The organism is Roseinatronobacter alkalisoli (assembly GCF_028745735.1).
Classification (GTDB): domain Bacteria; phylum Pseudomonadota; class Alphaproteobacteria; order Rhodobacterales; family Rhodobacteraceae; genus Roseinatronobacter; species Roseinatronobacter alkalisoli.
In genome coordinates, this window is the sequence record NZ_JAQZSM010000004.1 from 1 (window position 1) to 57153 (window position 57153).

General features: G+C 60.5%; 53 protein-coding genes, 1 tRNA gene and 1 CRISPR repeat array (1 of these 55 only partly in view). Of the genes, 37 read left to right on the plus strand and 17 right to left on the minus strand.

The annotated features are described in order from the left end of the window. Positions 1-209 precede the first annotated feature (209 nt). A protein-coding gene (locus PUT78_RS05750; protein ID WP_274351252.1) for an IS5 family transposase occupies positions 210-967 on the plus strand; the annotation gives its coding sequence in 2 pieces (ribosomal slippage) (positions 210-546 and positions 546-967; 759 coding nt in all). 3 nt (positions 968-970) lie between these two features. On the opposite strand, the gene PUT78_RS05755 is transcribed toward PUT78_RS05750, so the two are convergent. After that, positions 971-1273, minus strand: a complete 303-nt coding sequence (locus PUT78_RS05755; protein WP_274351253.1) for a hypothetical protein — start codon at positions 1271-1273, stop codon at positions 971-973. Between the two features lie 15 nt (positions 1274-1288). Between PUT78_RS05755 and PUT78_RS05760 the strand changes: the two genes are divergently transcribed. The 9 genes from PUT78_RS05760 (at position 1289) to cas2e (ending at position 10599) form a co-directional block, all read left to right on the plus strand. Further along, positions 1289-1762 carry a hypothetical protein gene (locus PUT78_RS05760; protein ID WP_274351254.1) on the plus strand — a complete coding sequence of 158 codons (474 nt, stop codon included), beginning with the start codon at positions 1289-1291 and terminating at the stop codon, positions 1760-1762. A 299-nt stretch (positions 1763-2061) separates the two neighbouring features. Beyond that, positions 2062-4554, plus strand: coding sequence for a CRISPR-associated helicase Cas3' (gene cas3 / locus PUT78_RS05765; protein ID WP_274351256.1), 2493 nt, complete (start codon positions 2062-2064; stop codon positions 4552-4554). A gap of 315 nt (positions 4555-4869) precedes the next feature. Beyond that, entirely contained in the window at positions 4870-6426 is a 1557-nt protein-coding gene (casA, locus tag PUT78_RS05770; RefSeq protein WP_274351257.1) for a type I-E CRISPR-associated protein Cse1/CasA, read from the plus strand. Next, positions 6423-6917 carry a type I-E CRISPR-associated protein Cse2/CasB gene (gene casB, locus PUT78_RS05775; protein ID WP_274351259.1) on the plus strand — a complete coding sequence of 165 codons (495 nt, stop codon included), beginning with the start codon at positions 6423-6425 and terminating at the stop codon, positions 6915-6917. Before casA ends, casB begins: the two co-directional genes overlap by 4 nt. Beyond that, entirely contained in the window at positions 6914-8008 is a 1095-nt protein-coding gene (gene cas7e, locus PUT78_RS05780; protein WP_274351260.1) for a type I-E CRISPR-associated protein Cas7/Cse4/CasC, read from the plus strand. The genes casB and cas7e overlap by 4 nt, the downstream gene beginning before the upstream one ends. Next, a complete protein-coding gene (gene cas5e / locus PUT78_RS05785) occupies positions 8008-8682 on the plus strand; it encodes a type I-E CRISPR-associated protein Cas5/CasD (RefSeq protein WP_274351261.1) in 675 nt (224 codons plus the stop codon). Before cas7e ends, cas5e begins: the two co-directional genes overlap by 1 nt. Beyond that, positions 8679-9350, plus strand: coding sequence for a type I-E CRISPR-associated protein Cas6/Cse3/CasE (gene cas6e / locus PUT78_RS05790; RefSeq protein ID WP_274351262.1), 672 nt, complete (start codon positions 8679-8681; stop codon positions 9348-9350). Before cas5e ends, cas6e begins: the two co-directional genes overlap by 4 nt. Continuing rightward, positions 9347-10315, plus strand: coding sequence for a type I-E CRISPR-associated endonuclease Cas1e (cas1e, locus tag PUT78_RS05795; RefSeq protein WP_274351264.1), 969 nt, complete (start codon positions 9347-9349; stop codon positions 10313-10315). Before cas6e ends, cas1e begins: the two co-directional genes overlap by 4 nt. Further along, on the plus strand, positions 10315-10599 hold the full coding sequence (gene cas2e, locus PUT78_RS05800) for a type I-E CRISPR-associated endoribonuclease Cas2e (RefSeq protein ID WP_274351555.1): 285 nt from the start codon (positions 10315-10317) through the stop codon (positions 10597-10599). Before cas1e ends, cas2e begins: the two co-directional genes overlap by 1 nt. Positions 10600-10678: 79 nt before the next feature. Beyond that, positions 10679-13755: a CRISPR direct-repeat array (repeat unit 29 nt; unit sequence CTGTTCCCCGCCCACGCGGGGATGATCCG). 430 nt (positions 13756-14185) lie between these two features. On the opposite strand, the gene PUT78_RS05805 is transcribed toward cas2e, so the two are convergent. Then, positions 14186-14512, minus strand: a complete 327-nt coding sequence (locus PUT78_RS05805) for a class I SAM-dependent methyltransferase (RefSeq protein ID WP_274351266.1) — start codon at positions 14510-14512, stop codon at positions 14186-14188. 252 nt (positions 14513-14764) lie between these two features. On the opposite strand from PUT78_RS05805, the gene PUT78_RS23770 reads away from it, so the two are divergent. Further along, positions 14765-15076 (plus strand): transposase, encoded by a 312-nt coding sequence (locus tag PUT78_RS23770; protein WP_420793470.1) that lies wholly within the window; start codon positions 14765-14767, stop codon positions 15074-15076. Between the two features lie 66 nt (positions 15077-15142). Here the strand turns inward: PUT78_RS23770 and PUT78_RS05815 are convergent, their stop codons facing one another. The 3 genes from PUT78_RS05815 to PUT78_RS05825 form a co-directional block, all read right to left on the minus strand. Continuing rightward, complete coding sequence (locus tag PUT78_RS05815) at positions 15143-16042, minus strand: NaeI family type II restriction endonuclease (RefSeq protein ID WP_274351269.1); 900 nt, start codon at positions 16040-16042, stop codon at positions 15143-15145. Positions 16043-16108: 66 nt separating this feature from the next. Then, a complete protein-coding gene (locus tag PUT78_RS05820; RefSeq protein ID WP_274351270.1) occupies positions 16109-17185 on the minus strand; it encodes a DNA cytosine methyltransferase in 1077 nt (358 codons plus the stop codon). Between the two features lie 149 nt (positions 17186-17334). After that, positions 17335-17790, minus strand: coding sequence for a hypothetical protein (locus PUT78_RS05825; RefSeq protein ID WP_274351271.1), 456 nt, complete (start codon positions 17788-17790; stop codon positions 17335-17337). Between the two features lie 235 nt (positions 17791-18025). Between PUT78_RS05825 and PUT78_RS05830 the strand changes: the two genes are divergently transcribed. The 14 genes from PUT78_RS05830 (at position 18026) to PUT78_RS05895 (ending at position 35020) form a co-directional block, all read left to right on the plus strand. Beyond that, complete coding sequence (locus PUT78_RS05830; RefSeq protein ID WP_274351273.1) at positions 18026-19018, plus strand: HlyD family secretion protein; 993 nt, start codon at positions 18026-18028, stop codon at positions 19016-19018. 3 nt (positions 19019-19021) lie between these two features. Further along, on the plus strand, positions 19022-20176 hold the full coding sequence (locus tag PUT78_RS05835; protein ID WP_274351274.1) for an ABC transporter permease: 1155 nt from the start codon (positions 19022-19024) through the stop codon (positions 20174-20176). Next, positions 20173-21291, plus strand: coding sequence for an ABC transporter permease (locus tag PUT78_RS05840; protein ID WP_274351275.1), 1119 nt, complete (start codon positions 20173-20175; stop codon positions 21289-21291). Before PUT78_RS05835 ends, PUT78_RS05840 begins: the two co-directional genes overlap by 4 nt. Positions 21292-21636: 345 nt before the next feature. Further along, positions 21637-22866: a cysteine desulfurase-like protein gene (locus tag PUT78_RS05845; protein WP_274351276.1), complete on the plus strand. Its 1230-nt coding sequence runs from the start codon at positions 21637-21639 to the stop codon at positions 22864-22866. Positions 22867-22936: 70 nt separating this feature from the next. After that, the gene (locus tag PUT78_RS05850; protein WP_274351278.1) at positions 22937-23950 is read left to right on the plus strand and encodes an amino acid ABC transporter substrate-binding protein; all 1014 of its coding nucleotides are present in this window, start codon (positions 22937-22939) and stop codon (positions 23948-23950) included. Between the two features lie 144 nt (positions 23951-24094). Beyond that, complete coding sequence (locus PUT78_RS05855; protein ID WP_274351280.1) at positions 24095-25300, plus strand: amino acid ABC transporter permease; 1206 nt, start codon at positions 24095-24097, stop codon at positions 25298-25300. Further along, positions 25290-26465 (plus strand): amino acid ABC transporter permease, encoded by a 1176-nt coding sequence (locus PUT78_RS05860; RefSeq protein ID WP_274351282.1) that lies wholly within the window; start codon positions 25290-25292, stop codon positions 26463-26465. The genes PUT78_RS05855 and PUT78_RS05860 overlap by 11 nt, the downstream gene beginning before the upstream one ends. A gap of 57 nt (positions 26466-26522) precedes the next feature. Further along, positions 26523-27266, plus strand: a complete 744-nt coding sequence (locus tag PUT78_RS05865; RefSeq protein ID WP_274351556.1) for an amino acid ABC transporter ATP-binding protein — start codon at positions 26523-26525, stop codon at positions 27264-27266. Positions 27267-27281: 15 nt separating this feature from the next. Continuing rightward, on the plus strand, positions 27282-28181 hold the full coding sequence (locus PUT78_RS05870; protein WP_274351284.1) for a MurR/RpiR family transcriptional regulator: 900 nt from the start codon (positions 27282-27284) through the stop codon (positions 28179-28181). Between the two features lie 42 nt (positions 28182-28223). Continuing rightward, positions 28224-29603 carry a dihydropyrimidinase gene (gene hydA / locus PUT78_RS05875; protein WP_274351285.1) on the plus strand — a complete coding sequence of 460 codons (1380 nt, stop codon included), beginning with the start codon at positions 28224-28226 and terminating at the stop codon, positions 29601-29603. A gap of 331 nt (positions 29604-29934) precedes the next feature. Next, positions 29935-30945 carry an ABC transporter substrate-binding protein gene (locus tag PUT78_RS05880; RefSeq protein WP_420793465.1) on the plus strand — a complete coding sequence of 337 codons (1011 nt, stop codon included), beginning with the start codon at positions 29935-29937 and terminating at the stop codon, positions 30943-30945. 59 nt (positions 30946-31004) lie between these two features. Next, positions 31005-33191 (plus strand): ABC transporter permease, encoded by a 2187-nt coding sequence (locus tag PUT78_RS05885; RefSeq protein WP_274351286.1) that lies wholly within the window; start codon positions 31005-31007, stop codon positions 33189-33191. 6 nt (positions 33192-33197) lie between these two features. Then, positions 33198-34229, plus strand: coding sequence for an ABC transporter ATP-binding protein (locus tag PUT78_RS05890; RefSeq protein WP_274351288.1), 1032 nt, complete (start codon positions 33198-33200; stop codon positions 34227-34229). Then, on the plus strand, positions 34226-35020 hold the full coding sequence (locus tag PUT78_RS05895; protein WP_274351290.1) for an inositol monophosphatase family protein: 795 nt from the start codon (positions 34226-34228) through the stop codon (positions 35018-35020). The genes PUT78_RS05890 and PUT78_RS05895 overlap by 4 nt, the downstream gene beginning before the upstream one ends. Positions 35021-35105: 85 nt before the next feature. Here PUT78_RS05895 and PUT78_RS05900 read toward each other — a convergent pair whose 3' ends face one another. Together PUT78_RS05900 and PUT78_RS05905 are read right to left on the minus strand one after the other, a co-directional pair. Continuing rightward, complete coding sequence (locus PUT78_RS05900; RefSeq protein ID WP_274351292.1) at positions 35106-35951, minus strand: BtpA family protein; 846 nt, start codon at positions 35949-35951, stop codon at positions 35106-35108. A gap of 613 nt (positions 35952-36564) precedes the next feature. Further along, entirely contained in the window at positions 36565-37050 is a 486-nt protein-coding gene (locus PUT78_RS05905; protein ID WP_274351294.1) for a MarR family winged helix-turn-helix transcriptional regulator, read from the minus strand. A 164-nt stretch (positions 37051-37214) separates the two neighbouring features. Between PUT78_RS05905 and PUT78_RS05910 the strand changes: the two genes are divergently transcribed. The 11 genes from PUT78_RS05910 (at position 37215) to PUT78_RS05960 (ending at position 46730) form a co-directional block, all read left to right on the plus strand. Continuing rightward, complete coding sequence (locus PUT78_RS05910) at positions 37215-37373, plus strand: hypothetical protein (RefSeq protein WP_274351296.1); 159 nt, start codon at positions 37215-37217, stop codon at positions 37371-37373. Between the two features lie 43 nt (positions 37374-37416). Further along, on the plus strand, positions 37417-37860 hold the full coding sequence (locus PUT78_RS05915; protein WP_274351318.1) for a VOC family protein: 444 nt from the start codon (positions 37417-37419) through the stop codon (positions 37858-37860). Positions 37861-37919: 59 nt separating this feature from the next. Continuing rightward, on the plus strand, positions 37920-38633 hold the full coding sequence (locus PUT78_RS05920; protein WP_274351319.1) for a DUF1428 domain-containing protein: 714 nt from the start codon (positions 37920-37922) through the stop codon (positions 38631-38633). A 126-nt stretch (positions 38634-38759) separates the two neighbouring features. Further along, the gene (locus PUT78_RS05925) at positions 38760-39437 is read left to right on the plus strand and encodes a DNA alkylation repair protein (protein WP_274351320.1); all 678 of its coding nucleotides are present in this window, start codon (positions 38760-38762) and stop codon (positions 39435-39437) included. 617 nt (positions 39438-40054) lie between these two features. Continuing rightward, positions 40055-40129, plus strand: a tRNA-Phe gene (locus PUT78_RS05930). Positions 40130-40478: 349 nt separating this feature from the next. Beyond that, complete coding sequence (gene pseG, locus PUT78_RS05935) at positions 40479-42038, plus strand: UDP-2,4-diacetamido-2,4,6-trideoxy-beta-L-altropyranose hydrolase (protein ID WP_274351321.1); 1560 nt, start codon at positions 40479-40481, stop codon at positions 42036-42038. After that, the gene (gene pseI, locus PUT78_RS05940) at positions 42035-43090 is read left to right on the plus strand and encodes a pseudaminic acid synthase (protein ID WP_274351322.1); all 1056 of its coding nucleotides are present in this window, start codon (positions 42035-42037) and stop codon (positions 43088-43090) included. Before pseG ends, pseI begins: the two co-directional genes overlap by 4 nt. Beyond that, positions 43087-44574, plus strand: a complete 1488-nt coding sequence (locus PUT78_RS05945; RefSeq protein ID WP_274351323.1) for a capsular polysaccharide export protein, LipB/KpsS family — start codon at positions 43087-43089, stop codon at positions 44572-44574. The genes pseI and PUT78_RS05945 overlap by 4 nt, the downstream gene beginning before the upstream one ends. Positions 44575-44639: 65 nt before the next feature. Further along, positions 44640-45236 carry a TetR/AcrR family transcriptional regulator gene (locus PUT78_RS05950; RefSeq protein ID WP_274351324.1) on the plus strand — a complete coding sequence of 199 codons (597 nt, stop codon included), beginning with the start codon at positions 44640-44642 and terminating at the stop codon, positions 45234-45236. Positions 45237-45289: 53 nt separating this feature from the next. After that, positions 45290-46147: an NmrA family NAD(P)-binding protein gene (locus tag PUT78_RS05955; protein WP_274351325.1), complete on the plus strand. Its 858-nt coding sequence runs from the start codon at positions 45290-45292 to the stop codon at positions 46145-46147. Position 46148: 1 nt separating this feature from the next. Further along, positions 46149-46730 (plus strand): hypothetical protein, encoded by a 582-nt coding sequence (locus PUT78_RS05960; RefSeq protein WP_274351326.1) that lies wholly within the window; start codon positions 46149-46151, stop codon positions 46728-46730. A 136-nt stretch (positions 46731-46866) separates the two neighbouring features. Here PUT78_RS05960 and pseC read toward each other — a convergent pair whose 3' ends face one another. The 9 genes from pseC to PUT78_RS06005 all read right to left on the minus strand — a co-directional run bounded on the left by pseC (position 46867) and on the right by PUT78_RS06005 (position 56141). Beyond that, positions 46867-48012 (minus strand): UDP-4-amino-4,6-dideoxy-N-acetyl-beta-L-altrosamine transaminase, encoded by a 1146-nt coding sequence (gene pseC / locus PUT78_RS05965; protein WP_274351327.1) that lies wholly within the window; start codon positions 48010-48012, stop codon positions 46867-46869. Beyond that, positions 48013-49011 carry a UDP-N-acetylglucosamine 4,6-dehydratase (inverting) gene (gene pseB / locus PUT78_RS05970; RefSeq protein ID WP_274351328.1) on the minus strand — a complete coding sequence of 333 codons (999 nt, stop codon included), beginning with the start codon at positions 49009-49011 and terminating at the stop codon, positions 48013-48015. Between the two features lie 123 nt (positions 49012-49134). Beyond that, positions 49135-49917, minus strand: coding sequence for an imidazole glycerol phosphate synthase subunit HisF (gene hisF / locus PUT78_RS05975; RefSeq protein WP_274351329.1), 783 nt, complete (start codon positions 49915-49917; stop codon positions 49135-49137). Further along, complete coding sequence (hisH, locus tag PUT78_RS05980; protein WP_274351330.1) at positions 49911-50552, minus strand: imidazole glycerol phosphate synthase subunit HisH; 642 nt, start codon at positions 50550-50552, stop codon at positions 49911-49913. The genes hisF and hisH overlap by 7 nt, the downstream gene beginning before the upstream one ends. 6 nt (positions 50553-50558) lie before the next feature. Further along, positions 50559-51710 carry an N-acetyl sugar amidotransferase gene (locus PUT78_RS05985; protein ID WP_274351331.1) on the minus strand — a complete coding sequence of 384 codons (1152 nt, stop codon included), beginning with the start codon at positions 51708-51710 and terminating at the stop codon, positions 50559-50561. A gap of 9 nt (positions 51711-51719) precedes the next feature. After that, positions 51720-52340 (minus strand): pseudaminic acid biosynthesis-associated methylase, encoded by a 621-nt coding sequence (locus PUT78_RS05990; protein ID WP_274351332.1) that lies wholly within the window; start codon positions 52338-52340, stop codon positions 51720-51722. 3 nt (positions 52341-52343) lie between these two features. Continuing rightward, positions 52344-53045, minus strand: a complete 702-nt coding sequence (gene pseF / locus PUT78_RS05995) for a pseudaminic acid cytidylyltransferase (protein ID WP_274351333.1) — start codon at positions 53043-53045, stop codon at positions 52344-52346. Positions 53046-53268: 223 nt separating this feature from the next. Beyond that, positions 53269-54759, minus strand: coding sequence for a capsular polysaccharide export protein, LipB/KpsS family (locus tag PUT78_RS06000; RefSeq protein WP_274351334.1), 1491 nt, complete (start codon positions 54757-54759; stop codon positions 53269-53271). Positions 54760-55001: 242 nt separating this feature from the next. Further along, complete coding sequence (locus PUT78_RS06005; RefSeq protein ID WP_274351335.1) at positions 55002-56141, minus strand: alpha-D-ribose 1-methylphosphonate 5-triphosphate diphosphatase; 1140 nt, start codon at positions 56139-56141, stop codon at positions 55002-55004. A gap of 85 nt (positions 56142-56226) precedes the next feature. Here PUT78_RS06005 and PUT78_RS06010 point away from each other — a divergent pair, with 85 nt between their 5' ends. Further along, complete coding sequence (locus tag PUT78_RS06010; RefSeq protein ID WP_274351336.1) at positions 56227-56907, plus strand: DUF1045 domain-containing protein; 681 nt, start codon at positions 56227-56229, stop codon at positions 56905-56907. Here PUT78_RS06010 and phnN read toward each other — a convergent pair. Further along, a protein-coding gene (gene phnN, locus PUT78_RS06015) for a phosphonate metabolism protein/1,5-bisphosphokinase (PRPP-forming) PhnN (protein ID WP_274351337.1) crosses the window boundary here: on the minus strand, positions 56882-57153 show its 3' portion. Its footprint extends 286 nt past the window's final position; only the last 272 of its 558 coding nucleotides appear in the window; its start codon lies off the right edge, out of view; it ends in the stop codon at positions 56882-56884. The genes PUT78_RS06010 and phnN overlap by 26 nt on opposite strands.

Sequence of the window (57153 nt, forward strand, 5' to 3'; positions counted from 1 at the left end):
ATGCAATCCGCGCCTTCATACCTTCAAGCGCGGCGCGCCAATCCGAAATCACTCCAGCCCAATCCGATACGGACATCGAAATTCCTCCCCAATTGCTCAGGCAGGATTGAATCAGATATCCATATTATATGCAACTGTAGTATTAGGGTCTGGACCCATTGATTTCCGGGGCTCTACGTGATTCACGGTTCGAAAAACGAGCGGTGAACATGTCTGATCTCTTCTGGCTGAGCGACGTCCAGATGGCGCGCCTTGAACCCTATTTCCCGAAGTCCCATGGCAAGCCTCGTGTCGATGATCGCCGGGTTTTGAGCGGGATTATCTTTATCAATCGCAATGGCTTACGCTGGCGGGATGCGCCTGTGGAATACGGCCCGCACAAGACACTCTGCAACCGCTGGAAGCGGTGGAGCGAGAAGGGCGTCTTTGCGCAGATGATGGCTGGCCTGGCAGCCAATCACGGCGAAGAGAAGACGGTCATGATCGACGCGACTTATCTGAAGGCCCACCGAACCGCGACCAGTATGGCCGCGAAAAAGGGGGGCCTGGACGCCTGATTGGCCGAACCAAGGGCGGCATGAACACCAAGCTGCACGCCATCTGCGACAGCCAAGGGCGTCCGCTCAACCTGTTCGTCACCGCTGGTCAGGTCAGCGACTATATCGGCGCGCGGGCTCTGCTGAGCAGCTTTCCCAAGGTCGACTGGCTGCTCGGGGACCGAGGTTATGACGCCGATTGGTTCAGAGATGCGTTGAAAGACAAAGGCATACGCGCCTGCATCCCGGGTCGCAAACAGCGCAAGACAAGCGTGAAATACGATAAGCGGCGATACAAGCGGCGCAACCGGATCGAGATCATGTTCGGCAGGCTCAAGGATTGGCGGCGCGTCACAACCCGATATGACCGATGTCCCAAGGTCTTCCTTTCAGCAATCGCTCTCGCCGCTATCGTCATCTACTGCCTTTGAAACTCAATGAGTCCAGACCCTAGAAAAGCAGAAGCTTTGAGAGCTGTTGCCCTTGCCGGGCAGGGACTGCAGTCCGTCGAGGCCCGAAGCAGGCGCGCAGAACGGGTTGCTCAGGATGCTGAAACACATAAAGCGTGGGTCGATGTGCTGCGGTGCGAACTGGTCCGGAATATTGATGAGCTGTCGGCTGATGTGGAGAAGAAGCAAGCTCAGCAGACGTAACTCGAGGCGCCTGCCGCGCAGATGGAACAGGCCCGAAAAGATGCTGTTGTCGCCCGTGGCGAGGCCGATCGGCGGGCCTTTCAAGCAGAACACATCGCAATGATGGAACTGGCGCGGGCTGATGCTGCCTCAGGCCGGATCGAAGCGCTGACCGACGGCATGACCGCTCTTGCGGACCATGTTGCTGCAAGCATCACACATGGTTCTGGGGAGCAACGCATGACTACGGATGTCAGTGACAAGTTAGAGTCAGCCTTCCCTGAAATCGCGCCAGCGGTGCGCGTTGCAGAGAAAGCCGTGGACTCTGTCCGGACCCTTCGTAGCAAGGCCATCGCCTTCTCTGATCATGTGACGCAACTCCGCGAGGCTCAAAAGAAAGAAAAGGAAGGCCCGGCGAAAGAACGGCGCCTCGTCACGCAGTTGCGCCAGTCGCTCAAGGCAATGTTGGCCTGCCTCGCGCGTTGGTTGACCCATCCTGGAATGCCCGAGAGCCTTGCCGCCGAAGGTGCAGATATCCTGTGCGATGCAGACCGGATCCTGCAGCAGCCTGAGGACAGCAGCCCGGAGTTGTGACGCAGTGCAGGGTACCCTCTTTGTGGGTCAGGATGAATTGCCCCGAGTTTGTGGAGACCCTTCAGTTTGCGTGACCACTCTCAATCTGAACTGCTATTGTTCATCGTCTTGTCAGCGCTGCTGAAAAGATTGATGCTTTGGGTAAAGGTAAAGATCAGTCACATGATTGTACCTGTGTGTCGAATAAATGAGTGGAGTCTACCCGAAACTGCGACGTCCCCAGCGTTAACCATGGCGCGTGAAGCCACGACTTGATTATGATAAAACGTTGGGGTGCTGCCGAAAGTGGAATGTGATTGATGTCATTTTTTGATTGGCCTGGGAAAAGCGCTGTAGGGGATGATCCTTGCGAACATCCAGCCGTGTATCATATGCTGGACGTGGCCGCCGTGGCGGAGCGTCTGATCTCGCCTTTTTCCATCGACCACAGGCTGCGCGGCGCCTTGGTTCTTCTGATTGCATTGCACGATCTGGGAAAGATCAGCGACAGCTTTCGACGGATGCTCAAGGAAGACCGACCTCAAGTCCATCGGCACTGGGAACTCTCAGAGGCGCTCCTTCATTCGTATGATCAGAATCTCTGTGCGCGGATCGGCGGTGGGCCTATGCAGCGCAACGCGTTGTATGCTGCAGCTGCCGGGCATCATGGTCGGCCACCTGACTTGCCATTGGGCCCACTGCCGAAGCCACCGCGGTCGCGCGAAATGCATAGGGTAATGATGCATGTCGGCTCGGGTGAAGGCCCTGCTGGTGAAGTCATCGAAGCCTTCTGCGATCTTTGGCCTGAGGCCTCTTTTGACGGGTTGACGGATGGCGAGGCGCTGCGGTTATCCTGGTGGCTGCCAGGCCTGTGTGCCGCAGCCGACTGGATCGGGTCGAACACGAGGTGGTTCGAAGCGCTGCCTCCAGGGCCGGGACTGTCCGAATACCTGACCCGTGCGCGCGTGATCGCGAATCGCGCCGTGACAGAGGCCGGGTTGGCAGGGGCGACCGTCTGCGATGGACCGGTCTTCGATTTCGCCTTGCGTCCCATGCAGCAGGCTTGCAAGGATGTCGCGTTGGCCGACGGCCCGATGTTGGCAGTTATTGAGGACGAAACCGGCGCGGGCAAGACCGAAGCCGCGCTGATTCTGGCGCATCGGATGGCGCTGGCGGGGAAGGGGCGGGGTATCTATTTTGCCCTTCCGACGATGGCCACCGCAGATGCAATGTTCGCAAGAACGGCCAAGGTGATCGGTCGCATGTTTTCAAATCCGAGCCTTACACTCGCACATGGCAAGTCTGACCTGTCGAAGGACTTCCGCGATCTGGTTGAGGGCGGCGCGACCGGGGAAGATGCGGCAAGCTGCACAACATGGCTGGCCGAAAGCCGAAGGCGCGCGCTGCTGGCGGATGTCGGTGTCGGGACCATTGATCAGGCGCTCTTGTCGGTTCTGCCGGTGAAGCATCAGTCCCTGCGCCATTTCGGCCTGTCCTCGAAAATCCTGATCGTGGACGAGGTTCACGAGATGGGTGAACCCTATGTGGCGAAGGAGCTTGAGCGTTTGTTGCAGATGCACCGGGCCGCCGGGGGATCGGCGATCTTGTTGACCGCGACCTTGCCACTGGAATTGCGAGCGATGTTGTTGGCGACATATGGTGGTCGCTCGGAAACCGCTGCCTATCCGGCGCTTTCGGTGGCGGGTGGACAGACAGTTACAGGCCTCAGAGCGGATGAGCGGCCGTCGAAGGGGCCAGTGAAGGTGGCGCGGGTCGAGTCGGTAGAGAGCGCGGCTGATCTGATCGCGGCGGGGGCAGCGGCGGGGGCGGCCTGTGTCTGGATACGCAACGCGGTGGACGAGGCTATTGCTTCGGTAGAATTGCTGCGCGCGCGCGGCATCGCGGCGCATCTGCTGCACGCCCGCTACACGCTGGCGGATCGCAAGCGGATCGAGAAAGAGGTGCTGGCTCGCGTCGGAAAGGATGGGACAGGACGAGAGGGGTTCGTTCTGGTCGGCACGCAGGTGCTGGAAGCCTCGCTTGATCTTGATTTCGACCTCATGGTGTCCGACGTTGCGCCGGTCGCGGCCTTGATTCAGCGCGCGGGACGGTTGTGGCGGCACATGGCGGAAAGGCCACGGGCAGGACGGCCCGTCCCCGACCCCGTGCTGCACGTCCTGTCGCCAGACCCGGATTCTGTGTCTGACGACAGGTGGCTGCAATCCACCCTCGGACGTGGCGCCTGGGTTTATTCGGTGGCCGATGTCTGGCGGTCAGCGCGGGTGATCTTCGCGCGCGGGGGCATCGACGCGCCGACCGGGTTGCGCGGCCTGATCGAGGCTGTCCACGGGCCGGAGGCCGAAGATGCGCCCAAGGTTCTGTTGAACGCCGAGGCGGAGATCATCGGCAAACGATTGGGCCAGAGCACACTTGCGTTGCACAATCTCGTCGATCTGGGTGCAGGCTACCGCATGGGCGGGCGCGGCAATAACGACGCGACATATCCGACGCGCCCCGGGGATGAGACGCGGACGCTGATGCTGGCGCGGCGGACAGGGCATGGGCTGCGGCCCTGGGCCGATGGCGCGGGACCGGAGGCCTGGGCGCTGTCGGAGGTCTCGGTGCGGGTGAAACGGCTGAAGGGCGTTTCCCTTCCGGATCAGTCCGCTCCGGAGATTGTCGCGGTCACAAGGGACTGGCCGGACTGGAAGCAGGCCGAGGCGCGGCTCTGCCCGGTGGGCGAAGATGGTGCGATCTGCGAGGGGTTGCGTTACGATGCGGAATGCGGTTTGGTGTTTGTATCCTCGGATTGAGCGGGGATGGCCCGTGTTGAAGTGTTGGGCATATCTGTTCCCCGCCATGCGGGGATAAGTGTTGCAGTGTATGTGAAATAAAAACCTTGACTGCTGCAATACATTCTGCAACGTTAAGAACGAGCCTCGGAGGGGTTTAACCTTCCGAGGCTCTATAGAAGCCCAGTTTCCCGGCTGTTGACGCAGCCAAGATGAGCGGAGGTAAGATGTTGTTGAGAAAAATACCCGACCTGCCCGCTCTTGGATGAGCATTTCATAGCATTCCCCAAGAGCGTCGGCAAGGGCCTAGCCCTTGCCGAACCCATTGCGCCGTGAGTGAAAAAAGGCTCACCCTATGCAATTTTTTCCTTTACGCTGCTCGAGGCAGATGCTCGTCTGACTTCTGTATTTTGCGGAGGTATTGATTTGCTCAATCTCATTGAAGATCCGTGGATTCCCGTTCGCTGCGTACACGGTTTCCGCCGGGTGATTGCGCCTTGGCAGATGGCCGACCCGGACGTCATTGCGCCCGACTGGCCCCGGGCCGACTTGAATATCGCCTGTCTCGAAATGCTGATCGGCCTTGTTTTCATGGCCGATCCGCCGTCCGGCCTTGCCGAATGGCAGATGCGTTGCGCCCCGGATCGAGAGCGTCTGCGCGCACGGCTGTCGGACTATGCCCCGGCCTTCAACCTGCTGGGCGACGGCCCGCTGTTCTTGCAGGATCTGGATCCCCTGGCGGGCGACGCAAGCCCGGTCGACATGCTCTTCATCGACAGCGCTGGCGCCAACACAGCGAAGAACAACGCTGATGTCATGGTCCATCGGGACAGATACGGTGTGCTAGACCTGCCGATGGCAGCGATGGCGCTTTACACCTTTCAGGCCTTCGCACCGTCCGGCGGGGCAGGAAACCGCACCTCAATGCGCGGCGGCGGGCCGCTGGTGACACTGGTTGAACCCCGCACCAAGGACGGGCCGCTCTGGGGACTTGTCTGGGCCAATGTGCCAAACGGCGCGCCTGCCGCAGTTGAAGATCTGCCATGGATGCGCCCGACGCTGGTTTCGGACGGCGCGGACAAGATCAGGACGCCGCCGGATGGGCTGTTCGATGTCGAGGCCTTCTTCGGCATGCCGCGCCGGTTGCGGCTGGTCACCGACGGCGTGTCGATGACAGGCGTGGTTCAGCGGCCCTATGGCACGAACTACGCTGGCTGGAAACACCCGCTGAGCCCCTATTACCGTTTGAAGGAAGGGGCCGAATGGCTGCCGAAACATCCGCGTGCCGGGCGTTTCGGGTTCCGCAACTGGCTGGGGATCGTGGCGCAGGCGCGGGATGACGCACTGTCGGAGCGGGCGCTGTGCCTCAGGCAATGGAATGACCGTGGCGGTGACGTTTCGCTCATCGTTGCGGGATGGGCCATGGACAATATGAAACCGCGTGACTTCGTGCTTTCGGTGCAGCCGTTTCATGATCTCTCCATTGATGCCGAAGACAAGCTGGTCGGTCTGATCAAGGCTGCGGAAGCAGCCGGCATCGCCCTGCGCGGCGCATTGGAGCCTGTTCTGGCCGCTGGCGAGGCGCGCGAGGCAGAGCGCGAGCGGTTCTTTCGGGAACTGGAACTGCGGTTCATTGACCGTCTCGAAATGGTGAAGTCCGGTGAGGACGCGGTGGCGGTCTGGCTGGACGATCTGCGGAAACAGGCATTCAAGCAGTTCGATGCACTCTCTGTTCCGGGGCTGGGTCTGCGCGATACGGCAAATATCAAGACGATTGTAGAAGCGCGCAAATTCCTTGGGCTGGCATTTGCAGGGTATGGCAAGCAGGGGCAGGCGATCTTTACCGCACTTGGACTCGAGCTTCCCGTCAGAAAGAAGGAAAAGGCAGCATGAGCGAGGAACCGAAAGGCCGGGGCGCGGCCGCGCTCGGGTGGTGGGGCCGCTATATCGCGCAGCGCGAGATCCCGGCTGTACGTGCGCTGGCTGCCCGCTTGCGCCGGGCCGCGCCACTGGCAGTGCTGAGTGAAAGGGATGTGATGACGCTTGCGGGCGCCCTTGGCCTCCGGTCGCATGATGCAGATGACATCGTGCGGCTGGCCGTCCTGCTGGCCGAGATCCGCGAGCACGGCCCTTCGACACTTGCAGAGCGGCTGGGTGGCGAAAAGCCGGTGCTGTCGCCACTGCGTTTCCAGCGGCTCTTGCGGGCCGAAGGGGAAGAGCTGACCGACCACCTGCGCCGCGCCATCATCATGGCGGAGCGGCGCTGCAATGTCGCGGCGCTGGCTGCCGATATTCTGCACTGGGAGGCGGCGCGGCCGCGCTGGTGTTTTCACTATTACGGCGCTGACGCGCCCCGGACGGGTAACGAGGAGAAAACCGAATGACCACTTTCCTGCAATTCCACCTGCTGACCAGCTATGGCCCCTCGAACCCGAACCGTGACGATCAGGGCCGCCCGAAGCAGGCGATGGTTGGCAACGCACCACGTCTGCGCATGTCGTCGCAATCGCTCAAGCGGGCGCTGCGCGAAAGCACCTTCTTCAAGCTTGATCTGGCCGGGAATCAGGGCACACGGACGAAACACCTTCACACGCGGCTGGTTGCGCATCTGACCGGAAAGGGCACGCCCGAGGCGGATGCCACCGCAGCAGCTACTACAATCGCCGGTCTCTTTGGCAAGCTGGAGTCAGTGAAGAAAAGTTCCGGAACCGAGACCCGTGCCACCACGCTGGCCTTCATCTCGCCTGCGGAATGGGCACTGGCGGAAGACCTGGCCGGCCGCATTGTCGCGGGCGAAGACCTGCCAGCGGAGAAAGACCTCAAGAAGATGGTCCTGCGCAAGGCCGATGGTGCGATCGACATTGCCATGTTCGGCCGGATGCTGGCCAGCGACGCCGATTTCAACCGCGATGCCGCCGTGCAGGTCGCCCATGCGATCACGACGCATACCGCGCAGGCTGAAGAAGACTGGTTCTCGGCGGTCGATGACCTGAACAAGGACGAGGATACCGGCGCGGGGCATCTGGGTGAGATCGCTTTCGGATCGGGTATCTATTACCAGTATGTCTGCGTGAACTGCGACCTGTTGGTGGAAAACCTTGCCGGTGATCGCGACCTGGCCGCGAAGGGGATCGAGGCACTGGCCCGCGCCATCGCTCAGACCACCCCGCGCGGCAAACAGAACAGCTTTGCCCATCATCCGATTGCCTATCACATCCGGGCTGAGCGTGGACAGCGCGCGCCGCGCGACCTGTCGGGGGCGTTCTTCACCCCAGTTGACAAGAAGTTGCATAAACTCGGGGTAAACGATCTGGAGACTGCATCAATCAGGGCGATGGAGAGAACCGTCGCGTCGATTGACGGGTGCTATTTCGGCGGCGTGGCCGAAGACTTCCGTAAGCTCGATACCCTCGCAGGTGAAGGAACCCTTGAGGACATCGTCACCTTTGCCGTCGATGCGGTGCGGGGCGCGTGATGCAGTCCTACCTTGTCTTCGGCCTGACCGCCAGCCTTGGGGCAATGGGCGAACTGGCAGGCCACGAGCGGCGCGGGTCGCTTGTCTGGCCGGGCCGGGCCGCGATCATTGGCCTTTTGGGCGCGGCGCTGGGGGTCCGGCGTGACGGTGATTTCTCGGCGCTGGACGCGCTGGCGATCTCGGTGGCAATCTTTGACGAAGGTGTGCCTGTCAGGGATTATCATACGGTCGAGACTGTGCCCTCAGCGGCAGCGAAATCGCCCAATTCACGGCCCGAAGCGTTGCGGACTGCCGGAACGCACACGAACACCACCATTACCCTGCGCGACTATCGCGCGGGGCCGCTCTATGGCATCTCTGTGGCAGGCGAGGGGTTGCAAGCCATCGCAGAGGCGCTGCGCAATCCGCATTTCACGCTCTACCTTGGGCGAAAATCCTGCCCACTTGCCGCCCCGACCGGGGCAAAGGTGGTCGAAGCCGAAACCGAGGAAGCCGCGCTTGCCTTGTTGGATCTGCCGCCCTGGCGCAAGAATGCGGTCGCGCGGACGCTGGTTGTCGATGCGGCCCTAGGTGAGGTTGTCAACGACGTGCCGCTGGACCGCAAATTGTGGCATCACGGCGGACGCCGCGTGGCGATGCGTCCGGTGCGCATTGCGACGGAGGGCAGCGCATGACGCGATACCTCAGTCGTCTTCGCCTGTCGCATAGTCCCTCTGCACGGGCGCTGGCTCCACTGTTGATGCCCTCGGAGGCGGGGCACCGGCGATCGGCTGCGCATAACCTGCTCTGGTCGATCTTTGCGGACGGGCCAGACCGGAAGCGCGACTTCCTCTGGCGGCAGGAGGGTGACAATACCTTCCTCACCCTCTCTGCGCGGCCACCGGCCAGCTCCGAGCTGTTCGAACCCCATCAGATAAAACCCTTTGCGCCGGTTGTCGTGGCGGGCGACAGGCTGGAATTCCGTCTGCGCGCAAATGCCACGCGGATGAAGCGCGGAGGGGCGCGTGTCGATGTCGTCATGGATGCGCTGCACGGTCTGCCAAGTGAAGATCGGGCCGAAAAGCGGATGGAGTTCGCCACAAGCGCCGGGTCGGACTGGCTGTCGCGGCAGGGGGACCGTGCCGGGTTCTGCGTGCTCGACGCGACGGTCGAGGATTATTCTGTCGAGCTGCTGCCCGGTCATCGTGGGCCGCGAAAAGGGCAGCCACAGTTCGGCATTATCGAGATCGCGGGGCGCCTTGAAGTGACCGATCCGGAAATATTTCTGGATCATGTCGGCAAGGGCTTCGGCCGGGCAAAGGCCTTTGGCTGCGGTCTGATGCTTCTCCGGCGGCTGCCGTGACCGATAGATCCGATCAAGGCGCGCCCCGCAGCGGGCTGCCCGGCCTTGCCCCGCCGCGCCCGATCCCGCTCAAGGATCGCGCCTCGCTGGTCTTCGTCGAACGCGCTCAACTGGATGTTCTGGACGGGGCCTTCGTCGCGGTGAACGCTGATGGAACGCGCACGCAGATACCGGTCGGTGGCCTCGCCGGGATCATGTTGGAACCCGGCGCGCGGATTAGCCACGCCGCAGTGGCGCTGGCTGCCCGTGTTGGAACCCTGATCACCTGGATAGGCGAAGGTGGGGTGCGTCTCTATTCCGCGGGCCAGCCAGGCGGCGCGCGCGCCGACCGGCTGCTCTGGCAGGCCCGCATCGCGCTCGACGATGCCGCCCGCCTCCGTGTTGTGCGCAAGATGTATGCCATGCGATTTGGCGAGGCTGCGCCGCTGCGCCGATCCATCGACCAGTTGCGTGGCATAGAAGGCGTGCGCGTTCGCGAAAGCTATGCACTGCTCGCGGCGCAATATGGTGTCAACTGGAAACGGCGCAGCTACGACCCGACCGACTGGGAGGCAAGCGACACCCCGAACAGATGCCTTTCGGCGGCCACGGCCTGCCTGCACGGGCTTACAGAAGCCGCCGTCCTCGCCGCAGGTTACGCTCCCGCAATAGGTTTCCTGCACAGTGGCAAGCCCCTGTCATTTGTCTATGACATCGCGGATATCTTCAAGCTGGAGACGGTCGTCCCAGAAGCGTTTCGCATCGCCGGGCAGGCGGCGAAGGGGAAGCTGGACATGGCTCCGGATCGCGCTGTCCGGCTGGCCTGTCGCGACGCTTTCCGGAAGTCGGGCCTGCTGGGGCGCATTATCCCCACCATCCAGGAGGTGCTCGAGGCCGGCGAAGTCCAGCGCCCGGAACCGCCGCCCGAGGCTATGCCCGTTGCCTTCGACGATCCCGAGTCTGGCGACCCGGGTCATCGTGGATGATGGTCGTGGTCGTCTCCAACGCGCCCGCGCGCCTGAGGGGACGGCTTGCCGCATGGCTCGTAGAATTGCGCGCGGGGGTCTATGTCGGCGACTACTCTGCGCGAACGCGCGAGATGATCTGGGAGCAGGTTGTCGCCGGACTCGATGCCGGCGATGCAGTTATGGTCTGGAAAGCCCCGACGGATCAGGGCTATGAATTCCGGACGGTTGGCCGGAACCGCCGTATGCCTGTAGATTTCGATGGCTTGAGTTTGGTGAGCTTCTTTCCAGACAAGCCGGGATAGACCATGAGAACCGGGTAAAAAAACCGGTACGCTGTTTGACATCGTGAAAAGTTCGGTAGATCAATGGTCTGCAGGAAGACTGTTCCCCGCCCACGCGGGGATGATCCGATGGCGCGCCGGTTCAAGTCGAACTTCACGGCCTGTTCCCCGCCCACGCGGGGATGATCCGGGCTGTGATGTGGTCAACCTGCCATTTATCTCCTGTTCCCCGCCCACGCGGGGATGATCCGGTGCAGGTGTCTGACGGTGTCGGGGGCTGGGACTGTTCCCCGCCCACGCGGGGATGATCCGGCTTCACCGGGCAGATGCGGGCCTTCAAATCGCTGTTCCCCGCCCACGCGGGGATGATCCGCAGGACTTCGGCATCATCCTTGGACACATTCTCTGTTCCCCGCCCACGCGGGGATGATCCGACGGCGAAAACTTGTGGAACAGATCAGATGCCCTGTTCCCCGCCCACGCGGGGATGATCCGGCGCGTGGCCACTGATCGAGAGGACAGCAGGCCTGTTCCCCGCCCACGCGGGGATGATCCGGTGGGATCCAGTGAAAGCGGGGATGGCTTACACTGTTCCCCGCCCACGCGGGGATGATCCGCAGGTTGAACGGAAAAGCAGGGCGGATGAAAACTGTTCCCCGCCCACGCGGGGATGATCCGGAACCGCGGCAATGAAATCGACCGGCTTAACACTGTTCCCCGCCCACGCGGGGATGATCCGGGGGACGCCAAGAAGTCCGGCGTCGTCACGAACCTGTTCCCCGCCCACGCGGGGATGATCCGAGGAATGTGTCGATCTTATAGGGCCGGATCTGCTGTTCCCCGCCCACGCGGGGATGATCCGTTTTAAAAAGGTTCCGCACTTTTTCGCAATGGCTGTTCCCCGCCCACGCGGGGATGATCCGGTGGCGATACAGACCCCTGACGGAATTGCTTTCTGTTCCCCGCCCACGCGGGGATGATCCGCATTAGCGGTCAGGTGTCGATCGCGGTGCAGACTGTTCCCCGCCCACGCGGGGATGATCCGCGTGCCATATCCCTACTGCGTCGTGAGCAGTTCTGTTCCCCGCCCACGCGGGGATGATCCGCTCCATCAGGCGGCGCTCGGCGGCCTCAACGTCTGTTCCCCGCCCACGCGGGGATGATCCGTTGTCCAGGGCGATGCAAGAAGAAGAAGACTGTTCCCCGCCCACGCGGGGATGATCCGGTGTAACAAGCCGATGGCCCGTTTGTCAACGGCTGTTCCCCGCCCACGCGGGGATGATCCGGTCCCTGGGGCGCTATCAACGAAGTCCAGGAGCTGTTCCCCGCCCACGCGGGGATGATCCAGGATTGTCACTAATGACATTCGCACTTATCGCCTGTTCCCCGCCCACGCGGGGATGATCCGAAAGACTACACATGAGCCAATTCTCCAACATCCTGTTCCCCGCCCACGCGGGGATGATCCGTCAAACGTCCTACGAAGTATGGACAATGACATCTGTTCCCCGCCCACGCGGGGATGATCCGGAATTGGCGACTCGTCGCGGGCTTAATATCGACTGTTCCCCGCCCACGCGGGGATGATCCGACGATGCGCGATAGGCCGGCGCGTTCTTGGATCTGTTCCCCGCCCACGCGGGGATGATCCCAAAAAATTCCCCTTTTTCTGCAAGCAGAAAAACTGTTCCCCGCCCACGCGGGGATGATCCGAAAGCTGCGCACTGCTGTTTCCAGTTCTCGCACTGTTCCCCGCCCACGCGGGGATGATCCGCGTATCCCCTTGCCGATCCATTCCTGCCGCCGCTGTTCCCCGCCCACGCGGGGATGATCCGCCGGAAAAATACCCCGATGAGGTCGCGCTTGCCTGTTCCCCGCCCACGCGGGGATGATCCGGCGCCGGGTCAACGACCTCCCGTTCGACGGAACTGTTCCCCGCCCACGCGGGGATGATCCGTCTTAGCCAACGACGCTCGTAGAGCTCATGCACTGTTCCCCGCCCACGCGGGGATGATCCGATACGATTACACCAGCGCAGGCAGTGAAAGCCCTGTTCCCCGCCCACGCGGGGATGATCCGGCCATGCGGAAATACGCAGGGCCAATGGCGTTCTGTTCCCCGCCCACGCGGGGATGATCCGGGATCGTCTGAGGGGTGATATTGTCGGCGTTCCTGTTCCCCGCCCACGCGGGGATGATCCGATCACGTTTGACCTGACGGGCATATCGACAGGCTGTTCCCCGCCCACGCGGGGATGATCCGCCAACATTCGACGAGGCTTCTGTTGAAGGTTTCTGTTCCCCGCCCACGCGGGGATGATCCGGTTTTAGGTGACAGCCCGGCGGTTTACAATGTCTGTTCCCCGCCCACGCGGGGATGATCCGTCCCCAGATGTCGGCGATGCGCGGCTCATTCGCTGTTCCCCGCCCACGCGGGGATGATCCGGAATGACTGACCGCTGGGCGCGCTTCCTTACCCTGTTCCCCGCCCACGCGGGGATGATCCGTAATCAACAGTAGGGATGCGCCAGAATATTGACTGTTCCCCGCCCACGCGGGGATGATCCGTTACCAGATATTACCTGAACGGGGTATACCTGCTGTTCCCCGCCCACGCGGGGATGATCCGGCGACAACGGCAAGGGAAACGGGAAAGGACGCCTGTTCCCCGCCCACGCGGGGATGATCCGCATCGCGCCCGCACGCGGCAGGGCAAAAAAATCTGTTCCCCGCCCACGCGGGGATGATCCGTTTGAAAACGGTTCGCCAAATTTCCGTATTACCTGTTCCCCGCCCACGCGGGGATGATCCGGATGGCGAGTAGCCATGCGCGGGCGGGGTTGTCTGTTCCCCGCCCACGCGGGGATGATCCGGCATTCGACATGCGCCTGAAGCGCGGGTTGCGCTGTTCCCCGCCCACGCGGGGATGATCCGTTTCCGCAGTGAAACAGACGCAAAGCGCTGGACTGTTCCCCGCCCACGCGGGGATGATCCGCGGGCAGCGGGTCGGGCGGTATGAGTTAATGCCTGTTCCCCGCCCACGCGGGGATGATCCGGTAATCTTTCGCACCCGCTGCCTTTCGATATCCTGTTCCCCGCCCACGCGGGGATGATCCGACCACAAAGGGAACTTTCACATTTGAGGCTGACTGTTCCCCGCCCACGCGGGGGGGATCCGTCCGAGCCTTGCAACAGAGGGGGCTTGACGATACTTTTCTCTGCCTCGCGTATGTAAATAGACGCGCCAGTATATAGCTTAACGAATTAATTTTCGTGTATTCGTCCAGAGAATATGGGAAAATCTATTAATTATATGAATTTGCTGTTTAAACTGTGCAGTTGGGCGCAGGCAAGTCACGGCGGCAGCCTGTCCCCGCAACCAAAATATAACATATAATCAATACCCTACGCCCCGCAATACGCGGGGCTTTCGCATGCACACAATCTGTGTTAGTGCCACGGAAGCACAAGGCAGAAGGTTTGGGGTGTGGCCGCAGCGCAACGCGCAACGAATATGTCCCAAAACCATACTATGGCCAAAAGCCTTAGGGTTGCGCTGCGCGCATAGTTCCGGCGAATTCTACCCACTGCAAAGGCTTCTGTCTGGTTCATGGATGACCCGCCGAGGTATTGAATGGCAGCGATTTCTGTTTGCCGGAATCAAAGCCCGGTGCATCCCCGACCACTTTCATGAACGCTCTATCCATCAGCTTTTGCGCCTCCACATGATCGGTGGCATGAATGAGATGAAAAGCAACACGGTTCCCATCCTCCATTTGAAGGATGGGATAGGGCTTCACGTACCGGTACTTCTGCTCCTCGGTGAAACGTCTGCCGACCATTTCGACCATCCCAAACTGCGACTTCGGCGCAAGCGCTCGCCACCCTTCTGATCCCCACCATTGATTGAGGTCTTCGATCCGCGCGCGCTGCAATGGCCTCCACCGTTGACCAGTGACATTCAGCGGTCCTCTGATCGAGCAATGCAAAAACAGCTATATTTCTACGCATTTTCGGAGTCTTTAGGGTCAGGACGCGTTCTTGATTCATAGCCAGAACATGACGGTTGCGGCGAGGGCGATGGCGGACAGACTATCGCCTTGGATGAAGAGCTTGCCGCGACTGCGGACATTCTGCGGTCTGTCGCTGGGATCGGCCCGGTCGCCAGCACCATGCTGATTGCCGAAATGCCCGAGCTTGGCCAAATCTCGGGGGAACAGGTCGCAGCACTCACTGGCCTTGCGCCCATCGCACAGGACAGTGGCGCTATGCGCGGCAAGCGCGCCATTGCAGGTGGACGGCGCTTGTTGCGGCATGTGATGTTCCAAGCCGCACTCGTCGCCAGCTATCACAATCCAGTCCTGAAGGTCTTCTCCGACCGTCTTCGCGCCGCCGGAAAACCACATAAGGTCTTCATCACGGCTGTCGCACGCAAGCTCATCACAATCACAATCGCAATGTGCAAAGCTCGCCAGAAATGGAACGCTCAAACTGCCTGAAGAATACAGCTGCTAGTCAAGAAGCAACCGCAGTTTGGCAGGAGATAGCAGGTCAAAGTTTATTAATTATGAATTCCAAGTAATGCTTATACCATACGTGCCCGCGAGTTGCGCCTCACCTTGTGAAACGACTCTGCAGGAGACGAACTCGCTTCCCAAGCAGTGGGGTAATCCCAGCGCAGCGATTAATGGCGCGTCATAGTGGCCTGACAACAACAGGATTCCCTCACGCGCCAAGATATCCCGTGTCCCTCTCCCGTTGTCGGACCGAATGCGACGCATGAAGTCTTGTTGCTGAGCGACTGCCTGAACAACATCGCGGGCGATGGGCTGCCTCTGTACCTCACGAAAGAGATTGGCCATCCGCTGATTGCCTGTCTTGCCCAAAAAAATGCGGTCAATCGCGTCAGGCGGGATCGTACGCCAAAAGTTTTCCGGGTATGGGTGATCAAACAGCAGCCAGAATATATTAGAAAAACCGAGGGCAGAGACGCTCTTCTTTGAATCCTTGTTCTGTCCGAAAGTGAGGTACTCGGGATGCGCCACAAAGAGGCCAAGGTAGCATTTCGCCCGCACCTCATCGGCAGCCACAAGTATGCATGGGTGGTCAATCGCCTCGGTGGGGATCATCCAATTGCTGCCCATCGTGTTCTTGATGTCAACGTCATGATCAAGAATGACGGTATCTAGTTTGCCTTTTGGCAGGTGCAGCATTGCGCGAAGCTCGATTTCAACGCGCGTGCCGATGTATGTTTTTTCGGTCTTTTCCAGTTCGTCGTACGAGCGCCGCCCTGTTTTGGGGGTCATGATAACATCATCGACGCATTGACGAAGCATTATAGCAAATTTTGTCGCCAAAGCGTCATGTCCCCCGGCGCGCCAGAGTATGTCACCTGCAATTGCAGTCAGCAGATTGTGGTCGCGGTGGCCTGCGACGACAATGCTGTCTGGGATGCTCTTTTTCAAATGTGCCCCATGCCGTTACTCGATTGCTTGCCAGAAATCTGTCACAGCTGGGCAGATTCGGGAAGCTCAGGCGCTTACGGCGCGCAAAAGGCGCTTACGAAGAGCTTTGGCAATTTGGCTTGATACAGCTTGTGCCACCGGAGGAGGGAACGCATTGCCAACTTGGCGGTAGGCATTTGTTTTTGCACCGGTGAAATGCCAGTCGTCTGGGAAGCCTTGGATTCGAGCAACCATTGGGACAGTCAGGCGCGGCATGCCATCGAAGAAGGCGTCTGGTGCCTCGGGTGCGATTGTACGCCCCTCAACCCCTAATGTCGCCCAAGCCGCACGGGCACGGGTTGGGCCAAGGTCCGGTCCGCCATGTTTTTTTGATCCACCTACGATGGTTGGGGCAATCTCATCCGCCCTTGCAGCCCAGTCATCAGCTCCACGCCAGCCTCGGGCTGCCATGAGGTCACGAAGTGTTTCGCCTACAGTACGTGGGTTATGCGGGCTGGCTTCTGGCCACTCATAACATTCAGACCGCTCCTTAAGTACCGCCACGATGACCACTCTGGGTCGAAGTTGTGGGACGCCGTAGTCGGAGGCGTTCAGAAGCCGCCAGTCAGTCTTGTAGCCAAGCTTGTCCAGTTGCGTTTTCAGCCGCTCGCGGTAATCGTGAAACACTGCGTCAAGAAATCCTCGCACGTTTTCGATCATCACGGCGCGTGGACGAGCTGCATCTACAAGGTCGATCGCGTCGTCGAATAGGTTGCGTTCATCAAGTTCACCAAGCTGCTTTCCGGCGACAGAGAAGGGTGGACAAGGGAGGCCGCCAGCAAGCAGGTCCATGCCCTTGTAATCAGCGGCGCGTTCCTTGAAAACGCGCATGTCTTCCTCAAGAACGTTCCACTCTGGCCGATTATGCCGCAGAGTATTGCAGCAGTGTTTGTCGATCTCGACCAACGCGGTATGGGAGAACCCCGCCTTTTCAATCCCCAAGGCTTGCCCGCCAGCACCAGCGCAAAGTTCTACAGATGTCAGCATGTTGCCTGCCCGTTTTTTGAAGTTAAAACCCGAAAGGGTTTCCGAAATCAATACATAACAGGATGCATTTTCAAATGTTCCTTTTTCGTTCTTATCGTGCTTTTGATGTGCTCGCAAGTCCCGCATATATAATAGTGGCTGAATACACAGAGTAATCTGGTTGTGGCGCTCGATCAGCGATATACACAGGTAGCGTTATATGTCGTCTGATTTTGGAAGCGCTGCGGAAGCAAGCAAACCCATCTCAGCCCCCGGATCAACGCATGTCACGGTTGCGATAGATCCCGGCCGCCGGTTCTGTCCGAACGCGGCTCGGTCGTTGAGGTGTCCGGCTTGGGGTGAGCAGGGATTCCGACGTCGCTGAAATAGCACTTGTCCGCAATGATGTGCAGGCCTTCGCGCTGCAACGCGGTCTTTGCCTGTGGGGCGCGTGGGTCGCTATCATGCGGGCATCGGGGCCTGTCAGCGATATCTGCTGTCGGGGTATCTGCTAGCCACACCAACTTAGCATTGCGGGTGGCTTCGTATTCCCGGCTGGTATCTTCGATGAAACCTGCGATGCCCCCCCTGCATACGCTTGGAAAAATCATGATTTTTACAAAGCTTTGGCGGGGAATTGGCTGTTCTGTATGCATCATCAGCATATGGTGAAAGCGGCCAGTTGTTGCTGCAACGGCGACCGGCTGATGCGCGCGGAATTTGCTACGCCAGAAGTATTTCATGCCGCCGAATCCCGGAGGGAACGGAAGTCAGTCTATCTTCGCCGTCATCTAGCCCGGCGCAGCATCTGCGCTACGTGATTGACCGTTGGCGACGCGCGCTGGTTCGCGTGCCAACCTGCCTGACACATGTCACATGTTACCTTGCGTCCGATTGCCCAAGGGCGAATTGTGTTTGCGACATGCGCGCTTTAGGTTGTGCATGATAGTTCGTTTACCACGAAAGAAAGCAATATTCATGCCAGCCCAGCACGATTCAAGGCGCAAAGCCGCGCTTCCGCTTCTGGTCATCGCAGTTCTGGCGGCATTGGTCGCTGCGTCGGTCTGGTGGGTTACGCGCCCCGGGCCGTTGTTGATACAAGGTGAAGTTGCCGCTCCGCGTGTGGATGTTTCCGCACGCACATCCGGTCGCGTGGACGAAATCATGGCCGATCTGGGTTCGCGGGTCGAGTCCGGGCAGGTTCTGGCGGAACTGTCCAATCCCCAGCTTGTCACGGCCCATGCTGCAGCGGCCTCGGGGGCAGAGGTTGCGCGCGCATCGCAGGCTGCCGCAGGCGCGACACGGCCCGAAGTGATCCGTGCCCGCGACGCTGAACTTGCTGCGGCACAGGCCGACCTGCGACTGGCCGAAGAACAGGTCACGCGGGACACGGAACTGGCGCAGCAAGGGTTGCGCCCGCAGGCCGCGATGGACCAGACCATGCGCAATGTCGAGACCGCCGCCCGCCGGGTGGAGGCCGCGCAGGCCCAGCTTGATCTGGCACGCGCCGGCGCGTCACCCGAAGAACGCGCGGTTGCCGCCGCGCAGGTCACGCAGGCCGAGGCCGCGCTGGCCCAGCGTCAGGCCGATCTGGATGAGTTGACCATCTATGCGCCATTGAGCGGAGAGATTTCTGCCCGCCTGATCGAACTGGGCGAGAATATCGGCCCGGGTGCGCCGCTGTTCACCATCGTCGATCTGGATCAGGCATGGTTCACCTTCAATCTGCGCGAAGACCTTCTGTCTGGGCTGCAGGTGGGGGATGTGCTTTCGGTGCATGTGCCCGCGCTGCAGCGTGACCTTGATGCGCAGATATCGTTGATCAATGTGCAGGGCCAGTTTGCAAGCTGGCGGGCGACACGTGCCACAGGCGATTTCGATCTGCGCAGTTTTGAGTTGCGCGCCCGTCCGCTTGCGCCTGTCGAGGGGCTGCGCCCGGGCATGTCGGCGCTGATTTCGCTTGGCAGGTAAGCCATGCTGGCGGTGATGCTGCGCGAGTTCCGGTTGATTTTGCGCCGACCGGCCCTTGCTGGGTTGGTAGTGGTGTTGCCTGTGCTGATGCTGCTTGTCCTGACCGGCATTTTTCGCGCCGGGATTCCGACGGGCATGGCGCTGGTGGTTGTTGATCTTGATCGGTCAGATCTTTCGCGCACCATTACAAGAATGCTCGACGCTGCGCCGGAACTCCGGGTGAGTGAACAGGCACTCAGCCTGACAGAGGCACGCGCCCTCATCGTTGCGGGCGAAGCGCGGGGCGCTGTCTATCTGCCGCAGGGGCTGGAGCGCGACATCATGCGCGGCGCACGCCCCGAAATCGTGACATTCTACGACAACCAGCACATGAGCGCGGGTTCTATGGTCGCGCGCGGTGCGCGCAACGCCATAGATACCGTGCTTGCGGGTCTGCGCCTGTCCGTCCGGCAGGGGCAGGGCGAGGCACCGGTGCAGGCGATGGTCAGCCTTCAGCCCATCCCGTTGCAGGCCCATGCACTGTTCAATCCGGCCTTTGACTACGTGCATTTCCTGCTGGCAGCACTTGTGCCTACGTTGTTGCAGATCATCGCTGCAGCCGCGACGGCCTATGCCATCTCGCTTGATTTCGGGCCGGGCAGGCACCCGCAGGTGCTGGCGCGCATGGCGGGCGGCGTCTTGCCTGCCATGCTGGGCAAGATCCTGCCCTATACGCTGATCTTTCTGCTGATCCTTGGCCTGTCGGATATCGCGCTGTATGGCTGGTTGGGTGTGCCTTTGCGCGGCTCGTTGTTGCTGATGGCCACAGGGGCGGTGCTGTTTGTCCTGTCGGTGCAACTGATTGGTGCGCTGGCTTTCGTGATGACCCGCGACATGGGCCGCGCGGCCAGTATCATTGCGGTAATCACCGCGCCTGCTTTTGGCTTCATGGGACTGGGCTTCCCGCGCGAGGCCATGTCGCAGCTGGCGCAAGGCTGGGGCGCGGTCATCCCGGGCACATGGTATGTGCAGTTGCGCATCGATCAGTCCCTGCGCGCCACACCGCTGGACATATCGCTGTGGTCTGTTGTCTGGCTGGGCTGTATTGCCGCCGTGCTTGGTATTCTGGTGCTGATCCGGCTGTTGCGTCTGCGTCACCAGATAGAGGCTGCGGCATGACGCATATACTGACAGCCCTGCGCACAGAGTTGCGCGGCATATTCGCGGATCGTCAGGTACGGCTGATCATTCTGGCCGCGCTGGTGATCTATGCGCTGATCTATCCTTTCCCCTATCGCGCGGAGTTGTTGCGTGATGTGCCTGTGGTGCTGGTCGATCTGGATCGCTCGACCAGTTCGGCGGAACTTGCGCGGCGCGTGACCGCCTCTGAGGCGGTGACCCTGAGCTATGATGCGCCCGACATGATTCAGGCCACGCGACTGGTTCAGGAACGCCGCGCCTATGGCGTGCTCGTGATCCCCGAAGGGTTCGAGCGTGCCTTGTTGCGCGGCAATCAAAGCCCTGTCGCACTCTATGGTGATGCCAGTTATTTCCTGATGTATCAGCGTGTGATGCAGGGGGCCGCCGTACCCTTGCGCCAGATGGGCGCAGAGGTTGAAATGGGCCGCCTGATGGCGCAAGGCACCGCGCCGGATGTTGCCTTGGCACAGGTCAGCCCCGCCGCGCAGGTAGAGGTCCCCTTGTTCAACCCGGCAGCGGGGTATGCGACATATGTTCTGCCCGCAGCCTTTGTTCTTATCCTGCAGCAGACCATGCTGATGGGGCTGGCGCTGGTGGCGACACGGCGTACACAGCCGCGCGGTCATCCTGTCTGGCGGGTTTTGGGGCGCATGGGCGCATGGGCCTTGGTATACGCTGTGTTGCTGCCGGTTTACCTGATTGTCCTGCCCGCGTTTTACGGCCTGCCAAATCTGGGCAGCAATGTCGCGGTTCTGATGCTGGGGCTGCCCTTTGTTCTGGCGACCGGCCTTCTGGCCCAATGCGTGGCGGCCATATTGCGCCGCGCCGAGGTGGTGCAGGTCGTGCTGCTGGCCGTAGGGCTGCCGTTCTTTTTTCTGTCAGGGTTCGCCTGGCCGGTTGAGGCAATTCCCGCCCATCTGGAAGTGATTGCTCAGATCATACCGTCCACCCCCGCCATTGACGGGCTGGTGCGTGTCAGCCAGATGGGCGCAACCTTGCCCGATATTCAACACCGGCTGTGGCACCTTTGGGGACTCGTCGGTGTTTTCATATGTGTCGCACTTTGGCTTGAGAAGAAACAACGTTTTCAATAGTATGCCGTCCATCCTTGGCGGCAGTCACCGTCGCAAGGGGGCGCTTGCCGACATGGCAGCGACGCATCCGCTGCATCTGGCGAAAGCGGCTGGTCGCAGCCACGCGATGTAGCTTGATTTACGATGACAAGCGGCGGCAGTCCGTCCGGCAGGAAGCCTTTTCAGCACTATGCCTATGACAAAACCTGCAGGGCCGACAGGGCGGATATCGCCCGTGCCTGCGCGCAAATTCCAAGCATGCTGACTGGAAAATGAGCAGAATAAAAAATGAAATATTTCATTTTTATTTTGACTTTGAAAAACATTTCATTTTTATGAGTGTGAGGAATCACAAAGGATCACTTAATGCCTTCGATCAATATGGAGTTTGTGCGCAACTGCTTTCCGGGGCTGAAAAACGGCACTGTCTTTCTGGACAATGCTGGCGGCTCTCAGGTTGCGCAGCAGTCGATAGATCATATTGTCGGGTTCCTGTCGGGCGAAAGTGTCCAGCTTGGTGCCAGCTACGCAGCTTCGCAAAAGGCCGGTGCCGCAGTAGCTGATGGGCGCGCCGCACTTGCAACCCTGATGAATGCCGCCCGCCCGGAAGAGGTGGTGATGGGCGCAACAGCAACCCAGTTGCTTGATCAACTGGCGCGCGCGCTGGTGCAGGGCTGGAAAGAAGGTGACGAAGTGATCGTCACGAATTTCGACCACGAAGCCAATATCGGCCCCTGGCGCCAACTGGAAGCGCGCGGCATAAATATCCGCGAATGGAAAATGCCCGCAGGATCAGATCTGCCAGATATGGATGATCTGCGCGCCCTGCTGTCAGACCGCACGCGCATGGTTGCGCTGACGCATACCTCGAACATCTTCGGGACCATCATGCCGATCCGTGAGATTGCGGATATCGTCCATGACGCGGGCGCGAAAATCTGTGTGGATGGTGTGGCTTATGCCCCGCATCGCGCCATTGATGTGCAGGCTCTGGATGTCGATTACTATGTCTTCTCGGTCTACAAGGTTTATGGCCCACATCACGCAGCACTATACGGACGGTATGATCTGCTGCGCCACGATGCCAGGAACATCAACCACTACTTCTATGGCGAAGACAAGGTTCCCAACAAGCTTGAACCCGGCAACCCGAATTACGAACTGGCGGCCGGGTGCCGCGGGGTCGTGGAATACCTGGAAAAATTCGCCGGCGCGCATGGCGTGAATACAACCGCCCGCGCCGCGGTGGAGGCTGCTTTCGATGTCATGGCCGATCACGAAGCTGTCCTGGCAGAGCGGCTGCTGTCTTATCTGCGCGCGCGCGCAGATATTACCATTCTGGGTCAGGAAGGGGCGGGCAGGGCCGTTCGCGTTCCCACGATTTCCTTCATCGTCAATGGGAACAGTTCCGCGGCGCTGGTGCGCAAGGTCGACCCGTCGGGTATCGGCATCCGGTTCGGGGATTTCCATTCAAAGCGTCTGGTCGAGTCGATGAACCTGTCCAGTGGTGACGGGGTCATCCGTGCTTCTGCGGTTCACTACAACACGGTCGAAGAGATTGACCGCCTGATCGACCAACTTGAACGTCAGCGCTGATCCGGCGCTTGCGGACGACATGCCAGAGCGGGCGTGTCGGCAATCTTTCCAGCTCAACAGGGAAATAACCATGACAAAATCCTTCTTTCTTGCAACCACAGCAATGGTTTTGGGGGCCGGTCTGGCGCACGCCAGCACCCTTGAGGACGTGCGCGAACGTGGCGCGGTTGTCTGCGGCGTTACACAAGGCGTACCGGGCTTCTCCAACCCTGATGATGCGGGCAACTGGACCGGCTTTGACGTGGATATCTGCCGCGCTGTTGCTGCCGCTGTTCTGGATGATGCCGATGCAGTCCGCTTTGTGCCACTGTCGAACACCGAGCGCTTCACTGCGCTACAATCGGGCGAAGTCGACATTCTGTCGCGCACAACCACCCGCACACTGAACCGCGACACTGCACTGGGGCTGAATTTTGCGCCTGTCGTGTTCTATGACGGTCAGGGTTTCATGGTGCGCGAAAGTCTTGGCGTTGCATCTGCGCTGGATCTTGATGGTGCAAGCGTCTGTGTCTCGGCTGGTTCCACAACCGAACTGAACCTTGCTGACTACTTCAGCGCCAACGGCATGAGCTATTCGCCGGTGCGTTTCGACCGCGCGGATGAGGTTCTGGCAGCCTATGATGCCGGTCGCTGCGATGTTTATACCTCGGACCTGTCGGGCCTTGCTGCGCGCAGGCTGGTCATGGAAAACCCTGCAGAGCATGTCATGCTGCCTGAAACCATCTCGAAAGAGCCGCTCGCCCCGGTGGTGCGGCATGGCGATGACCAGTGGTTCGATATCGTGACATGGACAGTCTATGCCCTGATCGGTGCCGAAGAAATGGGCGTCACATCAGAGAATATGCAAGAGATGGCCGAAGGCGGCAGCCCCGATATCCGTCGTTTGCTGGGCGCAGGTGACGACAACATGGGTGCCTGGATGGACCTGGAGAATGACTGGTCCGCAAAAGCCATCGCCGCCGTCGGCAACTACGGCGAGTTGTGGGAGCGTCATCTGGGCATGAACACTCCGCTGGAACTGGAGCGTGGCCTGAACGAGTTGTACACCAATGGCGGCATTCAATACGCGATGCCCATCAAGTGATCGTGCAAGGCGGGGCTGCACAAGCCCCGCTGGCCATACGATCAGATGCCCATGCCGGGCCACACCCCCGGCATGGATGGCGCACTGTCTGTCCCATCGCGGGTACAGGCAGCCCCTCCGGAACCTGACGGGAAGATTCAGCACATGGCCGATACCGCTTCGCAAAGCCCCGGGCGATTGCCCTCTGGCCCCCCACGCGCGCCCTTTCTGACCAGAGGGCGCATCCGGTCACTGGCCGTGCAGATACTATTCATCGCGGCGCTTGTCTGGGTTGTCCATTTCCTGTTCTCGAACACCATGTCCAACCTGTCGCGGCAAGGCATCGCGTCGGGTTTCGGGTTTCTGGGCAACCGCGCGGGGTTCGACGTCTCGCTTCACTACATTCCTTTCTCGTCCAGCTCGACCTATCTGCAAGGGTTCTGGGTTGCGGTGATCAACACGCTGGTGTTGTCGGCACTGGGGATTGTGCTGGCGACATTTCTGGGATTTGGCCTTGGCCTTGCGCGTGTTTCGCGCAACTGGCTGATTGCACGTCTTGCAACTGTCTACATTGAAATATTCCGCAACATCCCCCTGCTGCTGCAATTGTTCTTCTGGTATTTTGCAATCCTCCGCCCGCTTCCAAATCCGCGTGACAGTGTTGATTTCGGCGGAATAGCCTTTCTGAACAACCGCGGTCTTGTGGTGCCGGAACCAATCCTGGGGGCCAGTGGCAATGCTGTGCTGATGGCCCTTGTGATCGGCGTGATGCTTGGCATCGTTCAGACCCGGCGCATGCGCAAACTGCGCGACGCAACAGGCGATGCAGGGCCGGTCTGGCCCTGGTGGCTGGGCGGCCTGATCGCGCTGCCCCTTCTGGCATGGGCCGTCAGTGGTGCCCGGTTCGAATTGATCATACCGGAATTGCGCGGCTTCAACTTTCAGGGTGGTATGGTCATCCTGCCGGAGATGCTGGCCGCGCTGCTGGGTCTTTCCTTCTACATCTCCGCCGCAGTGGGCGAGATTGTCCGCGCAGGCATTCAGGGTGTTCCAAAGGGTCAGTATGAGGCCGCTGTCGCAATGGGCCATAGCCGGTGGGAAATGATGCGGCTGATCGTGCTGCCACAAGCCATGCGCATCATCATTCCCCCATTGGCGACACAATACCTGTCACTGGCCAAGAACACCTCGCTTGCCGCAGCGATTGCCTTTCCGGAAATCATCTCGATCGTGGCGGGAACAACGTTGACCCAGACGGGGCAGGCGGTCGAGACGATCCTGCTGGCGATGGGTTTCTATATTACTGTCAGCCTGTTCATTGCGGCTGTCATGAACTTCTTCAACTACAGGGTCTTGCGCAATGACAGATAGGATGCTGAGTGCGACGGCTGATCACCCCGACGCGAACGCGGTAATCCGCGAACGGGCCGGCATTTTGCCGCCAGCCCCGGCACAGGGGCGTCTGCCGCCCAGAACGCATTCTGGCCCGGTCGACTGGATTCACCGGAATCTGTTCCCCGACTGGCGGCAGGGGCTTTTGACAATCGTGGTGTTGTATCTGCTCTATCTGTCCATGCCGGGGTTGTATAACTGGGCCATCGGCAATGCGACATGGGTGGGCGACCGCGCCGATTGCGTGGCCAATGGCGGTGCCTGCTGGGCCTTCGTAAACGCACGCTGGGGCCAGTTCATGTATGGCTTCTATCCGGTGGCAGAGCGGTGGCGCGTGGATCTGACATTCGCGCTGCTGATTGTATCGGTCGCGCCGATGCTGTTTCCTGCCATTCCCGGAAAACGCTGGTTTCTGGCCTTTTCGCTGCTGGTCTATCCGGTCATCGCCTTCTTCCTGCTATATGGCGGGGTTCTGGGCTTGCCAGTGGTGGAAACCGCGCGCTGGGGCGGGTTTATGCTGACGCTGGTTGTTGCGATTTCCGGCATGGTGGGCAGCTTGCCGCTGGGCATATTGCTGGCGCTTGGGCGGCGGTCGAAAATGACAGTCATCCGCCTGTTCTGCACGACATTCATAGAATTGTTTCGCGCTGTTCCGCTGATTACCGTGCTGTTCATGGCTTCGGTCATGTTGCCGCTGTTCATGCCGCAGGGCTTTACGCTGGACAAATTGCTGCGCGCGCTGATCGGGGTGGCCTTGTTTAACGGCGCGCTGATGGCCGAGGTCATACGCGGCGGTCTGCAGGCCATCCCGCGCGGCCAGTACGAGGCCGCGACAGCGGCAGGCATGGGCTACTGGCGGATGATGATCTTCGTCATCCTGCCGCAAGCTCTGCGCATCGTCATTCCCGGCATCGTCAATACATATGTCGCGATCATCAAGGACACGACGCTTGTGCTGATCATCGGGCTGTTTGATCTGCTGGGCATTGTTCAGGCCGGGATTGCGGATTCGAACTGGCTGTCGGCCTCGGTCACGAAAACCGGCTATGTCTTTGCGGGCATGGGCTTTTGGGTGCTGTGTTTCGGCCTGTCACGATACAGCATGTATCTTGAACGGCGGCTGAACACGGGCCACAACACATAGGATCAACGTCACATGCAACAGAACCACAAACCCATTTCAACCGCAGACAGGGCTGACATGAGCACCGATGACGTGATCCGCTTCGAGGACGTGAACAAATGGTTCGGCACCTTCCATGTGCTGCAAAACATCAGTCTGTCGGTCAAAAGCGGCGAGAAGATCGTCATTTGCGGGCCATCCGGGTCGGGTAAATCCACAGTGATCCGCTGCGTTAACCAGCTGGAAACGCACCAGATGGGCCGCATTCTGGTCAATGGGCGCGAAGTTCATGAAGACATGAAAGGGCTGGAGCAGGTGCGCGCTGAAATCGGAATGGTGTTCCAGAGCTTCAACCTGTACCCGCATCTGAGTGTGGTTGAAAACCTGACGCTCGCGCAGATATGGGTTCATAAACGTCCCCGGAAAGAAGCTGAAGAACGCGCGCATCACTTCCTGAAACGTGTCCATATAGAAGAGCAGGCCCGGAAGTTCCCCGGCCAGCTGTCCGGCGGGCAGCAGCAGCGCGTTGCCATTGCGCGGGCTTTATGTGCCAATCCGCAGATCATGCTGTTTGACGAACCGACCTCGGCGCTGGACCCCGAAATGATCAAGGAAGTGCTGGATGTGATGGTCGAACTGGCAGAGGACGGCATGACAATGGTCTGCGTCACCCATGAGATGGCGTTTGCCCGCAAGGTTGCAAACCGCGTCATCTTCATGGATCAAGGACAGATTGTAGAAGAAGCCAGCCCTGAAGAGTTTTTTAATGCGCCAAAGACTGACCGCGCCCGGTTGTTCCTTTCACAAGTGCTTCAGCACTAGGCGCGCGGAGGATAGATGGACCAATCACCGACCACGGCCGGCGAACCGGCACTAAACCCCCCGCAAGATCTGGAGCGGTTTCGCACCCTTTTGCTGGAAGAACGCCACCTGTTTACCCGCAAGATGCTGGAAGCAGGCGGCTATGCGGTCAGCAACCCGCATGATGTTGCGCTAAGCCCCGTGTCGCAGCTGGCCGAAAAGTCTGGCATTGCGGCAACCAGTTTTGTGCGACTGGCCAAGGCAATGGGCTTCAATGGCTTCAGCGAGATGCAAAAGGTATTTCGCGCGCCCTTGCAGCGCGCCGCACCTGCATCGCTGGAAGACCGCATCCGCCATTCGCGCGGCGAACAGGTTGTGCCCAACCCCGATGACCTGAACGCGCTGACCAAATCGTTCAGCCTTGCGAATATGGCGTCGCTGGACCATCTGGTTGAACGTGTCGAAAACCTGCCGCTGGCCGAAACCGTGGACAGCATTCTTGCCGCGCGCGTGGTCTACGTTATCGGCGTGGACCGTTCCTTCGCGGCGGCGTCCTATCTGTCTTACGCCCTGAACCGTGCGGGTGTGCAATCTGTCCAGATCCTTGGGCTGGGCAGTGCGCTTGAAGACCACGCTGCCGTCATGGCGCCCGATGACCTGCTGATCGCCATCAGCTTTCCGCCCTATGCCGATGACACGGTCAATGTCACGCATTCCGTGCGCCAGCGCGGCAATCCGATCATCGCGATTACCGATAGTCCCGTAAGCCCGATTACCGAACGCTGTACCCACCTTCTGACTATCGAGGACGCCGAATTCCATGGCTTCCGCTCCGTCGCTGCGCTGATGACTGTGGTGCAGGCGTTGATGATGGGGATCGCTTATCGCAAGCGTCATCTTGAAGGCGGGTTTGATCTGGACCAGATCAATGCCTGATCCGAAGGCCCGTTGCCGCTATGAATGCCAGAAGGAAAAGACATGAGCCTCGATCTGATTATCCGCGGCGGCACGGTCGCAACGGCCGCGGATACTTTCAGATGCGATATCGGCATTGCCAACGGGCGTATCGTGGAATTAAGCACAGCAATATCCGCGCCAGCCACCGAAGAATATGATGCACAAGGTTTGCTGGTGCTGCCCGGCGGCATAGATAGCCATGTGCATCTGGCGCAGCCTTCTGGCGAAGGGGTGGAAATGGCGGATGATTTCGCATCTGGTACACGCTCTGCGCTGTTCGGCGGCAATACCACCGTCATGCCATTCTGCCTGCAGGAAAAGGGGCAATCCCTGCGTGATGCGGTCGATGCCTATCATGCCAAGGCCCGCGACAACTGCCTGACCGATATCAGTTTCCACCTGATTGTCACAGACCCGACACCGGCGGTTCTGGGGCAGGAACTGCCCGCGCTGATCGCGGCAGGCTACAAGTCGGTCAAGGTATTCATGACCTATGAGGCAATGCGCCTGAATGATGCCGAAATCCTGGCAACGATGGATGCGGCGCGCAGGGCAGGGGCTGTGATGCTGGTCCACGCCGAGAATGAAGACGTCATCCGTTATCTGTCAGATGCACATGTGCGCGCAGGCGATATCCATGCCGCTGCCCATGCCACGACGCGACCTATTGCCGCCGAACGAGAGGCAACCCACCGCGCCCTGAGTTTGGCTGAAGTCGTGGATGTGCCGGTGGTGATCGTGCATATCTCCAATGGTCCCACGATAGACGAGATTTCGCGCGCACGTGCGCGCGGCCAGCGCGTAACCGCCGAAACCTGCCCGCAATACCTGATGCTGACGAAAGACGACCTGTCCGCCGAAGGATGGGAAGGCGCGAAATATGTCTGCTCTCCGCCGCCGCGCGACAGGGACCAGCAGGAAGCCTGCTGGCGTGGACTGGAGACAGGTGCGTTCGATCTGTTTTCGTCAGATCATTGTGCTTTCCGGTTCAATGACATTGCAGGCAAGAAGCGACCGGGGGGTAAATTCACCCACATTCCCAACGGCATTCCGGGTGTGGAAACGCGCATGCCGATCCTGTTTTCCGAAGGCGTCAAAAAAGGCCGTATCGACCTGAACCGTTTTGTTGCCCTGACTGCGACCAACCATGCGAAAACATATGGTCTGTATCCGAAGAAGGGGACCATCGCCATTGGCAGCGATGCAGATCTGACCATTTGGAACCCGGACCTGACGCGCACGATCCGCCACTGTGATATGCATGATGCCTGCGACTACACCCCCTATGAAGGGCTGGAGATTTCGGGCTGGCCGATTGCAGTTTACTTGCGGGGGCGGTTGATGATGAAAGATGGCGTGTTGCACGGCAGTGGTGCTGATGGGGCATATATTCTTCGGTGAGGCTTCCGGCCGGGAATGGTATCCACAGCAGCAGGCATAAGGCCCGGATATCTGGGCCGCTGTTATCAGGGGATTGCACGTGGCATGTCCGCCGTCCCCCTTCTAACAGCGAATGCCGCGCGCGGGGCTGCCGAACCAGTTTATTCACACTGCGATCATGGGGGCTGAACCCCAGATCCGGCCCTGTTTACCGCTGGATGACGTTTCTGTGGCGCGCATGAAAGTTTCAGGATTGTATTCACAGAACTGTCATATAGTCTTGTTAGCGGTAGCGATGATTGCCGGAAAATCCGGATCCTTCGAACATCGCACCCACACGGGAGGAAAGACATTGCGTAAGATTTCACTTCTGTCCGCATCACTTGCGGGCTTTATCGGCGCGCCGATCATGGCGCAGGCAAATGAACTTGTGCTGTATTGCTCCGTTCAGGAGGAATGGTGCCGCCTTATGGGCGAAAGCTTCCAGCGCGAGAGCGGAATCAATGTACTGATGACTCGTCGCTCGTCGGGCGAAACCTATGCGCAGCTCAAGGCTGAAGAGGGCCAGCCGCGCGGGGATGTGTGGTGGGGCGGCACAGGTGACCCGCATCTGCAGGCGGCCGAGGAGGGGCTGACTGCTGCATACGAATCGCCCATGCTTGCTGAATTGCAGGATTGGGCCGTGTCGCAAGCCGAAGCATCCGGCTTTCGCACCGTGGGGATATACGCAGGCGCACTTGGCTACGGGTTCAACACCGAACTGGTAGACGATCCCGCACCGGCCTGCTGGTCGGACCTGCTGGACGAGAGGTTCCGCGACGATATTCAGGTTGCCAACCCCAATTCATCCGGTACGGCCTATACGCTTCTTGCGACGCTGGTGCAGATAATGGGCGAAGATGAGGCCTTTGAATTCCTGGGCCAGCTTGATGAAAATATCAGCCAGTACACCCAGTCCGGCGCAGCACCGATCCGTAACGCCGCGACGGGCGAAACCGCCATCGGCATCGTGTTCATGCATGATGCGGTTGCGCAGGCCGTGACGGGCGCACCGATCACCGCTGTCGCACCATGTGAGGGGACGGGATATGAAATCGGCTCCATGAGTCTGGTTGAAGGCGGTCCCAACCCCGAAAATGCGCGCCTGTTTTATGACTGGGCGCTCAGCCCCGAAGCTCAGGCGCTGGGGGCAGAGGCAAACAGCTTCCAGGTCCCTTCGAACCGCAACGCACCTGTCCCGCCGGAATCGCCATCGCTCGATCAGATTACGCTGATTGACTACGATTTCGTGACCTACGGGGCCAGCGATACGCGCCAGAATCTGCTGTCACGCTGGGACGCAGAGATCGGCGCACAACGCTGAGGGTTAGCAACTGCCGGGCGGCGGGTTGACCCGCTGCCCGGCTTTAGCGGTGAGCGGATATGACTCCTGAAGAATTACGCGACTCGCGCGCTGCGCGTGAAAGGCTGAGTTGGCTTGTGCTGTTGGCGCTTGCAGTGCTTGTGCTGCCTTGGCACCAGTCCTTGCCCGCGGAGTCTGCGCCTATAATTCCCTCGGCGCTTGGGCTGGCAGCAGAGGGGCGCGGGTGGCTGTGGCCCGTGGTTCTTGCACTGCCGCTTCTGGTCTGGGCAAGTTTCAAGGGGGCTGGCGGGCGTTTGTTTCTTGGTGTCGCGCTGGCTGCGTTCGCGGTGTTGTTGGTGCAGGGCTTCACTGTGGGCCTGCGCGGTCCGGCGTTTGACTGGCTGACCATCCTTTTTCCCGTCGCCGGACAAGGGCAGACCGGGCTTGGCTGGGGCGGGTTTGCATCTGGCATCGCACTTCTGGGGCTTATCGCGCATGCACTTGCCCTTCGGGGGTTTTGCCGGGGTGACCGGTTCTCGGCTTCGGCTGTGGTGTTCATTGTGGCGCTGCTGGGGCTGTTTGTTTTCTATCCGATCCTGAGGCTGGCGCTGGCTGCATTTGTCGGCCCGGATGGAGAGGTGGCACTGGGACCGTTCCTGACCCGGCTGTTTGCGCCCGAAATCTGGCGACTGGACTGCCTGACAGGCGGGCGACGTTGCGGGGTGGTCATCAATTCTCTGGTGCTGGGCCTTCTGGCTGCCACCATCTGCACTGCCTTGGGCTTGGCGCTGGCACTGATCGTGGCGCGCACCTCTTTCCGTTTCAAGCAGACGCTGCGCGCGCTCTCCATCCTGCCCATCATAACCCCGCCTTTCGTCGTGGGTGTTGCGATCATCGTGTTGTTCGGGCGCACCGGGCTGATAACCGGCTGGGGCGCGGAGATATTCGACATCCGCCCGACCCGCTGGGTCTATGGCCTGAGCGGTATTCTGATGGCGCAGGTTCTGGCGTTCACGCCGATCACCTTCCTCGTGCTTCTTGGCACGGTAGAAGCGATCAATCCCACGCTCGAAGAGGCCAGCCAGACGCTTGGCGCCGGTCCGGTCAAGACCTTCTTCAAGGTGACATGGCCGCTTTTGCGTCCGGGGCTTGCTGCGGCGTTCCTGCTGGCATTTATCGAGAGCCTTGCGGATTTTGGAAACCCCATCGTGCTGGGCGGTGGATATGAAGTGCTCTCTACCCGGATATTCTTTGCGGTTGTCGGCGCGCGGTATGATCTGGGCAATGCAGCCACGCTGGCCATGATCCTGCTGACGCTGACACTGGTCGCGTTCTGGCTGCAACAGCGCTGGCTGGGCCGGAAAAGCTATGTCACCGTCACCGGTAAATCCGATGCTGGTCTTGCCTCGACCCTGCCATTCGGGCTGAAGGGCGTGGCATGGGCTGCGGTCATTCCGTTTGTGGCGTTCACCATCGGCGTTTACGCTGTGGTGCTGCTTGGCGGCTTTGTCCATGACATTGGGCGCTGGGACCTGACGCCGACATTCGCACATCTGCGGACAGCATTCGATTTCGAGGTGAACGCGAGCGGGTTGCAGCTTTATGGCTCGGCGTGGAACTCCATGCAGACCACGCTGCTGGTTTCTGCCATTGCAGCCCCCCTGACCACATTGATTGGCATCATGACGGCCTGGCTGGTTGCCCGGCAGGATTTTGCGGGCCGCAATGCGTTCGAATTCGGCACAATGCTGAGTTTCGCCATTCCTGGTACCGTTGTCGGGGTCAGCTATGTTGCGGCCTTCAACGTGCCGCCTGTGGATATTACCGGAACTGCTGCGATTCTGGTGATATGCTTCGTGTTCCGTAATATGCCAGTGGGCATGCGCGCAGGGCTGGCGGCATTCGCGCAAATAGACCGCAGTATGGAAGAAGCCAGCCAGACCATGGGGGCTGGCGGTGCTGCAACCCTGCGCCGCGTCGTTCTGCCACTGGTCAAGCCGGCGGTGTTCACTGCGCTGGTCTATTCCTTTGTCACTGCCATGACTGCCGTGTCCGCCGTGATTTTCCTTGTTTCGGCCCGCCACAACATGGCGACCGCCTATATCATGGGCCGGGTAGAGGCCGGGGAATACGCGCTGGCGATTACTTATTCGACAGTGCTGATGATTGTGATGATTATCTGCATTGTCCTGATCCAGCTTATGGTGGGCGCGCGCAGGTTGGGGCGGCGGCGCGAATTCCAAGGCCAGAAAGCCCCGGCTGAATGAGGTTACATGACTGAAGAAATCGCGATTGAATTTGCCAATGTCACCAAACGCTATGGGTCCGCTGTGGCCGTGGATGCGATCACCTTGTCCATCGCAAAGGGCGAGTTGGTTACCTTCCTTGGGCCTTCGGGCTGCGGCAAGACAACGTCGCTGCGGCTGATTGCAGGGCTGGAACTGCCCACATCGGGGGTGGTGCAGATTGCGGGCCGCGATGTCAGCCAGCGCGCGGCCTCTGAACGCAATGTCGGGATGGTTTTTCAGTCTTATGCCCTGTTCCCGCATATGAACGTTCTGGAAAATGTCTCCTATGGTCCCATGATCCGCGGTGTGGCCAAGGCCAAGGCCCGCGCGCATGCCTATGAAATCCTTGAACAGATCGGCCTCAAGGGGTTGGATATGCGCCTGCCATCGGAACTGTCCGGCGGTCAGCAACAGCGTGTCGCGGTGGCACGTGCCATTGTCCAGCAGCCTGATGTTCTGCTGTTTGACGAGCCTCTCTCGAATGTGGATGCCAAGCTGCGGCGCAAGGTGCGCGGCGAAATCCGCGAGTTGCAGAAGCGCTTTGGCCTGACAGCCGTCTATGTGACACATGATCAGGAGGAGGCGTTGGCCGTTTCGGACCGGATTGTGGTGATGCAGGCCGGCCGGATTGCCCAGATCGGAACGCCGCGCGATCTTTATGAACGTCCGGCCTCGTCTTTCGTTGCTGATTTCATCGGGGATGCCAATCTTATTTCCGGACAGGTGACGGCCGGGCGGTTCCGGGCGGCAGATCTGGATGTGCCGCTGGCCGGGCCGGATGGGGCCGCGCAGATATCGTTGCGCCCCGAACGTATAATTCTTTCGGCGGGCGAGGGCGCGCCTTCCGGTCGGGTAAGGTCCTGCACCTATCTGGGCAGCCATTGGGAATACGAAATTGAAACAGGCTTCGCCGAACTTCTTGCCTCGCGCCCGATGAGCGAGGCCCCGATAGCGCCCGGCACTGCCGTGACCCTGACAATCCCTGAAACCGCACCAATCAGAGTGACCGATATATGACCCATGATGACTCGCTTGCCGCGCGCTTTGCGCTTGCCCAGACAGCTGCGCGTGCGGCAGGGGCGCATGCGCTGGCCCTGTTTCACGACCGCGCCAGCCTGACCATCGAGACGAAGCACGATGCGCTTGACATGGTCAGCCGCGCCGACCGCGAGGCCGAAGACGTCATCCGCGCCATGGTTTCCGAAGCCTTCCCCGAGGACGGGTTTCTGGGCGAGGAAGGGGGCGCGCAACCCGGCACTTCGGGTCTGACATGGGTGATTGATCCGATTGACGGGACTGTGCCATTCGTTTCGGGTCTGCCGCATTGGTGCGTGGCGATCGGCATCCAGTCCGAGCAGGCAACCGAGGTGGGTGTCGTTTACCAGCCCATTCTGGATGAGATGTTTACCGCACGGCGCGGGGCTGGCGCTGCCTTGAATGGTGTGGCGCTGCGCATCAGTCCGACGACCCGTTTAACCAACAGCCTTACTGGTATCGGGGCCAACCACCGGGCCATCCCGGAGCATGTTGCCGGGGTGTGCTGCAAGTTGATGGCCCAGGGCGGCATGTTTTATCGGAACGGGTCCGGCGCGCTGATGCTGGCGTCTGTCGCGGCGGGGCGTCTGGGCGGGTATTACGAGCCGCATATGCACCCCTGGGATTGTCTTGCAGGTTTGCTTCTGGTGCGCGAAGCGGGTGGGCAGACGCTGCCCATGCCCGACGGCGCATCGCTGGCAGAGGGGGGGGAAGTCCTTGCTGCGGCCCCCGCCGTCTGGCCGGACCTTGCCGCGATCACAGGGCATAGCTAGGCGCCTTTCGCTTACGCCGGTCCGGCCCGCGACATTGGTTCCGGGCCGACGCTGCAACGCATCCGGGGTGGGGGCCGTCAGCCCTTCACGCGCCTTCCAGCGCGGGGCGCGCGGCGGCAGTAAACGCGGCCACCCGCGCCGCATCGACAGGGTTCCACCAGACGCCGTCTTCCTTGAGCGAGGAGGCCACGATAACCGCATCAACCTGTCCCAGAATTGCACCGACATTTGACGCCGTGACCCCGGACCCGACCAGAACCGGCAGATGGGTCGCCGCTTTGATGGTTGCGATTTCGTCCATCGCGGCACTGTCGCCAGTGCGCTGGCCTGTGGCAATCACGGCGTCGGCATTGAAAAACGCCAGATCACGGGTCAACTCTGTCACGCTACGATCGGCCACGATGGCGTGGCTGCCATGCTTTACATGTGCATCTGCAAAGATCCGGATACCCTCGGCGCGCAGTTGGGCACGGTAGCGTAGCGCCTCGGCGGCGCACCCCTCGATAAAGCCTTCGTTGGCGACATAGGCATTCGCCCATTGGTTTACCCGGATGAAGCGCGCCCCCGAGGCCGCAGCAATGGCGAGTGCGGGAATAGCTGCATTGGCCAGCACGTTGATACCCAAAGGTACATTGAATTCGCGCATAATGCGGTCTGCCACCACTGCCATGAACCCGGCCGTTTCCGGACCGATCTTATCCGGCTTTGAAAAGGGGATGTCGCCGTGATTTTCAACAATCAGGCCATGCATGCCATTGGTTATCAGTCGTTCGGCATCGCGCAGGCAGAAATCGAGGATCTGGTCGCGCGCCGCCCCCCGGTAGCGCGGCGCACCGGGGAAGGGGGGGCAGTGAATCATGCCGATCAGGGCCTTGGGTTGCCCGAAAATATCGGCAATTGCATGATGTGGCTTGTCCGATATCAGCGTCATCCTGAGAACTCCCTGCCCAGCTTGTTCAAGGACATACTCGCACCCTGTGGACAGATTGGAAACGCAGTATATCGGCAAGTATGCACGACCGTGCTGGTGCAGTTCGCGAATATGATCGTACCGGGGCAGATTACCCGCTTCAGTAGTGCCGGCAGCATCCCTGTCCGGAGCGACGGAATTGCTGAAGGGTGCGGCTATCCGGGCAGACGCAATGAACCGCCCCGGTTTCACCGCAGATCGGTAGCGTCGACCATATCGTGCAGGTCACACTGTGCGGCGTGTCGACCTATGTGGCGCGCGCCAGATTTTCGCAACAAAGGAAAGGCCACGACATGGATTTGTATGTCGGCCTACATGTCTTTCAGGCAAGCACCGTGATCTGCGCGGTGTCCATGCAAGGTAAGGTTATCAAGCGGTGCTGTTGCAACAGCACCCTGTGCAGGCGGTCTTGCCCCGCTATTCCTGGCGGGCATTCTGGTTGTCGATCACGATATCCCGGCTGGTTTTGCGAAGTCTGCCGAATATGGTGCGAGTGGCATTTCATTCCTTGTTCAGGAGCGGAACTTCAATCCGGGTGGCAGTTTCACCTGCAAGGCGGGCCCTCGTGATCTGGTCAGACGGTCGGGGGTGTTGCCGGTTCCCGTTCTGCGGTTGCCAGCGCAAGTGACGCGGCATCCAGTGCGGCATGAAGCGCTGCGGCGGTTTCCCCACCCAGCGCGGCGAGTATTTCGCCATGCGCCTGTTTCCAGAGTGGCAGCGCATCGGCCAACTGTGTCTTGCCTGCCCCGGTCAGGCGTGCGACCCGCACGCGCCGGTCCTTGTCGCTGCGTCCGACCTCTACAAGGCCTGCCGTTTCCAGCGATCGCAGGTTGCGCGTAAGCGTGGATAGTTCAAGCGCGAGGATGTCGGACAGCCGCCCCATGGGCTGTGCCCCTTCCGGTCCCAGCGCGATGGCGCTCATCAGCGTGACCTGCGTGGCCTGCAAACCGGTAGGGCGTAGCGCCATATCATAAGCGCGCGTGATCGCCCGCGCAGTTCGCCGGGCGCGGAAGCAAAGACAGTCAGCGGCCATGATCCGCGCGGCATCGAGATGATTCATGGCGCTCCTTCTAGCTGTATTTTCTGCAAGCTGACAGCCACCATTTGGTACAATGTCAGCAGAGCCTGCGGTAGGGAGTCCTGCCGGTTTCCATCCTGTACGTGAAAGAACTTGTATATACAAGTTAATTCTGCTACGCAGACGGAAAAATGATTCCGGGGCGGATGCACCTGAAACTGCGTGTCAGGATGGAACCCGGAAAATATTCACGCCGACAGGCGTCTAGGTTGGCCGACACTGCGCTGGCTTTCGTCGCCGGGCAGGCCGGTGCGGTGCTGGCAGAAGCCTTTGTCGACTCCGCGTTTTCTTCGGCCTGTGCTTAAGGTCGGCGGCGGGCAGTTCATCAAGACCCATGGGAGGACGTATATGAGCACCACAACGCTAAAGCCCCCCGATCCGCGCATCATGCAAGGTGTCATTCCGTATATCGGCTATGGCGGGCGCAGCAACGAAGCTGTGGATTTTTATGCCCGCGCTTTCGGCGCACGCGACATGGGCCGGATTCCCGATGCGGAGCGCCCCGAATACCTTATGCATGCGCAGGTGGAAATCAACGGCGGCAGCCTGATGCTGTCCGATATGGGTTGCAAGGAAGTGACGGATCCGGGCGCGCTGGAACGCGCCCATATGCAACTTGTCGTGACCGATGGCCGCAAGTGGTGGGACCGCGCAGTGGCGGCGGGGTGCAAGGTCATCGCCCCTTATGAACGGCAATTATGGGGTGACGACTGGGGCGCATTGCAGGATCCCTTCGGCATCCGCTGGGCGATCCTGCAACCGGGACCGGGCCGGGGCGATCAGGATGCCTGAGCATCGCAGGGCAGGGGACCCACCCGGTTCCCTGCACAATCATCAGAAGGGATCATGATATGACATGCATTCAGGGCTTTGTTGCCGCCGTGCCAACGGAAAACCGTGCGGCCTTCATCGACCATGCGGCGCGCGCGATGCGGGATTTTCGCGATCACGGGCTTGTGGCAGGGGTGGAATGCTGGGGCGACGATCTGCCGGACGGCGAAGTCACTTCATTTCCGCTGGCGGTGAAGGCCAAGGCCGACGAGACAGTGATCTTTTCCTGGTATGTCTGGCCGTCCAGGGCCGCGCATGATGCGGGCATGAAGGCGGCCATGGCCGATCCGCGCCTTGGGCCAGAGCAGAATCCGATGCCCTTTGACGGCAAGCGCGTGATTTTCGGCGCGTTCGAACCTTTGGTGGAACATGGCGCGCCACAGAAGGGCGGCTATGTCGACGGATTTGTCATTCCGGTGCCGCGCGCCAACCGCGAGGCATTCCGCAAGCAGGCCGCCGATTTCGCCCCCATCTTTGCCGAGCACGGCGTCAACTGGCTCATGGAATGTTGGGAACAGGATGTGCCCGATGGCAGCCTGACTGATTTCCGGCGCGCAGTGCAGGCCAAACCAGACGAGGCGATCGTGTTTTCCTGGGTACAGTGGCCCGACAAGGCGACACGCGACGCAGGCAACGCGAAGATGATGCAGGACAAGCGGTTTGAAGGGATGGTGATGCCATTTGACGGCAAACGCATGATTCTGGGTGGTTTCGTGCCCGTTGTGGAAGTCTGATGTAACCGGGCAGAAGATCATCCCGCAGCGCGTGCCTGCGTTGCTTTCGTCATCCCGCCCGACAGTCATGGAAACCTTCATTGAGATGCGCAAGATTGATGTATCGGCCATGGAGCATGTAGTAAAATGAGCAGGACGGCGGGACCGGATGCAGAACGGCTGACTCTGACAGGCGTGAAGGACTGGCTTGCCGCCAATGCGTCGGAGGCAGAGCGACAGAAGCTGCTGGGCTACGGCATACCCAACGACCGCGCACTTGGCGTGTCCATGGGGCAGATGCTGGCCCTCGCGCGCAAGCGACCGAAAGACCCGGAGCTTGCCGCCGCGCTCTGGGCTGATGGCGGCTATGAGATGCGCACGCTGGCGCTGCTGCTAGATGATCCCGGCACCCTGACACGCGCGCGGATGGACGCGATGGTGGCCGGGTTCGACAACTGGGCTATTTGCGATACTGCCTGTTTTCGCCTGTTCGACAAGGCACCCCGGGCCTGGGACGCTGTGCCGCAATGGGCCGCGTCCGAACGGCTTTACACACGGCGGGCGGCCTTTGCGCTGGTCTGGGGACTGTCGGTCCATGACAAACAGGCCGGGGATCAACGGTTTCTGGAGGCGCTGACATTGGCAGAGGCGCATGCCAGCGATGCCCGCCCGCATGTCGCGAAGGCAATCTCCATGGCGGTGCGGGCGACCGGCAAGCGCAATACCACCCTGCGCGCTGCGGCGCTGAACTGGGCCGATTGCGTTGAGCCGCGCGGCAAGACCGAGGCACGTCTGGCGCGCGAGGTGCGGCGCGCGCTGGGCTGAGGGGCAACTGGTTGGTGATCAGCGCTTGCGCCGGGCGCTGAAAAGGCCGGCTTTCCCTGCGCGGTTGCGCCTGTTCACAGGGTATGCAACCCGATGCTGTGAATCATGCCCGTCAGCCCATCGGCCAGAATCTGACCTTCGCGACCGATGACCGGACCATGGCTGAAAGCGACGCATGCCTTGCATGAATGCCGGGTACGGGGAATGTCATGCCCGCGCCACTGCGAAGGACACGATCACACCGCTGAATCAGGCACTGAACCGAACTGATGCGGTGTTTTCCGCGGGGCTTTGTTCAGTGATTAGAGCAGCATACCGCGTGAACCCAGGTTTGCACAGACTGCGCCCCTGCGTCTGCCGGGGTGGTGTATCTGATAACGGGGCACCCCCACCGTGGGGGCTGCCCCGGTAAAATCAGCGCGGTTAACAGGCCTGCTGCAAGCAATTTCCATGTCATATGCAGGCCCGTTCGGGAGTCCTGACGGGACTGCGTGCCATTCAGTGTGATTTCGATTGCGCTTTTTCCAACTACCCTCTGGACAGTACGATTTCCCTGACATAATAAGCGCGCACCCTACGCAAACAAATTGCGTGTCGTGTGAAACTCACACACCCGTGCCCGGGTAGCTCAGGGGTAGAGCAGTGGATTGAAAATCCTCGTGTCGGTGGTTCGATTCCGCCCCCGGGCACCACTTAACAAGCTGGTAATCTTGGGTTTGTGGTCATGTCTGGTCCTTGTTCGGACGGGGGCTGACGCTTTTGGTGGCGGAAGGTTCGGCAATCGGTCGCGCGCAGTGTCCATGTCCCATGTCGCGCAAGGAAAATGTCCCAAAACCAGTTGCTCGACGAAATGCATGGCGTTGCTTCAGGTCAAAGGGGGGTGTTTCACCTTGATCCGGGGCGGGGCGTCTGGTGATTGCCTGAACCGGGATAAAGCGCTGCATCCGCGCATGTGCGGATGGTATTTTCGCACCAAGGCTTCTACAAAAGATGTGCAGGCGCGCCTTGGTGTCCGGGGGGTGTGTCGAAAAGGAGCCTTGCATGCGGGTAATCATTCGGGCTGACGCCTCTGGCATGATCGGAGGAGGGCACATGATGCGTTGCCTTTCCCTGGCGCAGTCCCTGCGTGCCAAGGGCGATACCGCTGCTTTCGTCATGGCGGCAACCGGGACTGACTGGACAGGTATGGTCACGCGGGCTGGTTTCGCGGTCTATCCGGTTGCGCCGCGCGTGCGCGGGCATGACGACGACGGGCCGTGGCATCAGCGCTGGCTGTCAGCGCCCTGGCAGGATGATGCCAAGGTGACAGCACAGGCCGTCAGGGATTTCGCGGCAGACTGGTTGATCTGGGATCACTACGGGCTGGACGCGCGCTGGGTGCATGTGGTGCGACAGGCTGCTGGCAGGCTTCGCGTTATGGCGATCGATGATCTGGATGACCGCGCATTGGGGTCTGATCTGGTTCTGGACCAGACGCGGCTGGACTCAACCGCGCGCACACATCCTGCACCTGCGCCGCTGTCAGGGCCTGCGTATGCGACGCTGCGGCCGGAATTTGCCGCGCTGCGCGCGCAGGCATTGGCGCGCAGGGCAAAAGCGCGTGATGGTCGGCATGTGCTGGTCACGCTGGGACTGGCGGATGCGGCCGGACTGGCGCCTGACATCGTTGCGACCCTGGCACAGGTGCCGGGGGTCAGTGCAGATATCGTGATGGGTGCATCAGCGCAGACATTGCCGCGCGTGCGCGCGCTTTGCGCTGAACATTCCCGGTTTGCGCTGCATGTGGATACACAAGACATGGCCGGGCTGATGCTGCGCGCTGATCTGTGCATCGGCGCGGGGGGCATGACCAGTTGGGAGCGCTGCTGCCTTGGGCTTGCCACGCTGCTTGTTCCCGTGGCCGAGAATCAGACCGATGTTGCGCGCGCGCTTGCGCAGGCGGGGGCGGTGCAGGTGCTGGAGGTGGCGCAGGCGCGTAACCCGCGTGAACTGCAGGCCGCGCTGCATGTCGCGCTTGCGCAGGCCCCGGTAATGGGGCAGGTCGCCGCCGGTCTGTGCGACGGGTTGGGCACGCAGCGGGTGGTTGACGTGCTGGGGGGTGAATTGCGCGCAGTCACGCCCGCCGATGCGCGCCTGCTTTTCGACTGGCGGAACCAGCCGCATATCCGGGCGGCCAGCCTGAACACTGCAGCGCTGGACTGGCAGGGCCATCTGGACTGGATCGCGGGTTTGCAGGGCCGGACTGACGGGGTGTTCTGGGTCTATACCGAAGGGGGCCGCGATCTGGGGCATGTGAATGCCCGTCGCGGGGATGACGGGATCTGGCGCTGGGGGTTCTATATTGGCGCGGATGATGCACCGAAGGGGGCAGGGCGGCGGATGCTGGCATTGGCGCTGGTGCAGCTGTTCAGCCGCCCGGATTGCGCGGAAATCGAGGCAGAGGTGCGCGCCGACAATCCCCGTTCGGTTGCATTGCACCGCGCGCTTTCGTTCAGGCAGATGGCCAGCCGCGACGATGGGCGCGTTCTTGTCTTTTCGCTGAACGAATGCGACATAGACAGCGTGTTTTCCATCCAGTTCCCGAAAGATCCTCGACCATGACCCCGTTCCAGATTGCAGGCCGCCCGATCGGCGACGGACACCCGCCCTATATCATCGCAGAACTGTCCGGCAATCATAACGGCAAACTGGAACGGGCGCTGGCGCTGGTGGATGCCGCCGCCGAAGCCGGGGCCGATGCGGTAAAATTGCAGACCTATACCGCAGACACGATCACGATTGACGTGGACCGCCCCGAATTCCGCATTCAGGGCGGGTTATGGGACGGGCGATCGCTGCATGAATTATACCGCGAGGCATCCACCCCGTGGGAATGGCATGCCGCGTTGTTTGCGCGGGCGCGGGAACAGGGATTGCAGTGCTTCTCCTCGCCCTTCGATCCCACAGCCGTTGCGTTTCTGGAAACGCTTGACGCACCGGCCTATAAGATCGCGTCTTTTGAAATTGTCGATACCCCGCTTATCCGCCTTGTGGGCGCGCAGGGAAAGCCCGTGATCATCTCAACCGGCGTGGCCAGCCTGGGCGAGATTGAGGAAGGCTTGCGCGCCGCGCGTGAAGGGGGGGCGGCAGGGGTTGCACTTCTTCACTGCATTTCGGCCTATCCCGCCGCGGTCGAAGATATGCGCCTGCGCACCATCGCGTCCCTCGCTGCGGCCTTTGGGGTGCCGGTGGGGCTGTCGGACCATTCGCCCGGGTCGGTGGTTGCCGTGGCCGCCGTGGCGCTGGGCGCGTGCATCATTGAAAAACACCTGACGCTGGCGCGGGCCGATGGCGGGCCGGATGCTGCATTTTCACTGGAACCGGCGGAATTCGCAGCGCTTGTGCGCGACTGCCGCACTGCGCATCTGGCGCTTGGGCAGGCGCGCCATGACCGCGCGGGCATCGGGGGCGGAAATGCGCTGTTCCGCCGGTCGCTTTATGTTGTGGCGGATGTGGCCGCAGGCGATGTGCTGACGCAAGATAATATCCGTTCAATCCGCCCCGGACTGGGGCTTGCGCCGCGTTATCTGCCGCAGGTGCTTGGGTGCCGCGCCACCCGCCCGTTGCAGCGGGGGGAGCCGCTAGACTGGACAATGCTGGGCCCCGCCGCATGACCATCCGCCTGTTCTGCGTCGCCACCTCAAAAAGCAATTCACCGATCATCGCACAAATGCTGGCGCAGGCGGGCGACAGGCTGGAAATGGCCCTGCATCTGGGCGGAACGGATGCGCAGTTCAAGGGCACATCGCTGTCGCGGATGAACCGCAGGCGCGGCAGTATCGGCCATCTGATGGACCGCGACCGCTACCGGGGCGCGGCGCAGGCGCTTTTCCAGCACCCCGGCTATTTGCAGGAGATGGAAGAATTCATCGCCCATCTGGAGCGGCGCAGCGAGAATAATGACCTGCGCCCGCATCGCATTCACGCGATGCAGGAATATGCTGATTACTTCCATATTCTGGCCGATGCGATGGCGGCACAGATTCGTGACAGCGGCGCGACGCATGCGCTGTTTTTCAATATCCCCCATCTGGCATATGACACCATCGCCTATCAGGTGGCGCGGGCCATGGGGTTGCCGACGCTGGTGCTGACACAATCACTGTTTCCGGCGCAGTTCTTTTCCATGCGCGACCCCGCCGATCTGGGGGCGTTTGTGCCGCGCCCGGATGCGGCGACCTATCCCATTGACACGCAGTCACAGCCCGGACTGTTCTACATGAAAGGGGTGAAGCAGGAACCTTCGCCACGTGGGCGGCTGAGTGCGCGGGCCGTCCTGAACCTCGTGGCGTTCCTGATCACGCGCAGGCCGCATATGGCGCTGAACCCGTTCTATCTGCGCCGTGTTCTGTCCCGGATGCAGGCCATCTATGGCGGGCTGCCTGACTGGCGGGATCCGTTTGCGGGGTTCTTCCATGACAGCCAGCTTGATTACTTCGACCATCTGGTCGAACAGGAAAGCGAGGCTGTGGACTTGTCCACCCCCTATGTCTACATGCCCCTGCAATTGCAGCCCGAAATGACAACCGCATCGCTTGGCGGAATTTACGCTGATCAGGCGCTGGCGGTGGAACGGCTGGCCGATATGCTGCCCGATGGCGTGCGCATTCTGGTCAAGGAAAACCCCAAACAGGGTGCCTATATGCGCGGGCCAATGTTCTTTCACCGCCTGAAGCGCATTCCGCAGGTGCAGTTCCTGCCATCTTACGCCAATACCCATGCGCTGACCGCGAATGCGCGCTTTGTCGCCACAATCACCGGCACCGTCGGATGGGAGGCGGTGCGCATCGGCAAACCCGCGCTGACCTTCGGGCAGGCGTGGTATCGCAGCTTTCCCGGCGTTGTCGAATATCGGGACGGGTTGCGTTATGACGATGTGGCGGGGCTGACCTGGGACCACGCGGCGCTGGAACGCGCGGCGGGCGATTTGCTGTCCCGCAGCCATGGCGGCATCATCGACCGGCATTACCGCGCGATGGTGGATGACCACGACCCGCAGGAAAACGCGGCGCTTGTGGCAGGAACGGTCCTTGAACTTCTGGAAGGGCGCGCCGCACCCACCTTCGGCGATCGGGGCGTTGTAGGGCCTGTTACCTGACGCAGGGTGTTGGATGACGGCTTGTAGCCCTTTCTTACGCTTCGCCGAACATGCATACTATCGGTATGCAGGGAAAATCTAAACACAAGGCAGCCAAAGCGGCTGATACCCATCACCAGCTTGTTCAGGTCGCGCGTGCGGCCTTCGCTGATCGCGGTTATGGCGACGTCAGCCTCAACGATATTCTGACACCTCTTCAGCTTACCAAGGGCGCGCTTTATCATCATTTCCGCGACAAAAAGGACTTGTTTCGTGCAGTCCTTGTCGCCGTTCAGAGCGAGGTCGCCGCCAGTGCGCGCGAGGCGGGCCGGGCCGCGCCTGACCCTTTCCAGGGTCTCAAGGCTGTCTGCCGGACCTTTCTGCATGAACTGCGAAAGCCTGATGTGATGCGTATCGTTTGCATTGATGCGGGCGCAATTCTTACATGGGCGGAATGCGCTGAGATTGACGAGAAGCACATGCTTTCTGTGATGCGTGACGCCATCGGGGCCGTTCAGGCTTCGGGTGCGCTTGCGGGCCTCGATCTGGAAGCAACGACTCGTGCGCTGGCCGGAGCGATCTATCAGACGGTGGAATGGGCTTCCCGTGACGAGGCTCACAACCGGATCGCCCAAGGCGAAATTGTCCTCCTGCGTTTGCTGGACGGCATTCTCGCCAGTTGACTCACATACCGATGGTATGCTCAAAACATACCATTGGTATGTGGGGATGTAATATGTCTGGGAAGCCAAAGACTCTTGTGATGGGGGCCAGCGGTCTGATTGGTCGGCCTGTCGCCCAAGCGCTCGCGGACGCGGGACTACCGGTTCGTGCAGGATACCGAAGCCGCCCTGTCGACATTGCGGGTGCCGACCCGGTCATGATTGATGCCCGGACCGGCGCAGGGTTGCGCGAAGCCGTTGAGGGTATGGATCAGCTCTTTCTGCTGATCGGGGATATCCCCGACCAGACTGAAGCGGAGCTGCGAGTTGTCGATGCCGCCAGAACGGCTGGCGTTGCTCACATCGTGAAGCTTTCGACATGGGGAGCAGACACTGAGGCGTTTTCAATCGCGCGGGTTCACCGGCCCGTGGAGCGTGCAATTGAACAATCGGGGATGTCCTGGACATTGCTGCGTCCGAACTGCTTCATGCAGAACTTCTACACCTACTATCGGGACATGATTGCCTACACCGGCACTGTGCGTTTGCCCTGTGACGACGCCATTGTCAGCTTCATCGATGCGCGGGACATTGCCGCTGTTGCTGCCCGCGTTCTTGTCGATACGTCCTTGCGCGGAAGGGCCTATGATCTGTCGGGTCCGGAAGGGCTCACATACGATCAGGCAGCAGCTTTGCTGGTCACCCCGCATGGTCTGCCCGTGCGCTATGTGAACATTACAGACGAGGAATGCCGTGCCGAGATGATCGCGGCGGGGCTCACGCCTGCCTATGCAGAAGATATCATAGGACTGTGCCGCTATTATCGCACCGGGGCTGCATCCGGCGTCACATCGGCGGTAGAGGACATCATCGGGCGACCGGCGGTGTCGTTTTCCAGATTTGCAGCCGATCACGCCACCACTTGGCAGTAATATGTTGTTCAGAAACAACGTTCTCGAAGAGATCAAGACTGGCAGGATAACGCTCGCCTTCCGGCAGTGGACAAGGCCCACGGTGAAATCCGACGGCTCATTGCGGACGCCGGTCGGCATCCTCGCCATCGAGAGCGTTGAAACGGTCAGGCCAGATGAAATTTCTGACGAGGACGCGGGGAGGGCTGGATTCAACGATCGCAAAGCATTGCTTGCCGAACTCCGAAAAGGGAAGGGCGGCGAACTCTACCGGATAGCATTTCACCTTTCTGGCCCGGACCCCCGCGAAGCTCTGCAGCAGCAGACTGACATTGGGGTTGAAGAACTGGCAGCGATACGAAAACGCCTTGCTGTCCTGGATGAAAACAGCCGGACAGGAGCCTGGACCACAACGGCACTTCAGCTGATCGGGGAATATGCCGGCCAAACTGCTGGAAATATCTCAGAAAGCCTTGGGATCACGAAGCCGACCGTCAAACGAAAAATCCGGCAACTCAAAGAGCTTGGGCTGACGGAAAGCCTCCAGAGCGGCTACCGGCTGTCTGAGCGGGGGCATGTGGTTCACAATCGGTTGTCGGATTAGGAGAACTGCTTCGCACTCTTGACCAAGCAATTCGCAACGCGGCGGCCCAGAACAGCGTCTAGGTAGCTTTGTCCCGCAAAGCCGCCCATAGGTACTGCACCGCACTGCTGGGGCGGTGACGCGCGGGCAGCTGGGGTCAGGCCGTGAGGGCGCGGGTCAGTGCCCCCACGACCTGATCCTGATCGGCTTCGCTCAGGCGGCTGTGCAATGGCAGGCTGATTGCGCGGTGGTAGAAGGCTTCGGCCACCGGGAACATCCCCCAGTCAAAGCCTTTCGCCCGCCAGAACGGATGGGTATGGACGGGGATGTAATGCACATTCACGCCAATCCCGTCCGTACGCAACGCGGCAAAGACGCGGGCGCGGTCCTGTACCTGCACAGGATAAAGATGCAGCGCGGAATAGCTGTCGGGCGACTGCACCGGGCGCACCAGTGGTAAATCCTGCAACAGCAGGTCATATCGCCGCGCCAATATGTGCCTGCGTGCGATGAAGTCATCCAGCCGCGCCATCTGCGACAGGCCAAGCGCGGCCTGCATGTCGGTCATCCGGTAATTGTAGCCAAGCGCGATCTGTTCGTAATACCACGCGCCCTGATCATCTGCGTTCTGCATCTGGGCCGTATCCCGCGTCACCCCGTGTGAGCGTGCAAGCACCATGCGGCGGGCAAGTTCCGCATCATTGGTGGTGGCGCAGCCCCCTTCGGCGGTAGTGATGATCTTGACCGGGTGAAACGAAAATACTGTGATATCGCTATGCGCGCAGCCGCCGACCGCCGCGCCACGATAGCTTGCGCCGATGGAATGGGAGGCATCCTCTATCACGCGCACGCCATGCGCGCGGGCCAGCGCGCCGATCGCGGCCATGTCGGCGGTCTGACCCGCGTAATGCACCGGAATGATGACTTTCGGCAAACGCCCGGCCTGCGCGGCCTGCGCCAGCTTTTCGGCCAGCGCCTTGGGGCACATCAGATAGGTGTCGGGGTCTATATCGACGAAATCAACATCTGCCCCGCAATAAAGCCCTACATTGGCCGAGGCCACGAATGTATTCGGCACCGTCCACAGCAAATCCCCCGGCCCGACACCCAGCGCCATGCAGGCGATATGCAGCGCTGATGTGGCCGAATTGACCGCGACCGCATGGGTCGCGCCGGTTCGCCGGGCAATCGCGTCCTCAAACCCCGGAACCGCCGGCCCCTGAGTCAGGAAATCAGACCGCAGAACCGCTTCGACCGCGCGAATATCATCTTCCGAAATATCCTGTCTGCCATATGGGATCATTCAGAATTTTCCGATCTTACCGGCGTTTTTCGTAACCCAGTCCTGCAGTGTTTCAAGGCTCATCCATTCGGGGTTTGTGTCAGACGCATAGGAATAATCCGGTGCGACCTTGCGCCCGTTCTTGATGCGGACAGGGTCGCTTGACCAATTGTGAATGGCCGGAATGATCTTGAAATAATCGTCGTATTCATAGGTATGTCCCGCATCTTCTGCGCCGATCATCTGTTCGTGCAGCTTCTCGCCCGGGCGGATGCCGACAAATTCATGACGGGCATCGGGGGCCACGGCGCGGGCAATGTCCAGAATGTTCATGGACGGGATCTTGCGCACGTATATCTCGCCGCCGACCATATCCTCCAGCGCGTGCCAGACCAGTTCCACACCCTGTTCCAGCGTGATCATGAAACGTGTCATGCGCGCATCGGTAATGGGCAGCACCCCCGTGTCACGCTGTTGCAGGAAAAACGGAATGACCGATCCGCGCGACCCCATCACATTGCCATAGCGCACCACCGAAAAGCGGCATTTCTCCGCGCCGGAATAGGAATTGCCCGCGACAAACAGTTTGTCAGATGCAAGTTTCGTCGCGCCATACAGGTTTATCGGGCTGGACGCCTTGTCCGTGGACAGCGCCACGCAACGCTTCACGCCCTTGTCGATGCAGGCATCGATGACATTCATGGCACCGTTGATATTGGTCTTGACGCATTCGAACGGGTTGTATTCCGCTGTCGGCACGATTTTCGTCGCGGCGGCATGGACGACATAATCTACCCCGTCCATTGCGCGGTAAAGCCGTTCGCGGTCGCGCACATCACCGATAAAGAAGCGCACTTCGGGATACTGACCATAGATCTTGGCCATGTCCCATTGCTTCATCTCGTCACGCGAATAGATGATGATGCGGCGCGGCTTGTAGCGTGCCAGCGTCATGGGCACAAAAGCAGACCCGAAGGAGCCGGTGCCGCCGGTCAGAAGTATTGTCGCGCCTTCGAGCATATCAGAGAGCCTTTTGCAGTGGGGCGGCCGCAGCCGCAGTCATGTCTGAAGTTTCGGTCCTGTGCCGCATGGCTTTCGCCTTAGCGCACAGACCTGCGCCTGTCCAGAAGTGGGCAGGCCGCATCAGGTTGCGGGCGCATCGACAAAGGGCTTGCGCACGGGAATGCCGGCCGCTTCCAGTGCTTGTTTGGCCCCTGCAGGGGTCAGTTCGGTGAAATGGAATATACTTGCCGCCGCCACAGCGGAGGCCCCGGCCTGCATGATCACGTCCACCATATGCTGATAATTCCCCGCCCCGCCAGAGGCGATGACCGGTATCGTCACAGCGTCGGCAACCGCGCTGACAAGCGGCAGGTCATACCCTTCAAAAGTGCCGTCACGTTCGATGGATGTGATCAGGATTTCACCTGCACCGCGATCTTCCAATTCGCGCGCCCAGGCAATGGCGTCACGCCCCGTGTCACGGCTGCCGGCATGGCTGAAACAGGTCCACTGTGCGGGCGCGGTCTGGCGCACGTCGATGCTGGCAACTACACATTGGCTGCCGTGCCGCTGCGCGATCCGGGTGACAAGCGATGGTGACTCATATGCCGCCGTATTCACGCTGACCTTATCCGCGCCCGCGCGCAGCAATCGCTTGACCTGTTCGATGTTGCGCACGCCCCCGCCATAGGTCAGTGGCACGAAGCAATCCTGCCCGTATTCGGCGATGGATTCATAATCAGGGTCATCGCCGGTTTCCTGCGCAGTGATGTCAAGCAGGATCAACTCGTCCACCTCGCGCTGGTTATAGACGCGGATCGCGGGCAGGACAGGGCCCACGCGCCGCCAGGAATCGAACCCCGCGCCCTTGATCAGCCCGAATTCCTTCCACAGCAGGGTGGGAATGATGCGCGTGGTCAGCATGGCGCGCCCCTTTCCAGAAAATTGCGCAGCAACCGGAACCCCGCGCGCGAACTTTTTTCCGGGTGGAACTGCGTGCCCCAGACATGGCCACGGCGCACCGCAGCAGCAAAGGGCACGTCATGCATGGCAGTGGCGATGACATCTTCGGGGTGGTCGGGGTGCATGGCATAGCTGTGGACAAAGTAAAAATTCGTCCCTTCCGGAATGCCCGCAAGCAGCGGATCGGCTGCGCCCGCAGGGTGGATTGCATTCCACCCGACATGTGGCAGGCGCGCGCTACAGCCGTGCTGCCGCAGGTGTTCCACCCGTCCGGGTATGAAACCCAGCCCTTCGGTGCCATCTGCCGTGTTTGCGCCTTCGGTTCCGCGGTCCGCCAGAAGCTGCATACCCACGCAGACCCCCAGAAGCGGCGCGCGGTCTTCTTCGACAGAGCGGTGCAGGGGGGCTATCCAGCCGCCTTCGGTGAGTGCCGCCATGCAGTCGCTGAAACTGCCCACCCCCGGCAGGATCAGCCGCGCGGCCCCGGCAAGCTGGGCGGGGGTTGTCGCAAGGAAAGGCTGCGCGCCCAGTTCCTCCAGCGCGCGCAGCATCGAGCCAAGATTGCCCGTACCGTAATCTATGACCGCAACGCGCATTCGCCCTCAGATGTTGTCGTGGTTGATCTTGGTCAGGTTGCCTTCGCGATCCTTGTGCAGACTGCCATCGGGATTGCGCTTGAACAGCTTCTTGTTGGTGAAGCGGTCGCAGATGGTGATGAATTCATCCACTGACATTTCCAGCGGTTCCAGAATCTTGTCCAGCGGCTTGCCCAGATAGGTCCAGGGGAAGCGCCCGTCCAGCCTGCGCACCGCGTCCAGCCCGTCCTGACGGGTCAACCGCCCGCGCCGGATATGCAGGCAGGCAATATCCGTCGCGCGCCCGAAACCGAATTTCAGGAACTTGAAATAGTCGTGAATGCCAGTGTGGTAATTATCAAGGTTCTCATAATTCACCATCGACCCTTCTACTGTGCGATCAAAGCTGCGGAACCCGTTGGCCCCGGCAATCAGGGCGTTCGACAAACCGTCCCATGGGATGTAATGCCCCAGAAACAGGCCTGTGACGCCCACGCGCGCCAGGTCTTCATCGGTCGGATAGACATAGTTCAGCAGGTGTTTCTGCTCGATTCCGTCCTGACCGACCAGATCGGTCACGCGCATGCCAAGCAGGCCACCGAATTCTTCCAGCCAGCGCCGGTTCAGCACATTGTTGCCAGCCGCCGCAGCCGGACCGCCATATTCGTTTTGCGAATTTTCACCCCAGATGATCAGCGGAACGTTGAACTGCACCGCCGCGCGCACAGGAATGGTAAAAATGCCCACATGTTCGGGCCAGGAAATATCGCCCACCTGCTTCAGGCCCACGCGGTTCAGTTTCGCGCGGACCAGCGGGTTGGGCGACACTTCGATGTAATCCACGCCCAGATGTTTCAGGTTCTCTATATTCGCGCGACCTATATCCGACAGGTCGCAGGTGGTCGATGTCACGCAAAGCGGGTTCAACCCCATCTGCAACATCCGCACCACCTGATATGTGCTGTCCTTGCCGCCACTGACCGGCACGATGCAGTCCCAGTTGCTGCCATCGCGCTTGCGGTAGCGTTCCAGAACGTCCTGCAATTCCGCATAGCGCGCGTCCCAATCCACCGTCTTGCGGTTTTCATATGCGCGGCAGGCATTGCAGATGCCGTCCTCATCCAGATGCAGGTCGGGCTTGGTGCTGGGCATCACGCAGCGTTTGCAATAGGTCAGCATGGTGTATCCTCAGCGCTTTTCCATCAGGAACCAGGTGATATCGTCTTGCGGGAATTGCGGGTCGCGGCGATAGGCGAAACCGTAATCCACCAGTTTCATGGCGGGATGGCGTTCCATGATTTCGCCTGCGAAGTCGCGCTTGAACAGACGTTCGGCATGGTCGCGATAGGGAATGGCGACTGGGGCGGGGTTGTAATATTCGGCAACCAGCAGCCAGCGCCGGGTCGCCCCCACCAGTTTGTCATAGACCTGCGGCAACACTTCGGGGTTGATATGGATAAGCACCCCCTTGATCAGCGCCAGATCGCAGACCGGCGGGTCCAGTTCCAGAATGGACCCTTGCTGCACGTTATCTGCGCCGACAAACCGGGCGAGTTCCTGCGCGGCGTCGGCGTTAATTTCTATTCCGTGCAGGGCCATGTCAGGGCGCAACAGGCGCAGGGCACGCAGGTTCATGCCGATATTCGCGCCGAACTCGACGCAGCTTTCCGCACCATTCGCCGCAGCCAGTGCCTTGGCGAAAAAGGCGAGGTTTGACGCCAGCAGCTTTTCGCCCTGATTGCGCTGGATGTATTCCGTGCCGAATGTTCCGGCCCAGAATTCCTCTTGTTCGGTCATGTATCGGGTCATCCGCTACTCCTTCGGGGTGGACCGGGCCAGCGCAAGGTGCATCAGTTCGGCCCTTGTCCAGTCCTCGGGGGTGTCAATATCCTGCACACGGTGGCGCGGCATCAGAATGGTGCGCGAATGCGCCGCATAGATTGGCAGCCCGTCAACCCAGGCCTGCGCATGGCCCCAATAGAATTGGCCCGCATCATGCACATATTCTGCCAGATCCTGCGAGCGTGTGATTTCATGCTCCGGATGCAGCATGGTGACGGCACCGCTGTCATCGCGTGCAAGCGCGCGCTGGATCGGGAAGGCAAAGCTTGTGACCGGAAAGCAGAAGGTCGCGCCCGTCGCATGCAGCATTGCAAGGCCGTCGCGCAGGTCTTGCGGGCGCACGAAAGGGGCGGTGGCGTACAGGCAGCACACGTCCTGCGGGGGGCGTCCGGCTGCGCGTAGCCAGTCAACGGCATGGGCAATCACGGCGATCGATGTGGCGTGATCATCCGACAGCGCAGCAGGGCGGGTGAAGGGAACCTCTGCACCGTACTCGCGGGCGACCTGTGCAATTTCGGGATCGTCGGTTGACACCAGGATGGCATCGAACACATCCGCCGCCCGTGCGGCATCAATACTATGCGCGATCATGGGCTGCCCGGCGAAACTCCGGATGTTCTTGCGCGGTATGCGCTTGCTGCCCCCGCGTGCGGGGATAATCGCAACTTTCATCTAATTATCATACCTGAATATGGCACGTATAATAGGGCGTCCCTGAACATGAATGCGATTGTCCTCCGGTGTGGCACCCGCGATCCTTATCTTAAGCCTATGCAATGATTGGAATGCTTTCGTCAAGCTATTGCAGCGCGGTTCACAGACAAGAGGGTGGCACAAGTTCCCGGCCCCGCTGGCCAGTCCGGGTTGCGCAGAACATTCCGAAGCGGACGCAACCTTACATGACAGGTGACGATCCGCTGTCAGGCCCGACGAATGTCATGGGAATATCGCCTTGCAGCAGGCCAAGCATCTGCGCTGCGACAGTCCGGACATTGGCCGCGTCGCTGTAGCCATCCACGATTTCGATATAGTCGCGATCCACAACGCCGGGGTGACAGCGCGCGACCAGCGCCCCGACAGCCTGCTGCAGTGCTGCATGCGTGAAGGTCACATCCGCCACATCCTCATAGCGCAGCCCTTCGCGCCAGGCGACGGCACCGGGAAAGGCGCGATACCATGCCCCCCCGAATACCAGCACAGGCTTGCCCATGCACAGGGCTTCCCAGCCGACCGTGCCGGAAATCGTTGCGACAAAGCGCGCATTCGCGGTCAGCGCATGGGTATTGGCGTAAGATGGCAGGAACTGCACCTGCGGAATGCGCTTCAGGCGGTGAAAGAACATTGGCCCGCGCATATAGGCACCCTGTTTGGGGTTTTCCTTGACCAGAATGCGCACGCCATCGGGCAGCATATCGGCCAGCCGTTCGATCATATAGGCCTGATCACGGAACCGCCCGCCCAGCGAAGATGTCGTCATTTCGGGCTGCATTTGCAACGGCACGTAAACATAGTCGCCAGACAGGTCGATGTCCTGTTCCTCATAGCTGGCAAGCTGGTCGAAATAGGCAAGCGCGTTTTCATGGAAAAACGCTGCGAAAGGGTCGCGCCAGCGCGGGAAAACGCCGTATATGCGGCGCATATGTGCCAGCAAACGCCATACATAGACCGGGTTCAATGCGCGCCATCTGGCCTTCAGCACCAGATAGGTCATCAGTTCGGCCACCGCGCGCGCCGTGATCGACCCGCCTTCTTCGCGCGCTTGCTTGACACCTTTCATGTAGAATAGCTGCGGCTGCTCTCCCTGTGCAATGGGATAGGGGGCGGCAGCAGGGTCGGCAGGGTAAAGCCCTGTCGCCCCCACATCGCTGGTGGAAAAGAACAGGTTGGGAAACAGTGCCTGCGTGACCATCAGCACAGGCAGGCCCATCGCCTTTGCCAGATGATACAATGCCGTGTCATAGCCCAGATGCGGCACTGAGAAGATCAGAACATGTGTCACGCCCCGGTCCCGCATTTCGCGCGCTATGGTGTCATACAGTACATGGAAATAGCTGTGATATTCGTCCACTGTTTCCAGCGGGTGGGATTTCTGCTTGAACATGGCGCTGTTGCGCGTCAGGTGGTCCGTGAATTCATCGCGATGGCGGTAATAGTCATCGGTGCGAAAGGCAATTTCTGCTGCACCGCTATAGGTGCTGTCTTGCATGATATGCCCGTCAGTCGCCATGCTGGCTTTCATCCGTGACATGCTGGAGGCGCGGAACTGTGCGGACTTTTCCCCGAAATGAAGGACAACCTTCACCGCGCCGCCGCTGATCTCCTGCATGGTCTGCAACACGCGATCCGTGTCCTTCGTCGTGGACACCACAGCAAGCCGAATGGTCATGACAAGTTGCTTTCATCAGGAAAACAGGACGATCGCGGCTTCGCACTTGTGTGACAAAATGACAAGCCCTGTTGTTCCCGTTGTAAGCGATGCACCGCCGGGTGGATGCACGGCACCCCTGTCATTGCCGCGTGATGCAATGTGCGATGCTCCGTGGCCAAAGGGTATTTGTGGTCCCTGAACATGCGGGTCCACCGCAGGGGTGGCGGCCAGTGGCCCCGGCGCGATCATCTGACAGGACGTTACGCCACGCGCGCACCCCGCACCCAGACGGACCTGATAACCGGCACCGATGCAGGCAGGGCCACGCGCAGTAGATCGGCGCGCAGCCCTGTGGCAATACGCCCGCGATCAGCAAGGCCCGCGACCTGCGCGGGTGCCTGGGTGACCATGGCAATACCGCGCGCCATATCCCCCAGCATTTCGCCCAGCCGCACAGCACCTTGCAGCAACGCCGCAGGCACATAATCCGATGACAGAATGTCCAGCCGACCGGCCTGCGCCAGGTCCGCCGCCGCCACATTGCCCGAATGGGACCCCCCGCGGATCAGGTTAGGGGCACCCATCATCACGGCGATACCGTGGGCATGGCAGGCATCCGCCGCAGCCAGTGTGGTGGGGAATTCGGCCAGCCGGACGCCGTGTTGCGCCGACACCGCGACCTGACCCTGCGTTGTGTCATCATGGCTGGCAAGTGTCGCCCCATAGCGCTGCGCTGCTGCCACAACTGCCGCTTCATGGGTGGTGCGCATCTTGTCGCCAAGCGTCCGCCGCATCGCGACATGGGCGTCGAAATCGGCATCGTTCATGTTGAACTTTCCCTTCAGATAGGTGCGCAATTGCCCAAGATCGGCGAACTGGCGCTGGCCCGGCGTGTGGTCCATCAGGCTGACAATGCCGATACGGTCCTGCGCCCCGAATTCATCCAGTTCATCCAGCAGCGAATGTGAACAGATTTCTGCCCGCAAATGCAGGAAATGACTGATGGACAGTGCCCCCGCTGCCCGCAGGGCCAGTATTTCATGCGACAGCGCGCGGGCATAGCGACCGGCCCCCCCATGGCTGCCATCCAGCGTGCCGACACGCAGCGCGTCAAACACGGTCGTAATGCCCGCGCCCGCCAGTTCCCTGTCATGGGCGACAACAGCCGCCGGATGCGGCCAGTCAACACCGGGGCGCGGGGTCAGGTGGCGTTCCAGATTGTCGGTATGCAGTTCAATCAGGCCGGGGCAGATCAGGTCACCGCCGCAATCCACAGCGCCTTTGGGAACGCGCACGCCATCCTCCAGCGCTGTGATGATGCCATTTTTGATGATAATTGCGCCGGAACGGGTTTCGTGTGGCAGCACAAGGCGGGCATTGGCAAGAACAAGCTCTGTCATCAGTGGGTTCCCCGGGTTATCCGTCATTGACTTGTCATGGTGCTGTGCAAGACAGGCATGTCTGCAAAGGAAGGGTCTTGGTCACATGCTGAGTGGTTACACACGTTTCGCGGTCTATTTCACGCCACCCGCGGGTAGTGAGTTTGCGCGGGCAGGGGCGGCATGGCTGGGATGGGATGCCGATGAAGGCCGCGCTGTCGCACATCCCGAACTGGGGCTGGATCTGGCCCTGCTGACCGCGACACCCCGGAAATACGGGTTGCACGCCACGCTGAAGCCGCCCATGCACCTGAACATTCCCGCCACCACGTTTCTTGATGCGGTGGACACCCTTGCGCAGGGTCTTGCCCATGTTGATATGGGCATGCTCTGTCTGCGCCCGCTTGATGGATTTCTGGCCATGGTGTGCGAAAAGCAGCCCCAACCCCTTGACGATTTCGCGGCCACGGTCGTGCGTGAACTGGACCCGTTCCGCGCGCCACTTACCGCGCAGCAACTGGCCCGCCGCCGCAGCGCTGGCCTGACTGTGCGGCAAGAACAGCTTTTGCAGGACTGGGGCTATCCCTATGTGCTGGAAGAATTCCGCTTTCATATCACCCTGACCGGCAGACTTTCCCCTGCACAGATGCCCGATGCGCTGCGCGTCGCCCATGCATGGTTTGACCCGGTGCTGGAAAACCGGCATCGCCTGACAGATCTGGCTGTCTTTGGCGAAGATACGGACGGGCGTTTCCATCTGCTCAGGCGCTTCGCTCTGGGCGGCTGATTGCGCCCAGCATCCGCGCGACTGCAACATCCACCGACCCGTCATTGACAATGACCTGCGCGCCCTGCGGCGCTGACAGTTCCGCCCGCTTCAGCCGTGCCGCAATTTCGCGCGTGTTTTCCCGCCCGCGTGCGCGCAGGCGCCTCTCCAGCATTTCGGGCGGGGCCGTGACCATCAGTACCAGCAATTGCGGATAACGTTCGGCGATGTGCGGCAGTGCCTTGCGCGATCCGTTGAAAACCACCA

Excerpts from the sequence above, each read along its gene's own strand:
- PUT78_RS05760 (WP_274351254.1), top strand. The coding sequence starts at position 1,289 with ATGATGGAACTGGCGCGGGCTGATGCTGCCTCAGGCCGGATCGAAGCG.
- cas3 (WP_274351256.1), top strand. The coding sequence starts at position 2,062 with ATGTCATTTTTTGATTGGCCTGGGAAAAGCGCTGTAGGGGATGATCCT.
- casB (WP_274351259.1), top strand. The coding sequence starts at position 6,423 with ATGAGCGAGGAACCGAAAGGCCGGGGCGCGGCCGCGCTCGGGTGGTGG.
- cas7e (WP_274351260.1), top strand. The coding sequence starts at position 6,914 with ATGACCACTTTCCTGCAATTCCACCTGCTGACCAGCTATGGCCCCTCG.
- cas5e (WP_274351261.1), top strand. The coding sequence starts at position 8,008 with ATGCAGTCCTACCTTGTCTTCGGCCTGACCGCCAGCCTTGGGGCAATG.
- cas6e (WP_274351262.1), top strand. The coding sequence starts at position 8,679 with ATGACGCGATACCTCAGTCGTCTTCGCCTGTCGCATAGTCCCTCTGCA.
- cas2e (WP_274351555.1), top strand. The coding sequence starts at position 10,315 with ATGGTCGTGGTCGTCTCCAACGCGCCCGCGCGCCTGAGGGGACGGCTT.
- PUT78_RS23770 (WP_420793470.1), top strand. The coding sequence starts at position 14,765 with ATGCCCGAGCTTGGCCAAATCTCGGGGGAACAGGTCGCAGCACTCACT.
- PUT78_RS05825 (WP_274351271.1), bottom strand. The coding sequence starts at position 17,790 with ATGAAATACTTCTGGCGTAGCAAATTCCGCGCGCATCAGCCGGTCGCC.
- PUT78_RS05830 (WP_274351273.1), top strand. The coding sequence starts at position 18,026 with ATGCCAGCCCAGCACGATTCAAGGCGCAAAGCCGCGCTTCCGCTTCTG.
- PUT78_RS05835 (WP_274351274.1), top strand. The coding sequence starts at position 19,022 with ATGCTGGCGGTGATGCTGCGCGAGTTCCGGTTGATTTTGCGCCGACCG.
- PUT78_RS05840 (WP_274351275.1), top strand. The coding sequence starts at position 20,173 with ATGACGCATATACTGACAGCCCTGCGCACAGAGTTGCGCGGCATATTC.
- PUT78_RS05845 (WP_274351276.1), top strand. The coding sequence starts at position 21,637 with ATGCCTTCGATCAATATGGAGTTTGTGCGCAACTGCTTTCCGGGGCTG.
- PUT78_RS05850 (WP_274351278.1), top strand. The coding sequence starts at position 22,937 with ATGACAAAATCCTTCTTTCTTGCAACCACAGCAATGGTTTTGGGGGCC.
- PUT78_RS05855 (WP_274351280.1), top strand. The coding sequence starts at position 24,095 with ATGGCCGATACCGCTTCGCAAAGCCCCGGGCGATTGCCCTCTGGCCCC.
- PUT78_RS05860 (WP_274351282.1), top strand. The coding sequence starts at position 25,290 with ATGACAGATAGGATGCTGAGTGCGACGGCTGATCACCCCGACGCGAAC.
- PUT78_RS05865 (WP_274351556.1), top strand. The coding sequence starts at position 26,523 with ATGAGCACCGATGACGTGATCCGCTTCGAGGACGTGAACAAATGGTTC.
- PUT78_RS05870 (WP_274351284.1), top strand. The coding sequence starts at position 27,282 with ATGGACCAATCACCGACCACGGCCGGCGAACCGGCACTAAACCCCCCG.
- hydA (WP_274351285.1), top strand. The coding sequence starts at position 28,224 with ATGAGCCTCGATCTGATTATCCGCGGCGGCACGGTCGCAACGGCCGCG.
- PUT78_RS05885 (WP_274351286.1), top strand. The coding sequence starts at position 31,005 with ATGACTCCTGAAGAATTACGCGACTCGCGCGCTGCGCGTGAAAGGCTG.
- PUT78_RS05890 (WP_274351288.1), top strand. The coding sequence starts at position 33,198 with ATGACTGAAGAAATCGCGATTGAATTTGCCAATGTCACCAAACGCTAT.
- PUT78_RS05895 (WP_274351290.1), top strand. The coding sequence starts at position 34,226 with ATGACCCATGATGACTCGCTTGCCGCGCGCTTTGCGCTTGCCCAGACA.
- PUT78_RS05900 (WP_274351292.1), bottom strand. The coding sequence starts at position 35,951 with ATGACGCTGATATCGGACAAGCCACATCATGCAATTGCCGATATTTTC.
- PUT78_RS05905 (WP_274351294.1), bottom strand. The coding sequence starts at position 37,050 with ATGAATCATCTCGATGCCGCGCGGATCATGGCCGCTGACTGTCTTTGC.
- PUT78_RS05910 (WP_274351296.1), top strand. The coding sequence starts at position 37,215 with ATGCACCTGAAACTGCGTGTCAGGATGGAACCCGGAAAATATTCACGC.
- PUT78_RS05915 (WP_274351318.1), top strand. The coding sequence starts at position 37,417 with ATGAGCACCACAACGCTAAAGCCCCCCGATCCGCGCATCATGCAAGGT.
- PUT78_RS05920 (WP_274351319.1), top strand. The coding sequence starts at position 37,920 with ATGACATGCATTCAGGGCTTTGTTGCCGCCGTGCCAACGGAAAACCGT.
- PUT78_RS05925 (WP_274351320.1), top strand. The coding sequence starts at position 38,760 with ATGAGCAGGACGGCGGGACCGGATGCAGAACGGCTGACTCTGACAGGC.
- pseG (WP_274351321.1), top strand. The coding sequence starts at position 40,479 with ATGCGGGTAATCATTCGGGCTGACGCCTCTGGCATGATCGGAGGAGGG.
- pseI (WP_274351322.1), top strand. The coding sequence starts at position 42,035 with ATGACCCCGTTCCAGATTGCAGGCCGCCCGATCGGCGACGGACACCCG.
- PUT78_RS05945 (WP_274351323.1), top strand. The coding sequence starts at position 43,087 with ATGACCATCCGCCTGTTCTGCGTCGCCACCTCAAAAAGCAATTCACCG.
- PUT78_RS05950 (WP_274351324.1), top strand. The coding sequence starts at position 44,640 with ATGCAGGGAAAATCTAAACACAAGGCAGCCAAAGCGGCTGATACCCAT.
- PUT78_RS05955 (WP_274351325.1), top strand. The coding sequence starts at position 45,290 with ATGTCTGGGAAGCCAAAGACTCTTGTGATGGGGGCCAGCGGTCTGATT.
- PUT78_RS05960 (WP_274351326.1), top strand. The coding sequence starts at position 46,149 with ATGTTGTTCAGAAACAACGTTCTCGAAGAGATCAAGACTGGCAGGATA.
- pseC (WP_274351327.1), bottom strand. The coding sequence starts at position 48,012 with ATGATCCCATATGGCAGACAGGATATTTCGGAAGATGATATTCGCGCG.
- pseB (WP_274351328.1), bottom strand. The coding sequence starts at position 49,011 with ATGCTCGAAGGCGCGACAATACTTCTGACCGGCGGCACCGGCTCCTTC.
- hisF (WP_274351329.1), bottom strand. The coding sequence starts at position 49,917 with ATGCTGACCACGCGCATCATTCCCACCCTGCTGTGGAAGGAATTCGGG.
- hisH (WP_274351330.1), bottom strand. The coding sequence starts at position 50,552 with ATGCGCGTTGCGGTCATAGATTACGGTACGGGCAATCTTGGCTCGATG.
- PUT78_RS05985 (WP_274351331.1), bottom strand. The coding sequence starts at position 51,710 with ATGCTGACCTATTGCAAACGCTGCGTGATGCCCAGCACCAAGCCCGAC.
- PUT78_RS05990 (WP_274351332.1), bottom strand. The coding sequence starts at position 52,340 with ATGACCCGATACATGACCGAACAAGAGGAATTCTGGGCCGGAACATTC.
- pseF (WP_274351333.1), bottom strand. The coding sequence starts at position 53,045 with ATGAAAGTTGCGATTATCCCCGCACGCGGGGGCAGCAAGCGCATACCG.
- PUT78_RS06000 (WP_274351334.1), bottom strand. The coding sequence starts at position 54,759 with ATGACCATTCGGCTTGCTGTGGTGTCCACGACGAAGGACACGGATCGC.
- PUT78_RS06005 (WP_274351335.1), bottom strand. The coding sequence starts at position 56,141 with ATGACAGAGCTTGTTCTTGCCAATGCCCGCCTTGTGCTGCCACACGAA.
- PUT78_RS06010 (WP_274351336.1), top strand. The coding sequence starts at position 56,227 with ATGCTGAGTGGTTACACACGTTTCGCGGTCTATTTCACGCCACCCGCG.